Annotated in this window: 44 protein-coding genes and 1 tRNA gene (2 of these 45 cut by a window edge); 21 read left to right on the top strand and 24 right to left on the bottom strand. The window is 39.2% G+C overall.

The genetic code is table 11. The annotated features are described in order from the left end of the window. The 6 genes from AC1DDK_RS13220 to AC1DDK_RS13195 form a co-directional block, all read left to right on the top strand. Positions 1-1440: the 3' portion of an alpha-L-rhamnosidase gene (locus tag AC1DDK_RS13220; protein WP_337716408.1), read on the top strand. Its footprint begins 1227 nt before the window's first position; 1440 of the gene's 2667 nt are visible here — the last part of the coding sequence; the start codon falls outside the window, past its left edge; it ends in the stop codon at positions 1438-1440. A 53-nt stretch (positions 1441-1493) separates the two neighbouring features. Continuing rightward, positions 1494-2522, top strand: coding sequence for a GntR family transcriptional regulator (locus AC1DDK_RS13215; RefSeq protein ID WP_048907015.1), 1029 nt, complete (start codon positions 1494-1496; stop codon positions 2520-2522). Positions 2523-2640: 118 nt separating this feature from the next. Beyond that, on the top strand, positions 2641-3720 hold the full coding sequence (rhaT, locus tag AC1DDK_RS13210; protein ID WP_337716411.1) for an L-rhamnose/proton symporter RhaT: 1080 nt from the start codon (positions 2641-2643) through the stop codon (positions 3718-3720). 28 nt (positions 3721-3748) lie between these two features. Next, on the top strand, positions 3749-5869 hold the full coding sequence (locus AC1DDK_RS13205) for a bifunctional aldolase/short-chain dehydrogenase (RefSeq protein ID WP_337716413.1): 2121 nt from the start codon (positions 3749-3751) through the stop codon (positions 5867-5869). 18 nt (positions 5870-5887) lie between these two features. Continuing rightward, on the top strand, positions 5888-7162 hold the full coding sequence (locus tag AC1DDK_RS13200) for a sugar isomerase (RefSeq protein ID WP_337716415.1): 1275 nt from the start codon (positions 5888-5890) through the stop codon (positions 7160-7162). A gap of 15 nt (positions 7163-7177) precedes the next feature. Next, positions 7178-8536 carry an FGGY-family carbohydrate kinase gene (locus AC1DDK_RS13195; RefSeq protein WP_172659529.1) on the top strand — a complete coding sequence of 453 codons (1359 nt, stop codon included), beginning with the start codon at positions 7178-7180 and terminating at the stop codon, positions 8534-8536. Positions 8537-8590: 54 nt separating this feature from the next. Here AC1DDK_RS13195 and AC1DDK_RS13190 read toward each other — a convergent pair whose 3' ends face one another. Both AC1DDK_RS13190 and AC1DDK_RS13185 read right to left on the bottom strand, forming a co-directional pair. Beyond that, positions 8591-9538 (bottom strand): EamA family transporter, encoded by a 948-nt coding sequence (locus AC1DDK_RS13190; RefSeq protein WP_337716417.1) that lies wholly within the window; start codon positions 9536-9538, stop codon positions 8591-8593. 96 nt (positions 9539-9634) lie between these two features. Beyond that, positions 9635-10561: a hypothetical protein gene (locus AC1DDK_RS13185; protein ID WP_288881070.1), complete on the bottom strand. Its 927-nt coding sequence runs from the start codon at positions 10559-10561 to the stop codon at positions 9635-9637. Positions 10562-10773: 212 nt separating this feature from the next. On the opposite strand from AC1DDK_RS13185, the gene AC1DDK_RS13180 reads away from it, so the two are divergent. Both AC1DDK_RS13180 and AC1DDK_RS13175 read left to right on the top strand, forming a co-directional pair. Then, a tRNA-Arg gene (locus AC1DDK_RS13180) sits at positions 10774-10845 on the top strand. Positions 10846-11476: 631 nt separating this feature from the next. Continuing rightward, positions 11477-12883 (top strand): sialate O-acetylesterase, encoded by a 1407-nt coding sequence (locus tag AC1DDK_RS13175; RefSeq protein WP_337716419.1) that lies wholly within the window; start codon positions 11477-11479, stop codon positions 12881-12883. An 18-nt stretch (positions 12884-12901) separates the two neighbouring features. Here the strand turns inward: AC1DDK_RS13175 and AC1DDK_RS13170 are convergent, their stop codons facing one another. The 9 genes from AC1DDK_RS13170 to AC1DDK_RS13130 all read right to left on the bottom strand — a co-directional run bounded on the left by AC1DDK_RS13170 (position 12902) and on the right by AC1DDK_RS13130 (position 27438). Beyond that, positions 12902-13696 (bottom strand): SDR family NAD(P)-dependent oxidoreductase, encoded by a 795-nt coding sequence (locus tag AC1DDK_RS13170; RefSeq protein ID WP_172659533.1) that lies wholly within the window; start codon positions 13694-13696, stop codon positions 12902-12904. 101 nt (positions 13697-13797) lie between these two features. Further along, a complete protein-coding gene (locus AC1DDK_RS13165) occupies positions 13798-14592 on the bottom strand; it encodes an endonuclease/exonuclease/phosphatase family protein (RefSeq protein WP_337716421.1) in 795 nt (264 codons plus the stop codon). 17 nt (positions 14593-14609) lie between these two features. Continuing rightward, on the bottom strand, positions 14610-16358 hold the full coding sequence (locus AC1DDK_RS13160; protein ID WP_337716423.1) for a RagB/SusD family nutrient uptake outer membrane protein: 1749 nt from the start codon (positions 16356-16358) through the stop codon (positions 14610-14612). A gap of 17 nt (positions 16359-16375) precedes the next feature. Then, entirely contained in the window at positions 16376-19666 is a 3291-nt protein-coding gene (locus AC1DDK_RS13155; protein ID WP_337716425.1) for a SusC/RagA family TonB-linked outer membrane protein, read from the bottom strand. Between the two features lie 59 nt (positions 19667-19725). Further along, on the bottom strand, positions 19726-20718 hold the full coding sequence (locus AC1DDK_RS13150) for a FecR family protein (RefSeq protein WP_337716426.1): 993 nt from the start codon (positions 20716-20718) through the stop codon (positions 19726-19728). A gap of 105 nt (positions 20719-20823) precedes the next feature. Then, entirely contained in the window at positions 20824-21378 is a 555-nt protein-coding gene (locus AC1DDK_RS13145) for an RNA polymerase sigma factor (RefSeq protein ID WP_337716428.1), read from the bottom strand. A gap of 59 nt (positions 21379-21437) precedes the next feature. Further along, positions 21438-22700: a hypothetical protein gene (locus AC1DDK_RS13140; RefSeq protein WP_337716430.1), complete on the bottom strand. Its 1263-nt coding sequence runs from the start codon at positions 22698-22700 to the stop codon at positions 21438-21440. 149 nt (positions 22701-22849) lie between these two features. Further along, positions 22850-24358 (bottom strand): RagB/SusD family nutrient uptake outer membrane protein, encoded by a 1509-nt coding sequence (locus AC1DDK_RS13135; protein WP_337716432.1) that lies wholly within the window; start codon positions 24356-24358, stop codon positions 22850-22852. A 17-nt stretch (positions 24359-24375) separates the two neighbouring features. Next, a complete protein-coding gene (locus AC1DDK_RS13130) occupies positions 24376-27438 on the bottom strand; it encodes a SusC/RagA family TonB-linked outer membrane protein (RefSeq protein ID WP_337716434.1) in 3063 nt (1020 codons plus the stop codon). A 566-nt stretch (positions 27439-28004) separates the two neighbouring features. Between AC1DDK_RS13130 and mgtE the strand changes: the two genes are divergently transcribed. Further along, complete coding sequence (mgtE, locus tag AC1DDK_RS13125; RefSeq protein ID WP_172659536.1) at positions 28005-29378, top strand: magnesium transporter; 1374 nt, start codon at positions 28005-28007, stop codon at positions 29376-29378. A gap of 182 nt (positions 29379-29560) precedes the next feature. Here mgtE and ychF read toward each other — a convergent pair whose 3' ends face one another. Continuing rightward, positions 29561-30655 carry a redox-regulated ATPase YchF gene (ychF, locus tag AC1DDK_RS13120; protein WP_172659537.1) on the bottom strand — a complete coding sequence of 365 codons (1095 nt, stop codon included), beginning with the start codon at positions 30653-30655 and terminating at the stop codon, positions 29561-29563. A 101-nt stretch (positions 30656-30756) separates the two neighbouring features. On the opposite strand from ychF, the gene AC1DDK_RS13115 reads away from it, so the two are divergent. Then, positions 30757-31269 (top strand): DUF5362 family protein, encoded by a 513-nt coding sequence (locus tag AC1DDK_RS13115; protein WP_172659538.1) that lies wholly within the window; start codon positions 30757-30759, stop codon positions 31267-31269. A gap of 15 nt (positions 31270-31284) precedes the next feature. Here the strand turns inward: AC1DDK_RS13115 and AC1DDK_RS13110 are convergent, their stop codons facing one another. Continuing rightward, the gene (locus AC1DDK_RS13110) at positions 31285-31995 is read right to left on the bottom strand and encodes an SRPBCC family protein (protein ID WP_172659539.1); all 711 of its coding nucleotides are present in this window, start codon (positions 31993-31995) and stop codon (positions 31285-31287) included. A 157-nt stretch (positions 31996-32152) separates the two neighbouring features. Between AC1DDK_RS13110 and AC1DDK_RS13105 the strand changes: the two genes are divergently transcribed. After that, a complete protein-coding gene (locus tag AC1DDK_RS13105; RefSeq protein ID WP_337716436.1) occupies positions 32153-33592 on the top strand; it encodes an alpha-L-fucosidase in 1440 nt (479 codons plus the stop codon). Positions 33593-33595: 3 nt separating this feature from the next. On the opposite strand, the gene AC1DDK_RS13100 is transcribed toward AC1DDK_RS13105, so the two are convergent. The 5 genes from AC1DDK_RS13100 to AC1DDK_RS13080 all read right to left on the bottom strand — a co-directional run bounded on the left by AC1DDK_RS13100 (position 33596) and on the right by AC1DDK_RS13080 (position 41255). Next, positions 33596-36733, bottom strand: a complete 3138-nt coding sequence (locus AC1DDK_RS13100; RefSeq protein ID WP_172659541.1) for an efflux RND transporter permease subunit — start codon at positions 36731-36733, stop codon at positions 33596-33598. A gap of 17 nt (positions 36734-36750) precedes the next feature. Further along, a complete protein-coding gene (locus AC1DDK_RS13095; RefSeq protein ID WP_337716438.1) occupies positions 36751-37851 on the bottom strand; it encodes an efflux RND transporter periplasmic adaptor subunit in 1101 nt (366 codons plus the stop codon). 7 nt (positions 37852-37858) lie between these two features. Then, a complete protein-coding gene (locus tag AC1DDK_RS13090; protein ID WP_337716440.1) occupies positions 37859-39142 on the bottom strand; it encodes a TolC family protein in 1284 nt (427 codons plus the stop codon). A gap of 74 nt (positions 39143-39216) precedes the next feature. Then, positions 39217-40578, bottom strand: coding sequence for a sensor histidine kinase (locus AC1DDK_RS13085; protein ID WP_288881046.1), 1362 nt, complete (start codon positions 40576-40578; stop codon positions 39217-39219). Further along, positions 40575-41255, bottom strand: coding sequence for a response regulator transcription factor (locus AC1DDK_RS13080; protein WP_337716442.1), 681 nt, complete (start codon positions 41253-41255; stop codon positions 40575-40577). The genes AC1DDK_RS13085 and AC1DDK_RS13080 overlap by 4 nt, the downstream gene beginning before the upstream one ends. Before the next feature lie 370 nt (positions 41256-41625). Between AC1DDK_RS13080 and AC1DDK_RS13075 the strand changes: the two genes are divergently transcribed. From AC1DDK_RS13075 to AC1DDK_RS13060, 4 genes are all read left to right on the top strand, one after another. Continuing rightward, positions 41626-42072: a KTSC domain-containing protein gene (locus tag AC1DDK_RS13075; RefSeq protein ID WP_172659546.1), complete on the top strand. Its 447-nt coding sequence runs from the start codon at positions 41626-41628 to the stop codon at positions 42070-42072. A 113-nt stretch (positions 42073-42185) separates the two neighbouring features. Further along, positions 42186-42611, top strand: coding sequence for a hypothetical protein (locus AC1DDK_RS13070; protein WP_172659547.1), 426 nt, complete (start codon positions 42186-42188; stop codon positions 42609-42611). A 32-nt stretch (positions 42612-42643) separates the two neighbouring features. Then, the gene (locus AC1DDK_RS13065) at positions 42644-43231 is read left to right on the top strand and encodes a DUF3267 domain-containing protein (protein WP_172659548.1); all 588 of its coding nucleotides are present in this window, start codon (positions 42644-42646) and stop codon (positions 43229-43231) included. A 49-nt stretch (positions 43232-43280) separates the two neighbouring features. Next, positions 43281-43763 (top strand): hypothetical protein, encoded by a 483-nt coding sequence (locus AC1DDK_RS13060; RefSeq protein ID WP_337716443.1) that lies wholly within the window; start codon positions 43281-43283, stop codon positions 43761-43763. Positions 43764-43832: 69 nt separating this feature from the next. Here AC1DDK_RS13060 and AC1DDK_RS13055 read toward each other — a convergent pair whose 3' ends face one another. Continuing rightward, complete coding sequence (locus tag AC1DDK_RS13055; RefSeq protein WP_048906990.1) at positions 43833-44549, bottom strand: 3-keto-disaccharide hydrolase; 717 nt, start codon at positions 44547-44549, stop codon at positions 43833-43835. Positions 44550-44720: 171 nt separating this feature from the next. On the opposite strand from AC1DDK_RS13055, the gene AC1DDK_RS13050 reads away from it, so the two are divergent. Continuing rightward, the gene (locus AC1DDK_RS13050) at positions 44721-45632 is read left to right on the top strand and encodes a hypothetical protein (protein WP_337716445.1); all 912 of its coding nucleotides are present in this window, start codon (positions 44721-44723) and stop codon (positions 45630-45632) included. 17 nt (positions 45633-45649) lie between these two features. Here AC1DDK_RS13050 and AC1DDK_RS13045 read toward each other — a convergent pair whose 3' ends face one another. Then, positions 45650-46687, bottom strand: a complete 1038-nt coding sequence (locus tag AC1DDK_RS13045; RefSeq protein WP_337716446.1) for a serine hydrolase domain-containing protein — start codon at positions 46685-46687, stop codon at positions 45650-45652. Positions 46688-46862: 175 nt separating this feature from the next. On the opposite strand from AC1DDK_RS13045, the gene rpiA reads away from it, so the two are divergent. Continuing rightward, entirely contained in the window at positions 46863-47564 is a 702-nt protein-coding gene (gene rpiA, locus AC1DDK_RS13040) for a ribose 5-phosphate isomerase A (RefSeq protein ID WP_288881037.1), read from the top strand. Here the strand turns inward: rpiA and AC1DDK_RS13035 are convergent. The 3 genes from AC1DDK_RS13035 to AC1DDK_RS13025 form a co-directional block, all read right to left on the bottom strand. After that, complete coding sequence (locus AC1DDK_RS13035; protein ID WP_172659552.1) at positions 47536-48423, bottom strand: cation diffusion facilitator family transporter; 888 nt, start codon at positions 48421-48423, stop codon at positions 47536-47538. The two genes, rpiA and AC1DDK_RS13035, sit on opposite strands and share 29 nt — an antisense overlap. A 114-nt stretch (positions 48424-48537) precedes the next feature. Continuing rightward, positions 48538-51078 (bottom strand): ABC transporter permease, encoded by a 2541-nt coding sequence (locus AC1DDK_RS13030; RefSeq protein ID WP_216854311.1) that lies wholly within the window; start codon positions 51076-51078, stop codon positions 48538-48540. Continuing rightward, a complete protein-coding gene (locus AC1DDK_RS13025; RefSeq protein WP_172659553.1) occupies positions 51065-51760 on the bottom strand; it encodes an ABC transporter ATP-binding protein in 696 nt (231 codons plus the stop codon). Before AC1DDK_RS13025 ends, AC1DDK_RS13030 begins: the two co-directional genes overlap by 14 nt. An 83-nt stretch (positions 51761-51843) precedes the next feature. On the opposite strand from AC1DDK_RS13025, the gene AC1DDK_RS13020 reads away from it, so the two are divergent. The 4 genes from AC1DDK_RS13020 to dnaE all read left to right on the top strand — a co-directional run bounded on the left by AC1DDK_RS13020 (position 51844) and on the right by dnaE (position 57278). Next, entirely contained in the window at positions 51844-52530 is a 687-nt protein-coding gene (locus tag AC1DDK_RS13020; protein ID WP_172659554.1) for an arylesterase, read from the top strand. Positions 52531-52583: 53 nt separating this feature from the next. Beyond that, positions 52584-53066 carry a hypothetical protein gene (locus AC1DDK_RS13015; protein ID WP_337716448.1) on the top strand — a complete coding sequence of 161 codons (483 nt, stop codon included), beginning with the start codon at positions 52584-52586 and terminating at the stop codon, positions 53064-53066. 99 nt (positions 53067-53165) lie between these two features. Then, the gene (gene dinB / locus AC1DDK_RS13010) at positions 53166-54323 is read left to right on the top strand and encodes a DNA polymerase IV (RefSeq protein WP_172659556.1); all 1158 of its coding nucleotides are present in this window, start codon (positions 53166-53168) and stop codon (positions 54321-54323) included. A gap of 3 nt (positions 54324-54326) precedes the next feature. Further along, the gene (gene dnaE, locus AC1DDK_RS13005) at positions 54327-57278 is read left to right on the top strand and encodes a DNA polymerase III subunit alpha (RefSeq protein ID WP_337716450.1); all 2952 of its coding nucleotides are present in this window, start codon (positions 54327-54329) and stop codon (positions 57276-57278) included. 316 nt (positions 57279-57594) lie between these two features. Here dnaE and AC1DDK_RS13000 read toward each other — a convergent pair whose 3' ends face one another. Beyond that, positions 57595-57671, bottom strand: partial view of an MFS transporter gene (locus tag AC1DDK_RS13000; protein WP_288881022.1) — the 3' portion only. It continues 1222 nt past the right edge of the window; 77 of the gene's 1299 nt are visible here — the last part of the coding sequence; the start codon falls outside the window, past its right edge; the stop codon is at positions 57595-57597.

The raw sequence follows: 57671 nt of genomic DNA, 5'->3' as shown, positions 1-57671 counted from the left end.
TTTCAAACAGATATCGTTACCTTATCAGGTAAAGGAGAACTTGAGTTTATGCCTAAGTTCAATTACAAAGGATTCCAGTATGTTGAGGTGATCAGCAGTAAGCCGGTACAATTAACCAAAGAAAGCATCACCGGTTACTTTATGCACAGTGATGTTACCCCGACAGGTAAAATAAGCTCTTCAAATAAGCTAATTGATCGACTATGGTGGGCAACTAACAATTCTTACTTGTCTAATCTAATGGGATATCCTACCGATTGTCCGCAAAGAGAAAAGAATGGATGGACTGGCGATGGACACTTTGCTGTTGAAACAGGCCTGTTTAATTTTGACGGTATTACAGTTTATGAAAAATGGCTTGCCGACCACAGGGACGAACAACAACCAAATGGCGTACTTCCTGATATTATACCTACAGGTGGATGGGGTTATGGATCGGCAAATGGAACTGACTGGACAAGTACAATTGCTATAATTCCATGGAATATATACATGTTTTATGGCGATAGTAAGTTGCTTTCAGATTCTTACAACAGCATTAAACGGTATGTGAATTACATAGAGCAAATTAGTCCTGCAGGATTAACAACCTTTGGCAGAGGCGATTGGGTGCCTGTTAAATCACAATCGTCATTGGAATATACCTCTTCTACTTATTACTATGTAGATGCAGTTATCCTTGCAAAGGCTGCAAAAATGTTTGGTAAGCAGGCCGATTATAGCTATTACAGCAACCTTGCAGAGAAAATTAAAAAGGCAATAAACGATAAGTATTTAAACCGCACAACGGGCATTTATGCATCAGGTGTACAAACTGAATTAAGTGTTGCCCTGCAATGGGGATTGGTACCTGAAGAGCTTATTACAAAAGTTGCAGAGAACCTTGCTAAAAGAGTTGCTGCCGATGGAATGCACCTTGACGTGGGTGTTTTGGGTGCAAAAGCAATATTAAATGCATTGAGTGACAATGGTCAGGCCGAAACAGCATATAAACTTGCAGCTCAGGATACCTACCCTTCATGGGGATGGTGGATTGTGAATGGAGCAACTACCTTATACGAAAACTGGGATATAAAAGCCGAAAGAGACATTTCTTTAAACCATATGATGTTTGGCGAAATAGGTGGCTGGTTCTTTAAAGGTTTGGGTGGAATTCACCCTGATGAACAACAACCGGGATTTAAGAATATTCAGCTTCGTCCTAATTTCGTTTCAGGGTTAGAACATTTCGAGGCAGAGCACGACGGTCCTTATGGTAAGATCATATCTTCATGGAAAAGATCAGGAAATGCTGTAATCTATACCGTAACTATTCCGGCAAATTCAAGTGCTACAATTACTTTCCCATTAACAGAGGGGAAAAAGGCCTTTAAAGATGGAAAAGCTGTTGCTGCCAAAACAAACATTGGAGCAGGTAAATATCAGTTTGAAATCAAATAGCAGTTATTTGTCTGGTATGGACCAATTGCATTAAATTACTTACTTTTAGAAAGATGAAGACTAAGTTTTTTGATTTTATTCATATTGATGAGTATTCTGCAACGCCTAAATATCTGCAACTGTCCAGTGCAATTATAAAAGCCGTTGAGCTGGGTAAATTAAAGAAAGACAATTTATTGCCTTCTATTAATGAGTTGAGCTATAAGTTGGAGATCTCGCGTGACACCGCTGAAAAAGGATACAAGTACCTTAAAAACATAGGTGTAATTAATTCCGTTCCGGGTAAAGGCTATTATATTGCCAATATAGATTTTAAGCAGAAACTAAAGGTGTTTCTGCTTTTCAATAAACTTAGCGCACACAAAAAGATTGTTTACGATGCATTTATTGCTGCATTGGGTGAGGATGTATCTGTAGATTTTTATATCTATAACAATGATTTCAGGCTTTTTAAACGATTTCTGACCGATAAAAAAGAAGAATATTCTCACTATGTGATCATTCCTCATTTTATTGAAGGCGAGGAATATGCCAGAGATATCATCAATACCATTCCAAAAGAAAAACTGGTTTTACTGGATAAAAAAATAAAAGGGGTTGATGGCGACTATGCTGCGGCTTATGAGAATTTTGAAAAGAATATTTACGACGCTTTGGAACAGGCCCGTAATGAGCTCAGCAAATACCACACACTAAAAATCATTTTCCCTAAAAAAAGCTATTTCCCTAAAGAGATTTTAGATGGGTTCCATCGCTTTTGTCAGCAGTATGCCTTTTCTCATCATGTAGTAAGTGATATATCTATTGAGCCAATAAACGAAGGAGAAGCTTTTATTAATTTAATGGAAGCCGATCTGGTTATTTTATTAGAACGGCTTATTAGTATGAAATATAAAATAGGAAAGAATGTAGGCGTAATATCTTACAATGAGACCCCTTTAAAGAAAATATTATTAAACGGTATTACTACTATTTCAACTGACTTTAAATTTATGGGTACAGTGGCTGCAAATCTTATCCTGGATAACTCCAGGCGCCATATCGAAGTACCTTTTTACTATACCCGCAGAGCATCAATCTAATTTTTTTTAGACTGTAACGAATTTATTTGTACTTCTTCATGATAGTACATGACAGTTTTAAAAATCTACTTGTATAAATTAGGCTTATTATTTTAACCAAATATAAAGTTCAATAAGTATGCAAGTAATTTTCGGGGTCATTTTCCATTTTATAGGAGGCTTTGCCTCTGGTAGTTTTTATATTCCTTATAAGAAGGTTAAGGGATGGGCCTGGGAGAGTTACTGGATTGTAGGTGGTATCTTTTCATGGTTGCTTGTGCCGCCTTTTGCAGCATGGCTTACTATTCCCGGTTTTACAGATATCATTGCTGCAACAAACGGTAAAATCTTATTACTTACTTACTTTTTCGGCGCCTTATGGGGAATAGGTGGCTTAACTTATGGTTTGGGTGTAAGGTATCTTGGGGTATCATTAGGAAGCTCTATTATTCTTGGATTATGTTCTGTTTTCGGAGCAATAATCCCTTCTGTATATTATAATTTTAATCCAAAACCGGGCAAGGATAGTTTAACAGATATGTTGAACAGCCAATGGGGGCAAATGGTTTTACTGGGTTTAGCAATCTGTGTTATCGGAATTATAGTTTGTGGCAAGGCCGGTGGCATGAAAGAAAAAGACCTGGTAGCGGCAGGTAAAGCCGATCCATCTAATGACGAATACAAAATTGGTCTGGGCCTTACTGTATCTATCATTTCAGGTATCCTTAGTGCTTGTTTTGCCTTTGGTATTGATGCCGGAAAAGACATGGCCAATGCCGCAAATGATATTTGGAAAAGCACACATCCGGGGCAGGGCGAATTCCTTTTCCAGAACAATGTAACCTATATCCTCATATTATGGGGAGGGTTAACTACCAACCTGATCTGGTGTATGATCTTGAATTTCCGTAACAAGACTTTTGGTGATTATACCAACAAAGAGACACCTCTTTTAAAGAACTACATATTTTCTGCGCTGGCAGGTACCACTTGGTTTTTGCAATTCTTCTTTTATGGAATGGGCGAAAGTAAACTAGGTAACGGAGCCAGTTCATGGATACTGCACATGGCATTTATCATTCTGATTGCTAACGCCTGGGGTCTTGCATTAAAGGAATGGTCGGGAGTTAAGAAGAAAACTTTCGGGACCGTGATAGCAGGTATAGCTATTATTATTATTTCTGTGCTAATTGTTGGCTACGGAAACTCAATCAAGTAAATACAAATTTAATTAATGAAATATTTTTATGACTGTTAGAACAACTGATTTTAAACATGTAAGTTATTTGTGGGATGATGCAAAGGCTGCAGAACTGGCTGGTGATGAGGTTGCATTGTTAATCTACCGTTCAAATTTACTAGGTGCTGATCTAAGACTTACAAATTACGGAGGTGGCAATACCTCTTGTAAGGCAATTACAAAGCACCCTTTAACCGGGCAGGATACCGAGGTAATGTGGGTTAAAGGATCCGGAGGAGATCTAGGTACATTGAAACAAAGCGGTTTAGCTGCATTGTATGTGGATAGCTTGCGAAATCTTAAAAATATTTACAGAGGACTTGCACATGAAGATGAAATGGTTGAATTATTTAACCATTGCATATATGACCTGAAATCTAAAGCTCCATCTATTGACACGCCATTACATGGTTTTTTACCTTTTAAACACATAGATCACCTGCATCCCGATGCTGCCATTGCAATAGCGGCAGCTAAAGATGGTGAACGTATCACTAAAGAATTATTTAACGGAACAATTGGCTGGGTGCCATGGCAAAAACCAGGTTTTGAGCTTGGATTGCAATTGCGTAAATGTTTAGATGACAATCCAGGCATAAGAGGCATTATGTTAGGCTCGCATGGGCTGTTTACCTGGGGAGATACAGCCTTCGAAAGTTATATCAATACACTTGAAGTAATAGAAAAATGTGCCGAATATCTTGAAGCCAACTACGGTAAGAAAAAACCTGTATTTGGAGGTCAGAAAATTGAAAGCGCCGCACAAAATCTACGGCGTAAGCAAGCCGCTGCTATTGCTCCTGTCTTAAGAGGATTCTGCTCAAGTGAAAACCATATGGCTGGTCATTTTACTGATGATGCAAGAGTGCTGGAGTTTATTAACTCTAATGATTTAGATCGTTTAGCACCACTTGGAACAAGTTGTCCTGATCATTTTCTGCGCACTAAGATAAGTCCGCTTGTACTTAAACTTGCTCCTAATGAAGACATCAGTGATGTTAAAGCGCTGAAAGAAAGATTGGCCCCTGAATTTGAAGCATATCGTAAAATGTATGCCGAATATTATAATTCTTGTAAACATGATAACAGTCCGGCGATGCGTGATGCTAATCCGGTAATTATATTATATCCTGGAATAGGAATGTTTTCTTTCTCTAAGGATAAACAAACTGCCAGAGTTGCTGCCGAGTTTTATACTAATGCCATCAATGTAATGAAAGGCGCTGAAGCCATATCTGAATACACTTCTTTACCGAGACAGGAAGCATTCAATATTGAATACTGGCTTTTGGAAGAGGCAAAATTGCAAAGAATGCCTAAACCAAAACCACTTTCGGGTAAAGTAGCCCTCATTACTGGCAGCGCCGGCGGTATTGGTAAAGCCATTGCCCGCAAATTTATAGAAGAAGGTGCATGTGCTGTAATCAATGATAATGATGCAGGCAGGCTGCAAAAAGCGAACGACAGCTTTAACAATGAGTTCGGTAAGGATGCTTATACTGCAGTAATATTAGATGTGACTGATTCAGCAAGCATTAAAAATGCTTTTGAAGAAGCAAGTCTGGAATTTGGAGGGGTAGATATAGTGGTAAATTGTGCCGGTATCTCTATTTCAAAACCTATTGAAGAGCATACTGAAAAAGATTGGGACCTTTTATATGATATTCTGGTAAAGGGCCAATTTCTAGTTACTCAGGCTGGAGTAGAGGTAATGCGTAAACAGGCTATTGGTGGCGATGTATTGAATATAGTTAGCAAAAATGCGTTGGTTTCAGGACCAAACAACGCGGGCTATGGATCTGCAAAAGCTGCTCAGTTACACTTAAGCAGATTAAATGCAGCTGAACTTGGGACAGATCATATCCGCGTAAACACAGTTAACCCTGATGCTGTAATATCAGACAGTAAGATTTGGGAAGGCGAATGGGCTGCAGGCAGAGCTAAAGCATATGGAATTACGGTACAAGAGTTGCCAGCTTTCTATGCAAAGCGTACCTTGCTTAATGAAGTGATATTGCCTGAGGATATTTCTAATGCATGTTTTGCTTTTGTTGGCGGACTAATGAATAAATCAACAGGTAATGTATTGAATGTGGATGGGGGCGTTGCAAATGCCTTTGTTCGTTAAAACTTAAAACCTACACAGATGAAACTAGAAAATTATCAATTAGAATCACATAATAGCGACCTTTTGGCCAAACATGAGCGTCAGCTTGATTTCATTACATCAGAAATTTCTAATGCTCAAAGTATTATTCAGAAACTGGTAGATTTCCAGATTGCTATTCCAAGTTGGGCTTTAGGTACAGGTGGAACAAGATTTGGGCGTTTCTCTTCAGGGGGTGAGCCTAGAAATCTGGAAGAAAAAATTGAAGATATAGGTTTGCTTCACAAGCTTAATGGCTCAAGCGGTGCTATTTCTTTGCACATTCCATGGGATGTTGCTGATAATACCAATGCAATTAAAGCTTTAGCTGCACAACATGGTTTACGTTTTGATGCTATGAACTCAAATACGTTTCAGGATCAGCCAGATCAGGCACAAAGTTATAAATTCGGGTCGTTACAGCATGTAGATAAAGCAGTGAGGAAACATGCCATTGACCATAACATAGAAGTTATTCGTCAGGGTGTTGAATTGGGATCTAAAGCACTTACTGTGTGGCTGGCAGATGGATCTTGTTTCCCGGGGCAGCTTAATTTCAGAAAAGCCTTCCATAACACTTTAGAAAGTTTACGCGAAATTTATGCGGCTTTACCAAATGACTGGAAGATATTTGTAGAGTATAAAGCTTTTGAGCCTAATTTTTATTCAACTACTGTTGGAGACTGGGGACAATCTTTATTATTTGCCAATAAACTAGGGCCAAAAGCATATACTTTGGTAGATCTTGGTCACCACCTGCCAAATGCAAATATTGAGCAAATTGTTTCGCTTTTGCTGATGGAAGAAAAGCTAGGTGGTTTCCATTTTAACGATTCAAAATATGGCGATGATGATTTAACCGCCGGTAGCATTAAACCGTATCAACTGTTCCTTATATTTAATGAACTTGTTGAAGGCATGGATGCCCGTGGAATGGATCATAGAGAAGATCTGGGTTGGATGATTGATGCATCACATAATGTAAAAGATCCGCTCGAAGACCTTTTACAATCTGTTGAAGCTATAATGATTGCTTACGCTCAGGCGCTATCTGTTGATCGTGTTGCTTTACAGGAAGCACAAGCTATTAATGATGTAGCACGCAGTCAGGAGATCTTACAGCAGGCTTTCAGAACAGACGTACGTCCGTTGGTAGCAGAAGCACGCTTACGTTCAGGAGCAGCATTATCACCACTTCAGGCTTTCAGAAAATTCAATGTGCGACAAGAGTTAATTAAAAACCGTGGAGCAAAAACGGTAGCAACAGGGTTGTAATTGATGGGAGTTAAAATGAAGGCAATCCCTGTAATAGCGATTTTCGATGTTGGTAAGACCAATAAGAAGCTGTTTCTTTTTGATGAGAACTATAAAATAGTTTTTGAGAGATCGGCACGGTTTACTGAAACTGTAGATGAGGATGGGGACCCGTGTGAGAATTTGGAAAGCCTAAGGCTATCTGTTTTTGATTCCTTAAGGGAGGTTTTTAGAAATCCGGCTTTCGAAATAAAGTCTATTAATTTTGCAACTTACGGTGCCAGCTTTGTTTATATAGATGAGGCCGGGAATCCTTTGGCACCACTATATAATTATCTGAAAGCCTATCCAGAGGAACTTACAGAACAATTCTATAATGCCTACGGGGGAAAAGAAGCATTCTCTAATCTCACCGCATCTCCGGTATTGGGGAGCCTGAATTCGGGAATGCAGTTGTATCGGATTAAGTACGAGAACCCTGACCTGTTTAAAAGAATAAAGTATGCGCTTCATTTGCCGCAATACCTTAGTTATCTGATTTCGGGCGAAGCATATTCTGATCTTACGAGTATTGGCTGTCATACCAATTTATGGGATTTCACTAAAAGCACTTACCATGAATGGGTTAAAAAGGAAGGTATATTGGAAAAGCTTGCACCTATTGTTCCTTCAAACAGTGTAATGCCAGCTGCATTTCCTGGCAACAATTATGCTGTAGGGGCAGGGTTTCATGATAGCTCAGCAGCTTTGGTGCCTTATCTGGTAAATTTCCATGAGCCATTTATTTTATTATCTACCGGTACATGGTGCATTAGCCTTAACCCTTTTAACGCTAGTCCGCTTACTGCAGAAGAGTTAGAAAATGATTGCCTTTGTTATTTGCAATACGAGGGTAAGCCGGTTAAAGCATCACGTCTTTTTTCAGGATATGAGCATGAACAACAGGTGAAACGAATTGCAGCTCATTTCGGTACAGACATCATCACTTATCGCTCTGTTCCGTACGATCCAAAGATCATTGAAGAGCTGGAGCATAAGCCCCAATCGGATATTACTTCTTTTGCAGAGCGTAACCTGGCAGACTATTCATCAGATATTATAGCTTATCATCAACTCGTTTTAGATCTGGTAAATCTGCAATATATAGCTACAAACAGGGTGCTTAAAGGCACCAAGGTAAAACGAATATTTGTAGACGGAGGATTTAGTAAAAACGCCATATTTATGAATTTGCTAGCCATTGCATTTCCTGAGCTTGAAGTATTTGCAGCCTTTATGGCGCAGGCAACTGCAGTAGGAGCGGCTTTGGCCATTCACAAATCATGGAACACTAAACCCTTACCAAATGATATTATTGAACTAAAGTATTATTCTGTAGTTCAGCACCAGAATTAATTATCGTGAGGCAAATTTAGCGGTAATTAATATTGGTTAATTTTAGTTTATGAATTAAGTCGCCTTAACGGGCGACTTTTTATATTTAGACAAGTTGATGAGTAAAACACTGGCCAGAATAACAATTAAACCCGTTATCTGAATAATGCTTATGATCTCATTTGCAAAAAATACAGCAAGTAATACCGCAACCACAGGGTTTACATAAGCGTAAGTACTTACTTGTGTTGCAGGGCGAACCTGTAGTAGCCATACATAGGCGCTAAATGCCACTATTGATCCGAATATGATCAGATAGGCAATTGACCACCATGCTGATTCGGAAACATTTTGAAACTGAAAACCATTCATTTCTCCGGCAATCATACTTCCCGGTATAAATAAAACTCCTGCAATTAACATCTGCCATGCAGTAGAAACCGATGCAGGAGTATCAGGCGCAGGATGATATTTTGAATACAACGATCCACCAGCCCAGCCAATCGGACCAATAATCAACAGGATCATTCCCAGAACATTTCGAGAATCTTGCTGCACAGAAAAACTAGCAGTTAGCTGTTCCCAAAATAAAAGGATTACACCTAAAAAGCCGATGATTAAACCGGCAACAGTAAATTTGTTGCTAAAGTTTTCTTTCCACTTGCCCTTATCTAATATCACAAACCAGATTGCGGCTGACGAAACCATAATGGCAACCAGTCCACTTGGTAAAAATTGTTCTACCCAGATCACTATTCCATTACCCACGCCGAGCATCAGTATACCACTTATACCTGCATGAAATATATTCTTTTTATTAAATACCGGCAAACCATTTAAAATACACCAGCTAAGCAGGAGTGTGCCCGCAATGATAAATCTAAATGCACCTAAAAAGAATGGTGGAAAGCCGGCTACAGCTTTAGAAATGAAAAAATAGGTTGATCCCCATACCGCGTAAACGATAAGAAAGGCCAACAGAACAAGTAAAAGTGGGGCAGATTTTTTTTGAACGGAGGGCATAATTATTTTTTAACAAATAGAACATTTATCAAAGAGAAAACCATTCTTTAATAAATTATATAACAATTCTATTACCAAAGGTGCCTTGTATTGGCTTTACAGCTCTTCTCCGGTTGTTGACCTTATTTCGTTTCTTACATTAATGCTAACACCGTCTTTATTAACCACCGAATAATCGATTTCAATTGAACTGCTGTTAATCTTTATTTCATTAATAACACCGCTTCTAATTTCTCCGATTTTTTCAAGAAGATCTATGTCGTATTTTACTGAATTATCAGCCAGTCTTTTACAAACAAAATGAAAATCGCTGGTTACCAGAATATATTCTGAATCAGAAAGGGCCTTTTCAGCGTATTTAAGGTCTCTTGGAGAAGGAAAACTTCCTGCCAGGGTTCCTTGCTGATTGTATATGTAATTTACAGAGCTTACAATCTTACCAGCAACGTCTAATTTGCTTTTTGTGATCTCGGTAAGGCTGTTAGTCCATGGCAACATTTCAGAAGTGAAAGGCTCATCTTTGCCAGGTATTACGGAGGTGTAAGTATTCGTAATTGCACTGCTGTTGATGTCAATTTTAGTGAAGTCTTCAATAAACGGATCGGCCGCATTATTTATCTGGCTTTCTCTCATTTGCCGGGTGATATAAATAACTTTATTTACTTCCTTTATTCTGATATAAAAATTATAACCTACCTGAACTTTGGTTCCACTGGCTGTTGGAATTTCAGTAGGGTCTTCGGTGTAAGTTTTAACCTTTAATTGATTGCCAGACCCATCAAAATAGCCGATCCAGTATTTTTTGTCCTTAGCTCCGGCAATTACATAACTGCCTTTACTATCTTTAAAAACCAATACTTTAACGATCAGGTTTTGTTTATCCGAGATTTTTAGATTTAATCTTTTAACCAAAGAGTCATTGCCTAAACTAACATCATCGCCAGGTTGGTTTTCAGCAGGTTTCTTACTGCAACTTGCAATTGCAAGGCATATCATTACCAATAGAGTTAAATGTAGTTTCATTAGGTTAGTTTGGTTCTTTGTTGTTGTATTGATTTTTCTGATCCGTACAGAACTTGATAAGGTAAATATATTGTTTTGTATTAAATAGTTAAAGCCTAATTGTTATATTTTTCTGGTGATGATAGTTATTATTGCTTTTAGTGTTAGATAATGCGTTAATGTCTGAAACAAGCATTAATGTATTCAATCAATTTTATATATTTGCGGACTTTGTCTTCGTAGTTCAATGGATAGAATGTCAGATTCCGGTTCTGATGATGGGGGTTCGAATCCCTTCGAGGACACACAATTTAGAAAACCGTCTTTATTTAATCAAGACGGTTTTTTTATTAATATACTTACTCATTGCTTCTTGTATTAGAGTATATAAATGGTTCGGTCCAGGCTTAGTAATAACAGGTGTTTCACAGGTGTTATATAGGTGTATAAGCGCGTAAAGTATTGTTATGAGTACTTCCATATTTAATGATCATGGCTGATATTATATGGAATCTGATAGGAGGGATATAAACGCAGAAAGCGTGGAACCCCACTTACCGAGCCAGAGGTCCTAGGAGACCGCGCAACGAAAAGCAGAGCCCACGCTTATCGCGTGAGCACTCTTCACTTATCCTCTTGCTGCTATTTGAAATTTCCTAGGTTTCTGGCTCAAGATTCTTAAGTGCTAAATGCCTCAAATATTTTGAAGATTTCGCAAATTTATAATATTAGCTTGTTACATATCTTTTTAGTTTTATCAAATATACTAAAGCCCTATTTAAGAACAGTAATTTCTATATAGTTAATTTGTGCAAGAATAATTAAAAATTTGAAAGAAAAATCAATATTTTGTAGATATTCAAATTGAATTGAATGATACCGAGAGTTTACTTTATAAATAATTTTATATATTAAAGGCATTGTAAATATAACCAAATGAAAAAACCCTTACTATTCCTGATCCTTACTTTTTTGACCTTTTCCCTATATGCAAATATCCGTTTGCCAAATATATTAGGCAGCAATATGGTATTACAGCAGAAATCAACCACTAAGTTTTGGGGCTGGGGTTTGCCTGGTGAAAAGATAAAAATTACTACTTCATGGGATAATAAAACCATAGAAGCATTAACAGATGGAAATGCAAGCTGGCAAATTAGTATTCAAACACCACAAGCAGGTGGACCCTATACTGTTTTGCTTGAAGGTGAAAATAAAATTACACTCGAAAATATATTTATAGGAGAAGTATGGGTGTGCAGCGGACAATCTAACATGGAATGGAGTCATAATAATGGACTTACAAGCATTAAAAACGAATTTTCGCAACTTAGCAAACTAAATATCAAACTATTCAGAATACCTAAAACAACTTCAAAAACACCTCAGGATAATACCGAGGGTACCTGGGTGGCTTGCGATAGCAATACCTTAAAGGCATTTAGTGCTGTAGGCTATTATTTTGGGAAAGAGCTGAATAAGGATTTGAATGTACCGATAGGACTGATCAGCAGCAATTGGGGCGGTACACCGGCCGAAGTTTGGACCCCTGAAAATTTAGTAGAAGGTAACACGGTTTTAAAGGATGCAGCAGCAAAAAAAACGCCTGCTCCATGGTGGCCTACTGCCCCAGGTTATGCTTACAATGCAATGATTGCCCCGCTCGTTAATTATAACATAGCAGGTTCAATCTGGTACCAAGGCGAAAGTAACACCACAACTGCATCAAGTTATACTGAATTAATGAATACCATGATAAGTGCCTGGCGCAAGGCCTGGAATAACAATTTCCCATTTTATTATGTACAAATAGCTCCTTATAAGTATGATAGTTATAATATCGGTGCATTATTGAGGGAAGCACAGACAAAGAATCTGGCTACAGAAAAAACAGGAATGGTAGTAGTTTCAGATTTGGTTAGCGATACACTAAACATCCATCCGACCAATAAGAAGGATGTAGGTCTGCGGTTGGCCAATTTGGCTTTAGTCGAGACTTACGGTTTAAAAAAAAGCGCATATAAAAGCCCGATTTTTAACTCTTTAAATGTAAATGGAAGTAATGCAGAGATTGATTTAGATTACGCCGAAACAGGATTAATGCTGAAGGGCGACAAACCAAAGGAGATTTTTATAGCTGGCGCCGATAAGGTGTTTCACCCTGCAACGGTTAAAATAAAAGGAAATAAAATCATTGTTTCAAATAAGCTGGTAAAAGTACCGGTTGCTGTTCGCTACCAATTTAGCAATGCAGGCCTAGGTAACCTTTTTAGTAAAGCTGGCTTGCCCGTAGCACCTTTTAGAACAGACGATTGGGAACTTGATATCAGTAAGATAAAGTAATATTTGACAGCTTTTTCTTTATAAAATCGATCTTACCAATCCACCTTCAACCCGAATTGCAGCTCCATTTGTACCAGATGCTAATGGACTTGCATAGTAGGTAACGGTATTGGCAATTTCATCAACCGAAAGAAATCTCTGCAGCAAAGAGGTTGGACGCATGTTCTTAAAGAAATCGACTTCTACTTCGGCAACCGAAATGTTTCCTGCTTTTGCTAAATCTTCAATAAAAGTGCCTACACCCTGAGATTTAGTTGGGCCAGGAAGAATACTGTTTACTGTTACTCCAGTGTTCTTACTAAGCTCGGCCAGGCCTCTGCTAATGGCTAACTGTGCTGTTTTTGTCATCCCGTAGTGGATCATTTCATCCGGAATAAAAACTGCGGATTCGCTTGAAATAAATATGATCCGACCCCAGTTTTTCTTTAGCATTTTTGGAAATAGGTTACGGGATAGTCTGATGCCACTCATTACGTTTACTTCAAAAAACCTGAACCAATCCTCATCCGGTATTTCTTCAAAGGGTTTTGGTTCAAAAATACCTGCATTGTTAACGAGTATATCAATATCGGGAAGGCTTTTGATTAATGTATTCACTTCTTCAGTATTTCCGAAATCGGCAGCCAGGCCTGAAACATCTGCACCCTTTACAAGGCTTTTTAATTTTTCAACGGCATCGGCAACACCACGTTCGGCGCGACCGTTGATAATCACTTTTACGCCTTCTTTTAATAAGCTGTGTGCAATTGCAAATCCTATTCCTGCTGTAGAACCACTAATAAAAGCGACTTTACCCTGAAGTTTTAAATCCATAATCTAAATTTAAGTTAAAACAAATATACATTATGAAGATCGGAAGTAGGAGATAATTAAGCGCGTATCTGCGCATGCAGTTACGCGCTTAATTAAAGTTCTTATTTGGAGTAAGTAACTACCAAAGGAAGGTGATCTGAGGCATGAATATCATTTATAACCTGATGAGAGGCAACCTTAAGTTTACTTCCTTTTTTTAAGAGAATAAAATCAATCTCTTTATCAGGATTTACATCTGGGATAGTAGGTGCACAGTTCTGATCGCAGCTGCGGGTAAAATGTTTCTCCAATATAGCCATAGCAGGGGTAGTAGCGGTAAGGTTAAGGTCACCGGCTAAAATAACCTCTGTTTTCCTATTTCCCAATATCTTGTTGATCTCGGCAACTTGTAATAAACGGTGCTCATTATTCAGGTCAAGATGGGTACAGGCAAAGTCCAATTTGCTGCCATTTGGCAGTGTAACATTTACTATTGCCAATGAGCGTTGCTCTGCTTTTAGTCCTTCTTTAAACGGAAGGGGGAAACGCTCAGATTTGTTGATTTTAAATTTAGAGAGTATAGCTACACCATATTCTCCTCCGTCGTAATCTATTCCTTTTGAAAAGAAACTATACATGCCTGTTAATTCTGCCAGCTTTTTTACCTGATCAACATTACCGCTTCGCGGAGTTAATACATCCAGTTCCTGCAAAGCTACAAGATCTGGCGACTGACTTTTAATGACATCAGCTATTGCCTGAAGATCAATTACGCCTTCCTGAGCAGGTGGATTTGCGTGATGAATGTTATAGGTCATTACTTTTAAAGAGTCTGTATTTGTGCTATTTGCCATAGCAAGCATACTACAGTTACTTAGGGCCAAAATTACCACCAGATGTTTAAGATATGTTTTCATATATGTGTTATTATAAATTAATTTTTGCCTTCCCAATTAGGATTTTGTACCAGGTTCCCATTCAACTGAAGCTCTTGTATTGGAATTGGAAATAGATAGTCTCTGTCTTCACGGAACGTTTTTGGTGTGCCCGGATTAACCAATACGTTGCCACCGCTAGTGTTGTTCTCAAGGATGATCTCACTTCCTAGTTTCAAAAACTGTACTCCTGGTCCTGTGGGTTTGTTGCCAGTATAAATTTCCACATCAGTTGTCCCGTTTTTATCCAGATCATATTTACCAAGCCCCGGGAAATACATGCCTTTATACGGTTCTGCATTCAGGTGTCCTTCTTTCCATCTCATCAGATCATTCCAACGCAGGCTTTCCATTACCAGTTCAATTCTGCGCTCACGTCTAACTTCTAAAATCAAACCTTTGTTTCCTCCATTTACATTTCGATACTGTGCAGCAAGATAAGCATCGGGGTTAGCATTTGCAGCAACAATATTTAAATTGGGCATTGCAACTCTATCGCGTAATAGTTTAACTGATTTGTCAATATCTGGTTGTGTTGCTTCTCCCAGTTCAGCTTTTGCTTCAGCGAAATTTAGCAATACCTCTGCCATTCTAAAAATAGGCATATCGTTATCAGATTTATTGAATGAGTCATTTGCTTCGCTTGTTACGTATTTTATAACCTGGTAACCAGTAGTTGAGGCATTAAACTCGGGTACTAAAATTTTGGTATTTCCTATACGCGTGTAGCCAGGCGTACGGATGGTTTGTGCTAAGCGTGGATCACGGTTTTGTACTTCTTCGTAAAATTGGATCTTATTAAATTCCGGTTTGTCGGTAAACCTGCTGCCGTCTTTCATGAGGTAGGTGTTTACCAGACTTTTGTTTAAACCCGGCCTGCCATACGATGCCGTAATGGTATAATAATTTAAGTTATGCCAAACTTGCAATCCGTTACTAAAACGTCTGGTTAAAATAACTTCCTGATCTATTGCAGCTTTCGAGGCAAAGAGATCGAAGTAAGACTTTTCTGGGGTTGATTTATATATGCTATACGGACCTGTGGTCATTAATTGATCTGAAGCTGAAACGGCTTCGCGCAGGAAACGATCGGCATCTGGTAGCGAAAATTCAGAATGATATTTTCTGAATGTACCTTCAAAAAGACATATTCTGGATTTTAGTGCCAGCGCAGTCCATTTAGTTACCCGTTCTACATTCTTGCCCTCATCAGCATTAGCAATGGCAAAATCAAGATCCGCAAGTACAGAATCCATTACCTGAGCCCTTGGTGTGCGTGCTTTTGATAAGGCCTCTTCGTCCTCAAACGCAATGGTTTTTGAGTACCATGGTACATCACCAAATCTGGAAACTTTGTCGAAGTAAAAGTATGCCCTGAAAAACCTTGCTACTGCTGCATACTTTTTACCGGCTTCTGCAGGCATAATGTTGTCGTAATTTTCCAGAAAGTAATTGATCTTTCTCAGTTCAGTCCATGTCCAGCCACCTCCGGAAATAGGTACTGTACGGTTTCCTGTAATCAGCTCTCCAAGATCGGACTTTACCACGTTATCTACAGCCTCGTTATAGATGCCTTCGGCAGAGGGAATAACAGTATAGAAGGAATTGGTATAAAGTTTTAGATCGCTTTCTGTTCTGAAAAAAGCATCAGGTGAAATTTGAGCCAAAGGTTGCCTGTCAAGGAAGTCCTTTTTACATGCCGTAAAAAGGATGCAAAGGGCAATTATTGATATTTTTATATTTTTCATCTTAGTATAGTTAATAGTTAAAAGGATACATCTAAACCGAAAGAGTAAAGTTTACTGAAAGGATATACCCTTGCGTTTGGATCTGCAGTAGAATTGTTATAATCGCCGGCTGCTTGCTCTGGGTCGATATAGTTCGAGCGCAGTTTGGTGAAAGTAAACAGGTTCTCTCCACTTAAATACACCCTTACTTTTGACAACTTTATCTTTTTCAATAGGGTTTCGGGCATGCTAAATCCTATAGTTAGATTTTTTAATCTGATGTATGCCAGATCCTGTAAATACTTATCGTTTTTAACATTTAACTCTCCTCTGTCATTTAATGCCTCGTAACCCCGCAGTTTTGGGAAATAAGCATTTGGGTTTTGGGGAGTCCATACGTCACTTAGGAAGTCTTTATCTACGAAAGAGTAATATGGACGAGAGAAGGGACCCCAGAATTTATCGGCATTGTTTCCAGGATACCACTGTTGTTTTCCTATTCCCTGGAACATCACCGAAAGGTCAAAGTTACCCCAGTTGAATCCTGCGTTGATACCATAAGAATAACGAGGCAGAGAGTTCCCTATCACCTCCATATCTCCATGATCTGTTAGTGTGTTTTTTCCATTATTTACCACTCCATCGCCGTTGATGTCGAGAAATTTTATATCACCGGCAGATAGTTTAGCCCAGTTTCCAGGTGCTTTTAAGCGTTGTTGATTAACATAGTCCTGATTTACTTTATAAGCCTGGGCTTCTGCATCTGTTTGGAAGAAACCGCCTACACGATAACCCCAAATCTCGCCTATTTGTTGCCCCACATAGTAGTTGCTCAGCAGGTTGTTTGGATTATCAAATCGGGTGATCTCGGCAGTGTAATCTGATATGCCAAAGCCAACATTCCAGTTAAATGGTTTTCCGGCCAATGAGCCGTTCTGTGTCCAGTTTAGGGCAAGTTCCCAGCCCTTGCTTTGCAAATCTGCTGCATTTTGTTTTGGTGAAGCAGCACCGAAAACCGAGGATACAGTTTTTCCGGCTGTTAACATGTCGAAAGTATTTCGAACATAGTAATCAAATGTAGCAGTTAAACGATTATCCAGAAATCCTGCATCTACTCCAAAGTTTGCAGAAGTTGCTCTTTCCCATGTTAGGTTAGGAGAAATAGGAGTTGGAGAGGATAAATATTCAGTCTTTTTTCCATCAGTTATATAGTCTATAGTTCCACGGGATAGTAGTGGGATATAGCCATATTCTGCTGCTTCTTGCTGATTGCCGAGCGAACCATAGGATCCTCTGAATTTAAGCTCGTCAACAATTCCTTTTAAGGGAAAGAATTTCTCCTGACTGATACGCCATCCTGCTGAAATGGAAGGGAAAAATCCAAAGCGACTTCCCGGAGGAAATTTAGAGGTGCCATCATAACGTCCATTTATTTCTAAAAGATATCGGCCTTCGTAATCATAATTTACCCTAAAGAATCCTCCTAGCAATGCATATTCATTGGCATTTCCATTAGCAAGAACATCACCTGATCCAAGATCGAGATCATTTAGGTCTTGTGATATTAGGTCGTTTCTTTGTGCAAACACTCTTTTGTAAGTATTTAATTCCTGATTATAACCTAGTAATGCTTTGAAGGTGTGTTTGCCTAATGTTTTGGTATAATCTCCGAATATATTTACGACATGTGATTGCCTTGTGTAATTGGTTTCATAATACTGATCAAACCCAAACTGACTGATCACTCCGGGATATATTGACCATGGTGCCTGTGCTCTGCGTGCCCAGTTGCTCGATGGCTTAAAGGTATAGGTGTAGTTACCTTTTAGTTCCAGTCCTTCGGCTAAATGAGCATTTACGTTAAATAGGTTGATGAACTCATATTCTTTTTCGTTCCCTTTAGATTTGCCATGCAGCAAATCTGCAAAAAGACCATCGCCAATAGTGTAGTTGTTCAGTTCTGTACGATAGGTTGCTGTGCCGTCTGGATTCATTGGCAAATAGGATGGTAATGCGTGTACGGATACTGAAACAAAATTGGCATTTACACCCCATCCTGGATAATCGTAGTTAGAAGCGTTGAACTGTAAGTTATTACCAACGGTTAACCATTTGTTTACTTTGGTATTTACTTTAGCACGTAGGTTATAGGATTTGTACTTGTCCTGATTTATTTGCATCATTCCGTTTTTCTGATACATACGTCCGGAAAACAGAAAATCAGTATTTTCACTTCCGCCAGACACAGATAGGGTATGATCCATACTAGTCTGCCTATCACGGAATATGGTATGCCACCAATCAGTATCGCCATAATAAACATACTGGTCTTTACCTTTTCTGTTGTCAATAATGTAATCAGGAAGGCTTTTGTCGGTTCTGCGTCTTAACAGGTATGCGTAATCCTCGTCCGTATAACCTGTATATGAATTTCCTACTGCACGGATAAAGGCCTCATCGTTCATTTTTGCAGCATCATAAGCATCGGTCATAAAATCGGTACTTGTTGTTGGGGCTGTAAAACCAAAATTATTGCTGTAACTGATTGTAGTTCTGCCTTTCTTCCCGTTTTTAGTGGTTACCAGAACTACACCGAAAGCGGCACGGGCACCATATATAGCGGCTGACGAGGCATCTTTTAGTACGGAGATGCTCGCTACGTCTTTAGGGTTCAGGTTGTTTATTGAACCGGGAACACCATCAACCAATACGAGTGGACTACCGCCGCTACCACCACTGTTAATAGAGGTAAAACCACGTACATTAATCTTTCCATCTGATCCTGGTCTGCCGTCTCCAAAGGAGATATTTAAATTGGGAACGGCTCCTTGTAAGCCCTGGGTTATGTTGGCTATCGGACGATCTTCAAGCGTTTTGGTGTTTACAGTGGCTACGGCACCTGTCAGGTTCACTTTTTTCTGCGTGCCATAACCAACTACTACAACCTCATTCAGGTCGCTCTGATCTTCCAGCATTCTCACAATTAATGAAATTTGCTCGCCGGCTTTAATTTCATAATTCTTTAAGTTTTGCGTGCGAAAGCCAACGTAACTGATTATAAATGAATATCCTTTACCAGCAGGCAGATCGGTAAAGGTGAATAAACCTTTACTATCGCTGGATGTGGTTTTTTTTAGCTGAGTAGACTCGTTAACAGCCATAACAGAAACACCAACAAGTGGGAGGCCCTTTTCGTCGTTAATTGAACCGGTTACCTTGCCCCCCGTATTTACCTGGGCAAGACCCAGAGAGGTGATGCTGAGCCCTAGCAGAAGTAATAGGAGCCTTCTGCTAAAGCGTTTTAAAAAAAGAGTAATTTTTAACTGCATGATTTTGGTTGTTTAAAGTAGATTGTGATTTATTATGGTTTTTATTAAATGATGATTTCTTATTTTTCTTCTGTAATTTGATAAGAGCTATCAGGAAGCTCAGTTATAGTCAGGTTGTTTAGCAATGCGATTTTATTCAGTATTTCTTTCAGCTTGTCTGTTCCATTGAATTGCCCGGTTAAAAGGATTGGCTTTTGAACTTTATTGCAATTTATTGGTCGGTTATAGCGCTCTGAAAGTTCTGAGCAAACTTGCGCTAATGGTGTTTTATCAAATTCGAGTACCCCACCAACCATAGGAGCTGTGTTTTCAATTGCAGATGGTTTTGGTTTTTTTATTTGCATTTGTTGTCTTAAGCCTTGCTCAAACTGAGTAATTTTTACTTTTCCGGCAGCGTAGCGAAACTGCTGGCCAGGATAAAGTATAACCTGGTTGAATGGTTCTTTTGATGCCCCGGTTGCTCTTTCTATCATTATTTTTCCTTTAAAGAGTCGCACCTCTACGTTAGTTCCTTTAAAGGCTCTTACACGGAAGGAGGTTCCTAGGGCTGTGGTATTGATGCCTTCTCCTGTAACTGTAAATGGACGGGTGCTATCATGGGCTACATCAAACGTGGCCTCGCCTTGCAGCATTAGATTTCGTTGGCTTGGGGGGAATGGTTGTTGGTATTGAAGGGTGCTGTTCGGACTCAATTTAACAACGGAGCCATCTTTTAAATTGATTACCTGTGCCGTTGAATCGGAATTGTGTATTGTAATCTGCTTATTTTGAGACGCGGGTTGTTGATAAGATAGTTGTTGTTTATTTCCTTCTGGAACAAGGTATTTCACTGTAAGTATTGTTAGAACAGCGTAAGCCAGTACGGCAGCAACGGCTGTCCAATTGAATTGCTGCCACCATAGTATTTTAACACGCCCGGCTTCTATCCATTCTTCTTCCGGCAGCAAACGTTCTAATAAGCCCGGATCATTCTTAAGACAATTGTGTACATATTCTGCCTCAGAGGGGCTGCATTGTTGATTGAGGAATTTTTGAAGCAGTTGCTTGTCCATTTTGATCGCATTTATAATACTAATACGCAGCCAAAATGCTTTGCCTCTGCTCTTTACATAAATTTAATGTTATTAATATTTTGGTAACATGAGGGTCGAAGCGTGTTACAGGAAAAAAAAGAAAACATTGTCTCTTAATTTTCTCCTAAGGAGCTTTAGGGCTTTTCCGATATGGTCTTCTACGGTGCTGGTAGAGATAGACATCATTTGTGCAATTTCTTTATGGGAATACCCTTCGATCCGGCTTAGCTGGAAGACCTTTTTCCTTGCCGGAGGTAATGCCGAAATTGCAGAATGGATGTCGTCATTAAGCTGTTTTACCAGGGCATCATTGATTGCAGAAGGTTCTCCAACAACATCAAGGTAACCCATTTCTGTGCTTTTGCGTACGGCTAACCGTCTTATTTCATCAATCATTACTGTTCTGCAAATTCTGAATAGCTGTACATTTAGGGCTATATTTGGGTTTAATGCAGATGCATTTTTCCAAAGTTTAATAAAGCTCAACTGAGCCAGCTCTTCAGCGAATGTTACAGATCCGGTACGCTTGAATAAATAAGTATAAGCTTGACGATGGTAAGTGGAATAAACGTTCGAAAAAGCTTTATCACTACCGGCTATTAGATCAATAAGGAGAGCATGATCATCTTTCGGGTACATCTACATCATTTTGATCTGCAAAAAGAAACAAATAGTGTTGCAGAAAATATATAAACAGATTAATTTTTTGTTAAGTCTGCGCTGGTTCTGCCTTTGGCCCAAATATCTCTGATTGTATCTTCATCGCCATGTCCATTAGGCACGGCGGCACTGCGGTTATTGGCATCATACCATTTCTTATTGGTAAGTTTTGTAGTTTGTCTGCTCCCTGGCATTTCAAGAAATCCATTAGGATCAGCCTTTGCAAGCCAATTATAGGCATGGTGTAGCCAATCTCGACGGTATTGATCACTTTGCTTTGCAAACCAGCTGATCTCATCGTACCCCCAAACGTAAATATCTCCAACAGGTTTGCCCGGCGACTTACTTGCACCAAAGTTATCCAGCTCTGCCAAGTAGGGTAGGTGTTCGCATGTCCAGCCACTTGGAGTTATTCCGCCTTTGCTGCGGTTAAAAAGAGCGTCAGAATGCCCAACTTTAAGAATTGCTTCTTCCGGTTTTTCAGGTGTTTCCAGAATCCTTAAAGGGAAAGAATGAAAGTCCATAAGCAATTTGCCTTCGCGTACAAAGCCACCACTTGGAACATGTGAGTCGCATATCAGCATCTTTCTTCTGGCATGCTTAGCTGCATAACCTCTGATAAGATCTAATACCTGCGCATAATGATCAAGGTTCTTATCATTTTTATTCATTAACTCAACCTGGCCAAAGTGTATACCTTCTATGCCTGCATCAATATATGAAGCGGCAAGAAAATAGAAGAGTAGTTTTGTTTCAGATCTGCTGATGTCGGGCACGCCCGAATTTCCCCAATGTTTATTCATTCTTCCGTCCGCATAAAGTATATCTGAATAGCGGAAGTTTCGTTTTTCAACCGGAAGGCTGAGTGCTTTAAATGCCCATTCCGGTACAGGAACTTTTTCAATTTCAGGGGTAACGATTTCAAAGATACAAGCTTGTAAAATGATATCCGGATCTACCTGATGTACTCTAGCTGCCAGCTGTTTTTCCTGCTCAAAGTTCTTTAAAAGATCAGCTTCGCCTCCCCACTGGCAAACTGCGCGACCGATGAACTTAGCACCTATGTTTTTAATCATCCTTAAGTTATCGTCAAAATTGCCTTCTCCGGTAAGCATCCTTTGCATAGTTATTGAACGATCTAAATAATTTTCCAATACTTTTCTTGAGATCTTGCCTTTAAACTTATAGTCAGTTTTTTGAGGAGAAGTAGTTGCTGCTGTATGTATGCCTGCTATGGCAGAATTAATGAGGCAAATAAAAGTCAGCATTAATAAAGTTGACTTTAAAAACTTAGGGTTCATATAATCAATATTAGGGTGGTAGTGGTTGTTTATCAAACTTAACCAGTATGCGTATCAAATACTTATTATTGAATGTAAAGTAATTGATACGCAGTCGGTTTTGAAAAATTAGCCCTGACTTTTAACACCAGGACTAATTTTAACAAGGCTTAGTATCCGGGATTCTGTGTGTAATTTGGATTTGCCAATTGATTTGATGGTATTGGGAAAACCAGATACTTAGGATCGTCAGTTGGTTTTTCCTGCCATGGGGTAAGGTATTTTCCAAAACGGATAAGGTCTTGTCTTCTTACCCCTTCCCAGAAAAACTCGCGCCCTCTTTCATCTAACAACTGGTCAAGTGTTACGGCAGTCCATACGGTTGCCTTCCTCACTAATCTTACCTGATTAACTAATGCTAAAGCAAGCGCAGGCTGTTGAGTTCTTAATAACGCTTCGGCCTTCATCAGTAAAACATCTGAATAGCGATAATACACCCAATCATTTTCAGGTATTCCTGTAGCTGAATTGGTATAGTCGATAGGATACTTGATTACGCGTATGCCCGCAACTTCTAATCTGTCTTTATCCCTTTCAATGATATTAACCTCAGGTGTGAATATCAAATTATTGCCTCTTCTATCCTTTATGGCAACTCCGTTCTGGTTAACTTGCTGCCCAACAAGGAAGCCAACTCTTACTCCGGATACGTTTGTAACACCCGGGTAGGCTGCACCTCTTCTGGAATCTACACTTTCAAACTTGTTGTAGAAGTCGGATAAGGTACAAAAGCCATTATTACCACTTGGATTTTGGTTGTAGTGTAAAGGAGCAACCCACATTGCATTCAGTCCGCCAGCATCTGATCCACCAACATTGCGTCCGGCAAAAACATTCTCCTTTGAGGCATCATTTGAAGGTGCAAAATTGTCGAAGTAATTTGCAGCCAATACATATTTGTTGGTGCCAATAATTTCATCAGCAAGACTGATAACTTTGGTCATATCTGCTGCATCAAAGGTTGGCGCTGCACGGTTTAAGAATGCTCCTTTGTTCAAATAACATTTCATGAGCAGCATACGAGCGGCATTTTTGTTGGCACTTGTTGTAGGACCATCTGGTAAATTAGGAATAATTGCCGTAATCTCCGTAATCAGGTAATTGATCTCATCGGCAGCATTTCTTACTCTCGAAGGTTGTGTAACATCCTCGCCCGGTTCTCTATAAGGTACCTGACCCCAGCCATCCAGAACAGCAAATTCTGAAAATGCACGAATGAATCTGGCTTCTGCGGCCTGTTGTGGACTAGGATTGAATTGAAGTACGCTGGTGGCAACATAACTTGCACTACCCAGGTCCCTGAATACACTATGAATACGGGTATGATCTGGTGCCCATTTGTGCAGATGGAGCGCTCTCCATGCACCATTGTCGTCCCAGTCTCCACCGCGGGTTGGAACAATGGCCTCATCAGTAGGGAATTCCTGCAATGCCCACCATCCATAAGGTCCCTGGAAAGGAGCCCTCATTGCATTATAGCTTGCATTTAGTACAGCTGCAACATTGCCGGAGCTTACACCACTGTCATTGATCTCGCCATTAAGTGTTTCATCAAGTTTTGTACAGCCCGCAATTGATAAAGCAGTAATTATTAAGGCTGTTATATATCTATTTTTCATGTCTGAGAATATTTAAATTAAAGAGAAAAATTAACCCCGAAATTGAACGTTCTTGCGGATGGGTAAGGCACATATTCTATACCTGCCGATGGAACGCCATTGATGCTCTTGTCAACATTTACCTCCGGATCAAAGCCTGAATAATTTGTAAGCACAAATAAATTTTGTCCGTTAACGTATATGTTTAATCCTTTAATTGCTTTTCCTATATTTCCAATGTTATAGCTTATTGTGGCATTCGCCAGTTTTAGGTAATCGCCTTTTTCTATATAGCGTGAAGAAGCAGAAATTGGATTAGCCAGTGATTCCTGTATGCCGGAATTTAACAGTGCCGATGCAACATTTCGGGTGCCTAAATTGGTAATTGGCAATACAGAGTTGGCGGTGTTGTTATACACATCTTGCCCTAAAGAACCATTAAAGTTAAGACCTAATGATAATTTTTTATACCTGAAATCTGTACTGATACCCAGGATTACACTTGGATTTGGGTTACCAACGTAATAATATGTAAAACCATCATCGGTGTATTTCGAAAATCCATTCTCATCAAGGCCCTCATAGCGGCGGGTAACCATAGCAAAAAGCGGCACGCCATTCTGGATCACTTCTAATGTTACATCGCTTAATCCCTGTCCGTTTAAAGAACCGGTATTAATAATTCCTGTAACATCCTGTACTTTGTTTTTTATAAACGTAGCATTACCACCTAACGACCAGCTGATGTTTTCTTTATCAATGATACTTCCATTTAATGTTAACTCAATACCATTGTTTTTGATTTTACCGGGAAGATTTACCCAGGTAACTGATGCTCCTGCAGCAGAAGGATAGAATGGTATTTGTGGAAACAACAGATCAGTAGTGGTTTTTCTAAAATAATCTACCGACCCTGTTAATCTGCTTTTAAAAAGACCAAAGTCTATTCCAATATTGGTCTGCTCATCTGCCTGCCATTTTAATTTATCATTTTTATTGTTTATCCCCGTTAAAGTTTGGCCTCCCTGGTCGTAACCAAAAGCATAACGCTGTTGTGCCGATCCGGATGGGAATTCCTGATTCCCTGTTTTGCCATAGCCAGCCCTGATTTTAAGCTGATCCAGCCATTCTGTTTCTGAAAGGAATGCTTCGTTTTTAATATTCCATGCAGCAGAGAAAGATGGGAAATAACCATACTTATTATCGGCACCGAACTTGGTAGAACCATCTGCTCTGAAAGTTGCCGTTAACAGATATTTATCTGCATAGTTAAAGATGGCTCTTGCAAAGTAAGACTGAAGTTGTGTTTTAGGGTCGTAGTATGAGCTCATCTTACGATTGGCCGGTGCAGTTGCCTGTAGTGCATCTGTATAATCCACAGGAATGTTTCCAAAACCTGTTGCATTCATGTTTGAACCCTTATTGATGTAGTTGGTATATTCATAACCAACAAGGGCATTCAGGTTTAAACGCGAGGCAATCTCTTTATTAAAAGTTAAGGTATTGGTAAATTGCTGTGTTATTAATTCAGTGCTCGAATAACTTGCGTAACCTCCCAAAAAGTTCTGATCTGGTTTTTCCTGTACGCCCTCCAGGTTAATAAAGCTACGGGTAGATGATCTTCTTACCCCCGTGCTATAGTTTATGCTGGCCAACATTCGGAATTCAAGCCATGGAGCAATTTTGTAATATGGTGAAATACTACCCAGGATGGTTGATACTTTTGATTTATCGTTATACGCTTCAGACATGGCTAAAGGGTTAACAATTCTACCATTCTCAATAAACAATGATCCGTCGGCATTTCTTAATGGTTGCGTTGGATTCCATGAAAGGGCCTGACTGATCAAACTACCTGTAAAACCTGCGTCTGTTGTGATAGGCGCAATGGTTTCATTGAACTGGCTACTCAAGAGGTTTACATCAAGCCCAAGGTTTTTGCTTTCCAGAAACTTGAAGTTTCCATTAAATGACCCGGTGTATTTTTTTAAACCTGTTTTTCTGATAATACCCTGCTGATCCTGATAGCCTAGTGATGCCCGATAGGTGTTCCCATCGCCGCCTCCACTAAAACCAATAGAATAGTTTTGGTTGTATGCAGTGCGCGTAATGGCGTCCATAGCATCTACATTGCTTCCAAAATCACCACTTGTAAGTCCATATTTATTCAATGCCGAACGATAGCCATCGCCGTCTAATACATCAATCTGGCGCATGATATTGGAAACACCAGTGGAAGCATTAACATCTAACTTTACACCACCGCTGGCGCCTCGCTTTGTTGTAATTAAAACTACACCATAGGCAGCCCTTGATCCGTAAATGGCTGTTGCGGATGCATCTTTAAGAATTTCCATAGAGGCGATGTCATTCGGGTTAATAAAGTTTAAAGGGTTTCCACCTGGTGCAGCACCAATACCTCCTCCCGGAGAGCTTTTAACCCCTCCAACGGTGCTTGGACTGGCCGATGGTCTGGCTGAACGACCATCAAGAGCAATTCCATCAACTACATATAAGGGTTGTCCGGAACCAGTCATGGCTGTGTTACCTCTTATCCTTACTGTTGTAGAACCTCCGGGTTGGCCACTGTTATTGATCATTTGTACCCCGGCAACCTTACCCTGAATGAGTTGGTCAGGTGCAATGAGCGGGCCTTTATTGAAATCTTTTTCGGCTAAAGTGGCTACTGCTCCGGTAAGGTCTTTCTTTTTCACCGATCCGTAGCCTATTACCTGAACCTCACTTAAATTATTTGCAGATTGTAATACAGGGTTTATTACATTTTTACCTGCAATTTCGACAGTTAAACTTTCCATGCCGACATAACTGAAGATCAACCGTTTTGCAGTCTGCGGGACTTGGATGGAGTATTTTCCATTGCCATCAGTAAGTGCTTTAACGTTTGTGCCTTCAACACTGACTGTAACACCAATTAAGGTGTTGTTGTCTTTATCTGATACTGTACCTGTAACTACTGACTGAGCTAAAGCTGCTGAACTGATCACTAATAGCACAAGTAGAACTACTGCTTTTTGCAGCATACGTACTCCGGGCCTGTTTTTTAAAACAATGCCGGTACTTTTTAATAAATAGTAATTCATCGTAAATTTTAGTTAGATTATTAGAATAAGAGTTGATTACAGTGATGATCAAAGTCTGCCCGACAAAAGCAAAGCGCATATAAATTCCCCGACGCGAATACGCCAAGAAAACAAGGGCCTGATTTTGCAGGATATACTACCTTAAGGTAATATCAATACAGAACTTAAGATTAGCCGGCTATTCTTTATTGGGCTTGTAAAGATGAATTAGCTGGACGTAAGAAGTAAGCTTAAATAAGCTTAGGTGGATAAAACGTAGGTTCATAAAGGTTAGGATTAGGATGATTAAATAGGGTTAGGGGGTGTTGGGGTTAACTATAGACGCTTTTTAGTCATATCTGTTCGTTAGTGTTAGGAATTGAGACAATATTTGGTGTATTAAATTTAGAAAAATTTTTGGGAACTCTGCTAACTAATAAACTGCAGGTTTATTAACGAAAAGGATAAGCTTTGGTAGTCCTCATTTTTATTCTAATAATTTTCTGATTATAAGTGCCTTTTTTAAAAATAAAAAGGCATTTTTGCACCCGTAAAATAGTGAAAATCATGTAAAGAATTTAGTGCATATGGAAGAGGTAGTTGTTGAAGAAATCGTAAAGCTTTTAGAGCTTCAAGACGATGCGCAATTAAAGGCTTATTTAGATGATCTGAATATTTCAGATGTAGAACATCTGATAGACGAACTCCCCCAGCATGCAGTAAAATTTATTGAAACTTTATCTGTTAAAAGGGCCGTAAATGTATTCCGTATTCTTGATTTTCCTACTCAGGAAAAGATCATTAAAAAGCTTCCAGGCAATAAGTTAGCTGAGTTAATCAATTTACTTCCACCCGATGACCGTACTTCACTTTTTAGTGAACTGAAAGGTGATGCTGTTAAAAAGTTGATTATTCTTTTACCTGCCAAAGATAGAGTAGAAGCACTTTCGCTGCTAGGCTACGAAGAGGATAGTGTGGGTAGGTTGATGACGCCAGACTATGTTGCAGTTAAAAAGGATTGGACGGTAACACGAGTGCTTTCGCACATCAGGCGTTATGGCAAAAACTCTGAGACCATTGATGTGATCTATGTGATCGATAAAGACGGTGTACTGTTAGACGACATTAGAATAAGGGAGATTTTACTTGCTGATCCGGAAGCCAAAATCGGTGATCTTACAGATCAGCGCTTAATTGCTTTAAAAGCAAGCGACCATCAGGAAGAAGCCATTAATATATTTAGAATGAACAACAGGGTAGCATTACCGGTTGTGGATGAGAATAATGTATTGCTGGGGATAGTTACCGTAGATGATATTCTATGGATTGCAAACGAAGAATATACCGAAGATATACATAAAATTGGGGGTACCCAGGCTTTAGATGAACCTTATTTGGATATGCCCATACTTGGTTTGTTTAAAAGAAGAATAGGCTGGCTTGTTGTACTTTTTCTTGGAGAAATGCTTACTGCAACTGCGATGGCACATTTTGAAGCTGATATTGCCAAGGCGGTTATATTGGCCATGTTTGTTCCGCTAATTATTTCAAGTGGAGGAAACAGTGGCTCGCAGGCATCTACTTTGATTATTCAGGCCATGGCACTTGGCGAGATTACTATTGGTGATTGGTGGAGGGTAATGCGCCGGGAGATTATCTCTGGTTTGATGCTGGGGATTGTATTGGGTACAATAGGGTTCTTAAGAATCTTTGCCTGGACTTTCTTTACCGATATGTATGGCCCACATTGGATGCTTATAGGTTTAACAGTTGGAGTAGCCTTGGTAGGGGTAGTATTATGGGGCTCGCTTTCAGGATCAATGCTTCCTTTGTTACTTAAGAAACTTGGGGCTGACCCTGCTACGTCATCTGCTCCGTTTGTAGCCACCCTGGTGGATGTAACGGGCCTGATCATCTATTTCTCTGTAGCAGTGTTGTTTCTTACGGGAGTGCTGTTATAAAGGACAAAATAGGCCGTTCTATTCAAAGACGGGCATCTGTTGCCCGCTGCGCTGAATGGTCAACAGCGCCTAGGTCTTTTCTTAGAAGACCGATTTTTTGGAGGCATAATGCATAATTTAGAAATAAAAAAAGAGGATGATCATTTGTGATCATCCTCTTTTGATTTTTAAAAGTCAAAAATCTAAACGTTAAAACGGAAGTGCATAATATCTCCGTCTTCAACAACATAGGTTTTTCCTTCAACACCTAGTTTTCCGGCATCTTTACATGCATTCTCAGAACCCAGTGTTACGAAGTCGTTATATTTAATTACCTCAGCACGGATAAATCCTTTTTCAAAATCTGTATGAATTACACCGGCAGCCTGAGGCGCGGTGAAACCTTTTGTGATTGTCCAGGCTCTTACTTCCTGTACACCTGCCGTAAAGTAAGTATATAGGTCTAGTAACCTGTAGGCAGCGCGGATCAGTTTATTTACACCCGATTCAGTTAAGCCAAGATCGGCCAGGAATTCCTGGCGTTCTTCGTAACTTTCAAGCTCAGCAATTTCAGATTCAATTTTAGCAGAAATCACCAGAACCTCAGCATTTTCATCTTTTACTGCTTCTTTAACGCGCTCAACATAAGCATTGCCGGTTATAACGGAATTCTCATCAACATTACAAACGTACATTACCGGCTTTTGAGTAAGTAAGCCTAGATCCTGAATAAATTCAAAATCTTCAGCAGAAACTGCAGCAGAACGAACTGATTTTCCGCTCTCGATATGAGACTTTATTATGCTTAGGATATCGAAGGTTCTTTTTGCATCTTTATCGGTTTTAGCCATTTTTTCGACCTTCTGGATACGTTTGTCAACAGTATCCAAATCCTTAAGCTGTAATTCAGTATCAATAATTTCTTTATCGCGAATTGGGTCTACCGATCCGTCAACGTGAATCACATTTCCGTCGTCAAAGCAACGTAAAACGTGGATAATAGCGTTTGTTGCTCTAATATTACCCAGGAATTGGTTACCAAGACCTTCACCTTTTGAAGCCCCCTTTACCAAACCAGCGATATCTACAATCTCAATTGTATTTGGTACAATCCGGTTGGGATTTACGAGTTCTGCAAGCTTAGTTAACCTATCATCAGGAACTGTAATAACACCAATATTTGGTTCTATAGTACAGAAAGGAAAGTTAGCGGCTTGAGCTTTTGCGTTAGATAAACAGTTAAATAAAGTGGATTTTCCAACATTTGGTAAACCAACTATACCACATTGTAATGCCATGTATGTTTTTTTCTTGATTTGGCGCAAAGGTATCAATTTTTTAAAAATATTCTTTATGTTTAGGCAAGCTAAAAGCCTTATAAAAAAACAATACGATCAACATGGAACATTTTGAAGAAGAAAATCCTGAGGAAACAACACACAATGACCCTCAAGAGGGAGAGGAAGTCTTGTTAACCGTTACAGAAGACATACGTAGTTACATATATGAAACCGCCAGGTGGACCAAATTCTTGTCAATAATAGGATTTGTAGTAACGGGATTCATGGTCTTGTTTTCATTTAGTGCTGAAGCATTGATAAGCGCAATGAATGGTAAGGTGGGTGCAGCAAACAATCCCTGGGCGGCACTTGGAGGAGGTTTCCTTACAGTAGTATTCCTATTGTCGGCTTTACTTTATTTTTACCCAAGCTTATTAATGTTTAAATATGCCAATTCGGCAAAACAGGCTGTATTATATGGCGATCAGCCCGCGCTAAGCGAGGCAATGAGTAAAATGAAATCGTTCTTTAAATTTTGGGGTATCATTACCATCACCATATTGGGCCTTTACATTATCTCTTTTCTTCTTGGAATTGTTGCTTACCTTGGTGCTGGTAGTGTTGCTCCTTAATAACTAAAGATACTTTTACAAGGTTCCGTTAGCATATATCGGAATCTTGTTTTCAATGGTATGTTTAAAGCTTCTGATCTCTTTTTTTAAAAGACTTTCAAAATACGGGTTTAACAGCCTGGCTAAACCAATGCCAACGCCTCCAATTGGAGGATGATAGGATAGAACCACTTTCAATATCGTTCCGGTTTTATCAGCTGTTTCGGTAAACTTAACCCGCCCTACATGACTTATTAAAGAACTTGGAGAAGATCTCCATCCAATTAAATGATTTGGTTCATCCTTTATAATTTCTGCATCCCAGTCTATCGAAAATAAATTTCCCATTACATTGCTTTTCCAATGAGAAAGGTTTTCATCAATTACCTCTACGTTTAGTAAATGTTTAATGCTACCCGGAAGGTTATTTAAATCGCGCCAGTAGGCATATACCTCGCTGGCAGGTCTGTCAATTTCAAATTCACCCCTAATATTTATCGCTCTCGGTTTATTGCCATCTATTCCAAGTTTCTCATATACAAAACATTTGCCGGTAAAGCCCCTGTATGCCAGGTAAGCACCATATAAAAATTGCGCTTTAAGCGGTCTCCTAATCCCTCTGGTCATTAAAATACCACTTAGCAATACAGAAACCATACGTTCTGTAAGACCTATGTTCTCATAATGATGCTTCTCGATAGAGAATTTTCCCGACCGGAGCTTTAAATTACTTTCATGTGTTTTCATTTGATGGCTTATTTTTATTGGCAACGATAAACCAATAACACTTTGGTTAATAGATAAGTTTTAAGATTTGCCAAAATCATTTATTTTAATGACAATAGCGTAGAATTTTTAGCAATGCATAAATTGCAATTTTAAAGTTCGTAACTAACCATACACAATGAAACTAATAAAGACCTATTCAGCAGCAGCATTGTGCTCATTATTGTTTACTGCAAACAGTTATGCGCAATCATCTGTAGCAGCACCTAAACCTTATGGTGCCGTTCCAAACAAAAATCAATATGCCTGGCAACAAATGGAGTATTATATGTTTATCCATTTTGGACCAAACACATTTACAGACAAAGAGTGGGGGCATGGCGACGAAGATCCAAAGTTGTTTAATCCTAAGAAACTTGATGCCCGACAATGGGCTCGCACTGCAAAAAATGCTGGTATGAAGGCAATTATTATTACTGCCAAACACCATGATGGTTTTTGCCTGTGGCCAAGTAAATTCAGTACACACACTGTTAGAGAAAGCGCCTGGAAAGACGGTAAAGGAGATGTGCTAAAGGAATTATCTGCAGCTTGTAAGGAATATGGCTTAAAATTCGGAGTTTATTTGTCCCCTTGGGATCGTAATCATCCTGAATATGGCACCCCTAAGTATAATGACGTATTTGCCAACACCCTTAATGAGGTATTAAGCAATTACGGAAGTGTTTTTGAACAATGGTTTGACGGTGCAAATGGCGGTGATAAAAAGCAGGCATACGACTGGCCTAAGTTTTATAATGTAGTTCGCAAAAACCAACCTCAGGCAGTAATATTTAGTGATATCGGTCCTGATATTCGTTGGATGGGAAATGAAAGAGGTGTTGCGGGCGAAACCAACTGGTCGACCTTAAATACCGATGGATTTGGAGTAGGAGCAGAGGCTCCTGAAAGTAAAGTACTTAGCACAGGTGATGAGAATGGTAAATACTGGATTCCTGCAGAGGTTGATGTTTCTATCAGACCAGGATGGTTTTATAGCGCCAATACCGATAATCAGGTTAAAACACTTGATCAGCTGGAATCTATCTACAATACTTCCGTCGGCCGCAATAGTAACCTGTTGTTAAATGTTCCGGTAAATCGTGATGGTTTAATTCATCCAACAGATTCTACCAGATTAATGGAATTCAAAAAATACCTGGATGCTGCTTATAAAACTGATCTGGCAAAAGGCAGAAAAGTAACAGTAAGCAACATCAGAGGAAAGGATAAGAAATTCAATGGACAAAATTTAACCGACGGAAACAACGAGACTTACTGGACAACAGATGATCAGGTAAAAAGCGCAGTGATTACCATAGATCTGGGTAAAGAAACCGAGCTTAACCGTATTGTACTTCAGGAATTTATTAAACTAGGACAAAGAGTGAAATCGTTCTCGGTAGAATATCTGGAAGGATCTGAATTTAAGACTTTAGATACACAGACTACCATAGGTCGCAAAAGAATCCTGGTGTTCCCCACTGTAAAAACGAGTAAGATTAGGGTAAATATTCTGGATGCAAATGCCTGCCCGATACTTTCAAGCGTACAACTTTACAAAGCACCGGACTTATAGGCATTAGTTCTGCGGAACAGATGATATATGTAAATGTTTAACCTTTTTCTGGTATGCCCAGTAGACAACTATTGGGTATACAAAAAGGTTAAATAATGTATTGGTTATCAATCCACCTATAACTACAATAGCTAAAGGTTTTGATGCTTCTGAACCTATTCCGGTTGATAGTGCAGCCGGCATCAAACCAATTGCAGCCATCAACGCAGTCATAATTACCGGACGCATTCTGGTGGCAACGCCATTTTTCAGTGCGTCAGCAAAAGTCCATTCCGGACGATGTTTTAATTCTACCATATTGCTTTTAAATCGTGTAATCAGAATTACCCCATTTTGCACGCATATACCAAACAGTGCAATAAACCCAATGCCGGCCGAAATATTGAAGTTAACTCCCGTTGCGAGCAACGCAAGTATGCCCCCAATCATTGCAAATGGTACATTGTTTAACACCAGTAATGAATCTTTAATGTTTCCGAACAATACAAACAGGATAAAAAATATGAGCAATAAGCTGATCGGCACAGCTTCAGATAAACGACTGGTTGCCCTTTGTTGGTTCTCAAAATCACCTGCCCATTCCAGTTTGTATTCTTTAGGAAGTTTAATTTGAGCTTTTACTTTAGCCTGTGCTTCGGCAATTACACTTCCCATATCACGCCCTCTTATTGAGAATTTAATGGCCCCATAGCGTTCATGCTTATCGCGGTAAATAATGCTTGGGCCGGTAATTTTACGAATAGTAGAAATTTCACTTAATGGAACTTTGGCACCAGAAATAGTAGGGATACGTAGCGCACCAATTGAAGCTTCATCTTTTCTAAAGTCTTCAGGATATCTGATTCGGAGATCAAATTTACGCTCTCCTTCATAAATCTGTGTAGCGGCTTTACCACCAATAGCCATCTCTATTATGGAGTTTGCATCCTCTGTTCTCACTCCGTATAGCGCCATTTTACTTTGATCGAGGTTGATCTGCAATTCAGGCTGTCCAAGATTTCTAAGAATCCCTAAATCCTCAATCCCATTAACTGTTTTTAGAATGTTATATATGTCTTGCTCATGCTTTTCGATAAAGGAATAATCGTTGCCAAACATTTTAACCACAATAGATCCTTTTACACCTGATACCGCTTCCTCCACGTTATCCGAAATTGGCTGAGAGAAGTTTAAACTAATACCGGGATAACCTTTAAGCTTTTCCTGCATACGCTCTACCAGTTCCTCTTTGGTTTGCTTACGTTTCCATTCTGCTTTGGGATAAATATCAACCAGGAATTCCATATTGTAAAATCCTGTTGCATCTGTGCCGTCGTTTGGTCGGCCGGTTTGCGATATTACCTGTTTCACCTCCTCAAAGCTTAAAAAGATCTTACGCATCTCGTTCGAAAGCTTTTTAGTTTCATTGAGTGAAACACTTAGCGGAGCACTGGCCCTTACATATATGGATCCTTCATCCAGTGTAGGTAAAAACTCTGTTCCCAGAAATTTAAAGCTAAATAAGCCAACAACCAGTATAACCATGGCTGTACCGAAGACGAGTTTTCTAGCTTTAAAGCATGCCGTGTAAACCCGCATCACAACTTTTGTAAGGAACTCTAAAAAGATGTTGTGCTTTTCTTTAACATTCTTTCTAAGCAATACACTTGCCATTGCTGGTACCAATGTAAAGGTTAGCAACAGGGCACCTAACAATGCAAAACTTAGGGTCCATGCCAATGGCGAGAACATTTTACCTTCTACTTTTTCAAAAGTAAAGATTGGCATTAAGCCGGTAATGATAATCAGTTTGGCAAAGAAAATGCCCTTGCCATTTTCCAGACAGGCCCTTTTAATGATGCCTAGTTTACTCATCCGGTTAAATTTCTCGGCGCCGTTTTTATGAGAGTTGTAATCGAGGGCGACAAAAATTCCCTCTACCATTACTACTGCACCGTCTATAATGATCCCGAAATCTATGGCGCCCATAGAGAGCAGGTTGGCCGACATACCCTTTAGTTTTAAACAAATAAAAGCAAAAAGGAGTGCCAGGGGTATAATAAGAGAAACGATCAGTGTGGTTCTCCAATCAGCCATAAACAGGAACACAATCAGGGTAACAAAAATGATCCCTTCCAGCATGTTGTGCATTACTGTATGCGTGGCAAAATTTACCAGATTCTCACGGTCATAGAAAGGACTGATCTTTACGTCGCCCGGCAAAATGTTTTCATTTACATCCTTAATCTTTTCTTTAAGGTTGTGGATCACTTCGCTTGGGTTTTCGCCCTTACGCATCACTACAATACCTTCAACTACATCAGGGTCATGGTCTCTGCCAACCTGCCCTAAGCGTGGCAGAGCAGATTCCGTTACCTCGGCTATGGTTTTAACATACACCGGTGTGCCGTTAAAGTTGTCAATAATGATGTTCTTGATCTCATCAATATTATTTAGCACACCAATTCCGCGTACCACATAAGCTTGTCCACTTTGCTCAATCACATCGCCACCCACATTAATGTTGCTTTTAGAAACAGCTTCAAAAAGTTCTGTAGCAGTTACTCCGTATTGTAATGATTTTTGAGGATCAACTGTGATTTGGTATGTTTTAACTTCTCCGCCAAAGCTTACCACATCGGCGATGCCTGGTACTGATAGCAGCTCCCGTTCAACCACCCAATCCTGCAAAGTTTTTAGCTCTCTGACGGATTTCTTATCGCTTTTAAGCGTATACCGGAAAATCTCGCCGGTAGGGCCATATGGTGGTTGGACTTCCGGCTTTGCACCCGAAGGCAGGTCGGCCTCATCAAGGTGGTTGTTTACCTGAACCCTTGCAAATTGATAATCTACATCGTCCTCAAATGTGATTTTAACTACCGATAGCCCAAATAAAGACGAAGAACGGATACTTGTTCTTTTCTCGGTTGGGTTCATGGCAATTTCTAGTGGCCGGGTAACAAACTTTTCAACCTCTTCGGCACTGCGGCCAGGCCACTGTGTAATGATGGTTATATTAGTATTGGTTACATCCGGAAAAGCTTCAATAGTGGTATGCTTGAAACTAAGATACCCTGCCAGCACTAAAATAAAGGTGGCAAAAAATACAAAGTATTTATTTTTAAGGGAAAAATTTATGATCGACTTAATGAATTGATTCATTACTATAAGTTAAGTGGTTATTGAGGTCTCAAACTGTCGTACAGGAAAAGTTGTTTAGAAGCAACAACTCTATCGCCTGCATTAAGACCCTTGTTGATATAGGCCTTGTTTTCGAATTTTCTGCCTATTTCTACTTCCTGTATACGTACTTTTTTTACCGGATCAAGCACCAGCACGTAATATTTATTATTGTCAAAAATGAGGCAATCTGTACTTACCACTGGCAAGGTTGCACCATTCCGGGTGGCAATTTGTACAGTTGCCATCATTCCCGGCTTTAATAAATAACCCGGATTATCTATCACCACCCTGGCATTCATTACTTTACTGTCATTGTCGAGCATGTTGTAGATTTTACTGATTTTGCCTTTAAATGGTTTATCTGGATAGGATAGAATTGAAAGATTAACCTCGTCGCCCTCTTTAATTTTGGAAATGTCTGATTCGTAAATATTGATCAATGCCCATACATTAGAAAGATCAGCTATTGTAAATAAGTTCTCATTGTTATCTGGTCTTACCTGCATATTGCTGGTTATATTTTTATCGATTATGAAACCAGATATTGGTGCTTTTATAACATAGGTACCATTCTTATTACCCCCATTTAAAGACAGAATAGACCTGCTTCTTTTATCTTCTGCTTCCTTAACCATAAGGTCGTTTTTTGCCTGTTCAAGATCTCGTTCAGAAGCTAATCCGCTTTTAAACATATCCTCTGTAAGTTTTACACTGCGTTGCGCATTTCTTAATTCTGCAGAAGAGCTGATGGCTTCTTTATCAAAACCAGCCATTTCTGCACTGGTCATAGTGGCCAGTAGCTGGCCTTTGGTTACCCGGTCTCCTCGTTTTGCCGGTACGTTTTTAACAAGCCCGCTTACCATTGGGTAAACCTTTGACATGTTCTCCTCGTTGGCCGTGATCTTTGCTGAAAAATTAAGGTCTGTCTGATTATTTGCGCCCTGTACGGTGTCTATTTCCAGCCTTTTCAGCAAAGAGTCTGTAATTACAAATTTTTCCTCCTTTGGAGCTTCTTTGGGCTGTTCTGAACAGCCTTGTAGAAATATTACAGCAGAGAGGGCAGTAAGTGTGCTGATGGTTTTAATGATTTTTTGCATGTGTGCGTTATTTAAAAATAGTTGAGCCGGTAACGAAATTGATTTCTTCCTTAGCGTTCATGCGCTCGTATTTTAATGTGTTCATTTGTAATGTGCTGGCTTTGTAGGAGTCGTAGAAATCCAAAAATTCAATCAGACTGATGTTCCTGTTTTTGAAATTTTTTATCACTTCAACAATCAGTTTGTCAAAATCAGCATTGAAATTACTGTCGAGCCCACGATACAGTTTTTCGGTTCTTAAAGCAGATGTATAACTATTGTATACCTCATTTTCGAGAATTGCTTCCTGCTGACTGAGCTTCGAGTTGCCTGCATCAATTGCAATTTTGGCCTTTTTTATTTCGCCCTGATTCCTGTAAAACAATGGTATTGGAAGTTTTATCCCTAGTCCGGTATAATTATCAGGATAAGAGCCCTTGAGGTCGTAAATAAGTGAGAGTTCAACATCAGGAACGGCATTGGCTTTTTGTAACCTCAGGTTGTTTTCGGCATAGGTGATTTCAGTTTTTGCCAGCTGAAGATCAGCGCGATTGCTCCTTGCGGTATCCAGTAAATTAGTATAGGTCTTTTTATCAGGTTGGTAGTTCTGTTCTTCCTCTGAAGGAACCACAAGAACAAGATTTGCATCAGGCCTGATGTTTGTCATCAGTTTAAGCTGAGTTTGCAAATCCTCAATATCATTAAGTAAACTGCTATATTCTCCTTGCAGACTGTATAACAATGATTTGATCCTGATGATATCCTTCATGGCCACATTTCCCATCTTTAACTGTTGCTCATTGGCATTCAATAAAAGTTCAAGGGAATTGATCTGCTCCTGGTAGACTTTGGCAGATTGCTGATCGTAATACATCTTATAAAAAGTGGAGCTGAGTGTATATCGCAAAGTGCGCATCAGATCAAAATATTCGTACTCGGCCAGTTTAACCCTGGTAGTAGCCAGTTTAATATTCTTGTTGCGTTTACCGGCAAGCTTAATCATTTGTGATAAAGAGCCCTGATATTGTCCGGTAGCTTTGCTGGTTTCAAGAAATCTCTTTGTTTCTTTATTGTACAAAAGATTTTCGTAGCTGATTTCAGGATTGTCAAATAAGCGGGCGGTTATCACATCGGCCTTTGCCTGATCTGTTTGGTATTGCTGAGCGATTAGCTGGTAGTTGTTCTTTACAAAAAGACTTTCGGCATCCCGTAGGCTTAGCTTAATCGAATCTGTTACCTGTGCTGAAGCTGTTGTTGCAAAGAAAACGAGCAGTATGCAGCCAAAAAAGGTATGGAATCTTAAAGGTATCATAACCATTTGTGTAATGTTTGGTCAAACCTACCCTGAGAGAATTAAAGCGAAATTAAAGCGAAATTAAAATGAGATTAAAATAGCGGGAAGTGCACATGGAAGGTGGTGCCCTGGTGCTTTTGTGACTTTACACTGATGTTCCCCTGATAGAGCATAATGATTTTATGTGCCATATATAGGCCCATACCACTTCCTGAATGTTCAGCTTTAGATGATGAGCTGTAAAAAGGTTTGAAGATGTTATCCAGATCAGCAGGCGCTATTCCAACACCAGTATCGATAATGAAAATATGGATACCATCGTCTTTAACATCAAGCACGCATTTAACAGGTTGATGGTCTGAAAATTTAAATGCATTAGAAATGAGGTTGTCAATTGCAATTTGCAATAGGGTGGGGTTGCAGGTAATGCTTAGCTGATCTTCGTCCATAGGGAGATCTTTTACCTCAACCAAAAGGCTATTCATACCTGTTTTTTGATTCCATTCCTGTTGCAAACTCCATATCATTTCATCGATACGTACTTTTTCGAGATTGGTTGAGCCATATTCCAGATCGGCCTGGGCAAGCTTAAGTAAACTGCTGATGATGTTTTCCAGTTTTTCTGAATCCTCCAGTACTGATGCTAAGGCTTTTTGGTATTCTTCTTTACTCCGATCCTGGGAAAGAGCAATTTCAGTACCTATGATCATTCTTGTTATTGGAGTCCTGAGCTCGTGCGAAGCATTGGCTACAAATGTTTTTTGCAAAATGAAGGATTGCTCCAGATGCTCCATCAGGTTGTTGAAATTTTGAGCAAGTAGATGAATCTCGTCTTTATTGGGTCCTTCTTTTACCCTGAAATGAAGGTTGTTTGACTTAATCAGTTTAACCTGATCTATAAAAAGATCCAGAGGCAGGAGTATTTTTTTTGCAATCCATCGGGCAGAAAGCAGTAGCCCTACAAAGATAACAAGGAAAATAGCTGCCATTATTTTCAACAGTTTTTCTGCTCTGACAATGGTGCTTTGGTCGATGGCAGAGGCCAGGATTACAAAATCACCCTGATTGTCTTTGTAATAAATGCCTACTACTTGTCTATTGCCATCCTTAAACCGGGCTTTTTTATATCGCCTTACCCTTTCGATGGTTTGAATGTTCCAGTATTGCTGATCATCACCAATAAAAGTTGCGTCGTTTTTGCTGTTATAAATACGGATCACCTCTCCATTTAGCTTTTCGAGGTATTGTTCCCGTACGCGGGTTAGTGAATCGCTTGATATTTCATCGGCTTCCAGGTAAAGCTTGGCTGTAACCATGGTGCGGTCTGTAAGTCGGTCAAAAAAATCACTCTGCATAAACTTTATGAAGGTAAAGTATATGGTAAAGAGCACGCAAAGCAATACTAATGTACTGATCAGTGTAAAGTATAATGCGAGCCGATCTTTTATTTTCATGCCTCTTTGAGGATATAGCCCATCCCAATTTTTGTATGTATCAACCGTTTATCAAAGCCCTTTTCAATTTTTTTTCTGAGGAAATTGATGTAAACATCAATTACGTTGGTGCCGGTATCAAAACTAATATCCCAGGCATTTTCTGCAATGTATTGTCTGGATAGTAATCTGTTCGGGTTTTTTAAAAACAGCTCGAGCAGTATGTATTCTTTGGCAGTAAGTTCAATTGCTATGCCGGCTCTTTCAACAGACTTACTATAGGTATCCATAGTGATGTCTGCAAAATTAAGAATGTTATGTGGGGCAAAATTTTTGTTGTTTCTTCTTAAAAGTGCTTCCAGGCGAGCAAGTAATTCTCTGAAATGAAATGGTTTAAGTAAGTAGTCGTCGGCACCGGAACTTAGGCCGGTTACTTTATCTTCAATAGAGCCAAGTGCGGTTAGCATAAGGATAGGAAGATCTTTGTTTTTTGCTCTCAATTGTCGGCATACCTCAATGCCGTTTAAGCCGGGCATCATGATGTCGAGTATTACGAGATCATACTCATGATCTTTAAATTCTGCCAAGGCCAAACTGCCGTCATGTATGGGGGTAACATGATATTGATGTTCCTCTAGCCCGCTTTTTATCAAGGCAGCTATTTTTTCATCATCTTCTGCTAATCCAATTTTGAACATATCGCAAATATATAGTATCTGTGGGAAAAGTTTTATAGGGGGGCAGCGTCTAATTGGTAAGCAATAGGGTAAGTGTTGACAATAGTTTTTTAGGAGGTGACGACTGGTTTACTATCAACCCTCAAAATATTGAAATTACCTTTAATGTTTTACTTTTGATATTTTTTATTAATTAATTAGATATTTTTGTTATTTTAAGTTTCCTTGTTGTGTTTGATAGTAACAATATCAAATAATGAATTACGACGGATAAACTTGTGGGAATTCCCGATGAGATGGTATCACATTTTGTGATACCATCGAAAAAGAACTAATTAATTGAATCATAATATGATTACCCGAAAAATCTGCGTACCTTCGCGCAAATTTTATGAAGAAGATCGTTGATTACAGGAAGTTATTGGGTGTACAGAAGGATGCCGAATTAAAAGAATTAAAAACCATTTATAGGGGTTTAATGAAAGATTGGCACCCTGACAAGTTTCAGGATAGCGAAGAAGCTAAAATAGAAGCAGAAACCAAAAGCAAAGAAATTATTGAAGCTTATCATTTTCTGGTTAGTATTGCTCCGGAAACATTGGCCCTTTCATTGGATGAGTATACTCAGACTACTGCTACTTGTGGTATTGCTGATTATAGCTGGGCAGGTTTAATACTAACTGTTCATTTCCTTGATGGTAGTGCTTATGAATATTTTGGCGTACCTAAAGCCGTTTATGTAAAATTAGTGAACGCTGATTCTCCAGGTAGATTTGCCCGCAGACATATCTTTGGATCTTTCCCTTACAGAAACATCGTGAAACTGGAAACAGCTTAGGCTAAAACTTATATCGAATTTAAAGAGAGATCGCTAACCTGAGCATATAAGTGCTAATGGTGTAGCGATTTTTGCTTTTTAAACGTTTTATATATAAAACTTAAAGCATGGATATGAAAGTGCATTTTCTGGCTATAATTACTTTTATTACGGTAGGCTTTTATGCCTGCGAAAAGCAAAAGTCTGATCCAAATATTGAGCAAAAGCTAATTGGGAAATGGAATCTTAAACTTTCAAGTGGCGGTTTTGCCGGTCAAACTAAACCCGTTGAAGACGGTAAAAGCTCAGTTTTAGTATTTAAATCTAAAGATACTTATCAGCGGATTGACAATGGAAAGCTGGTTAAAGAAGGAAAATACATGCTTTCAAAAGCAAAAAGCATTTATTCCGGACAACTTGAAACAGCAATATCATTTAACGAAGTTGACACCATTTCTAAAGAGCAAAGGAAATATATATTGGGCTTAAGAAATGATTCTTTACTGATCAGCGATAATTATTATGATGGTTATAGTATGCTTTATCTAAGGGTAAAATAATTCAATTTACTTTTATATCTTAGTTCCATACTATGGAACAATTCAATATACCCGGCTATAAAATGGAAGAAATGACTATTGATGCCGCAAAAGCGCAGATTACTTCAATTGTCTATTTTATCCCTTTTGTTATTTTATTTTGCCCACTTTACTATTTTTTGTGGGGTGACGGAACACTTGACCTATTCAAAAATTTATTTCCAAAGGAGATGAATGGTTTGCTGACAAGCGCAATCATGATTTTGGTAATACTTATAGGAATTGTGCTCCATGAATTAATTCATGGAATAACATGGTGCCTGTTTGCAAAGGAAAGATTTAAGTCGATTAAGTTCGGTGTAATCTGGAAAGCGGTTACGCCATATTGCCACTGTAAAGAGCCTTTAAAAATAAAACACTATATATTGGGTGCTATTATGCCTGCTATACTGTTAGGAATACTCCCTGTAATTTTAGCTTTAATTACCGGAAATATTCAGCTTTTTGCATTTGGTATGTTCTTTACCATGGCTGCCGGAGGCGATTTTATGATGATAAATATGATTAGAAAGTTGGATATGGAAACATTAGTACAAGATCATCCTTCTAAAATCGGATGTATTGTTTATAAAACCATATAGCATCAAATTTTGTATAGTATTTAGTAAACCCTCAATTTAAATTATGGTCATGAAAAAATCAGCACTTTATTTAGCACTTATAGCTTTGCCTTTGGCATTTAGCTGCAATCAGGGAGGAGATAAAAGCTCGGAACTGAAAGATAGTACAATGATTGATACCGCAGATGCTCCAGTCAGTAATGAGTGTTTTATTGCTGTTGATGGTGTAGATACTGCACATTTAAATGTAATAACTTCTAAGTTGGGAAAAGTTACCGGTGGTTTGATTATAAAATATCATGAAAAAGCAACTAATGACGGTTTAATTGACGGAAAGTTTAGAGGGGATACCTTATTTGTTGATTATACCTTTAAAATAGGCGAAAATAAAACCATTTATAAAAACCCACTTGCACTTTTGAAAAAAGATGGCAAGCTGGTGCTGGGTGTTGGTCAGATTGAAACATCTTTAGGAAGATCATATTTTGTAAAAGGGAAACCGATTAACTTTGAAAGAGGCAGGTTTACTTTTGCGCCTACAGAATGTAAGTAGGATATAAATGAAAGCGCCCGAATCATGATCATGATTCGGGCGCTTTCGTTAAATTGCTCTTATATTGAATTATAAAGTACGGATTTTGATGTTTCTCCACTGGCTAGAGCCTGGGTGTTCTTGTAAAGCGATTTTACCTTTTGCAACTTTAGCAAAGTCTGCGAAGTCTTTGTTCTTAAACTTGCTGTTAGCAATCATAGCTTTCCACTCTTCGCTTCCTATCTGACCTTCAAATGTTTTAATACCATTTAACCAGAAAGTAAGGTGTCCTTTGTCCTGAATCAGTCTAACTTTATTCCATTCGCCAACTGGTACTGGTTTAGAAACAGTTGAATCGCCAGACATGTCATACAGACAACCTGCAAGGTGATTTTGTTTTTTGTTATCGCTTGCATCGATGTTATCTAATACCTGCATTTCAGGGCCGGTAAGATAAGTAGCTCCGTATTTAGGGTCCTCCTGGATATCAAATATAATTCCGCTGTTTCCGCCTTTAGAGATTTTCCATTCAAGGTTCAACTCATAGTTTTCGTATATCCCATCAGTAACAAGATCGCCTCCACCGGTAGGTTGGGTAGGATCAAAAACGATTGCCCCATCTTTTACCTGCCATTTTGCGCCCACTTCTTTTTTAAGATAAGTATGCCAGCCTTTTGTAGTTGTACCGTCAAATAATAATTTCCAGCCTGCTTTTTTTTCTTCTTTTGAGAGCGTATTAGGTGTTTGAGCCATTGCACTGGTAAAGAAGAGTGCAGAGGCTGCTAAAACGATTAATTTTCTTTTCATGAGTTTTTCTTTTGAGTACGCTAATATAAGAATTAGCTTAAATAATCGAGTCTGTACTTTAAATTTATCAAAGTCTTTACATTTTGTGATGAATGCCGTTGCATAATTAAAAACACTGGACGAGCTAATCTGTTATAGTTGTTGTAACGTATATGTTTCAATAATTACCCCATGAAACTAGTCTGTCTGATCGTAGTTTTTTATTTAACAGGTATTGAAACTGTAACTCCGCAAACCATAAATTCAGCGACAAGGGATTCGTTGATTACACGCAGATATTTGCGTAATAGGGAATATAGCGATATTTATAAGGAAAATGGTGATTTGTCATACATCTCGCCAAGAGGCGAACTTGCCGGACCGGTAAAGTATATTATTAATGGCAGGGTTACCAAAACGTATATGATACTTGCAATACCTGAATCGCCTGTGGCTTTTGCTATGGTGCCCGATTTTACGGTTAAGGTAATTGACGAAAAATCTTCGGGTGTAAGAACTCCGAGTTTAAAACTGGGAGGAACTTTATATTTCAGGCTTAGTAAATCTATCAGCAATTATAAATATGCAACGTTAAAATTCACTCATCATTCAAATGGACAAGATGGAGAGGCTTTAAATAGCAACGGTACAATAAATACCCATGATGGTAATTTTAGTACCAATTATCTTACTGTTGGATATAATTCAGGAAGAAAAACCAGCGCGTTTAATGCTGTTTCCTATTCATTAAATCATTATGGCGGTTTTGAGTGGCATAAATGGTTTCATTATGAAAAGGCCCTTAAAAATGATTATGGTTTTACCAGAGTTATCTATGATTTTTCGCTTCGCAGATATGTTAGACAGAAAGAGAACTGGCGTGCTGACGTTGGATTGAATTATGCGGTAAATGCAATGCAGAATTATAATGCTTTTTCAATAAAGAAACGGCTTAACGTTGAAACTTCATTTAATTACAGCTTTCCTTTTATGAATAATGTGTTTTTAATGGCTGCTATGGGGTATTATGGTGAGGATCCGTATAACATCTATTACCGAAATAAGTATAGTTATTTCCGTTTAGGCGTATCTTCTGGGTTGTAAGTGCCGCGCTGTTTGTCTTATTTTATGAAGTTATTGTAAAGGCAATTGATGCTTTCTATTAATATGCTATTGAAACCATTGGTATAAGAAGTATTGGAGCCATTTGTGATGACCACGATCCCAAATTTTTCTTTTGGTTGGAAAAACATTGCGCTATAAAGGCCATAAGCAGAACCGGTATGTCCGGTCATGTGTTTTCCGGAAATCAGGTTGTCTACATTAGTCATTGCCAGCCCATAGCCTTCTTCCTCAGAAATTTTTGTTTGCATTACTTTAGCGCTCTTTTTAGAAATGATTTTTACGCCCTTGTAATTGCCCTGATTCATGTGCATGGTCATGTATTTTGCAAGGTCTGTGGCCGATATTTTCATTCCTCCGGTAGGAGAGAATGCGGGAGTGCTGTATCCCATAACATAGTTTTTTATCTCCTCTCTGCGCGGGGCATAAGCCGAAGAGTCTGAGGCAAAAGTTTTTGAAATGGAATCATATTCATATAGGGTTGTAAACAAACTGTTGTCTAGTGAGTCTACACAATAGCCCCCATAAAGTTTTAAAGGATCTAGTATATGATGTTTTACATATTGGTCAAATCGTTCTCCAGAAAGCTTTTCTATTACCGCACCTACCATATTGAAATTTAGGTTGCAGTATTTATATCCTTTTCCGGGTTCGTAATCATTGTAGCATTTTGCCCAGTTAGAACCTTTTTCTGGGTTAATAACATCAAGATTAAAATAGCCCTGGCTATCGTTTATACTAGAGGTATGGGAGAGCACCATTTTTAGGGTAATAACGGTTTCAGGATATTTCGGGTTCCTTACCTTAAAACCCACCAGTTTGCTGAAATCATCATTTAAAGATAGCTTTCCGGCTTCTGCAAGCTGCATAATAGAGGTGGCCGAGAAGGATTTTGAAATTGATGCTATTCTGAAGATATCTTTATCGGTAAGTGGTGTGCTGGTTTCAGTGTTTTTAAGGCCAAATGAGTGGGTATAAATGATATCGCCGTTTTTTACCACAGCAACAGAGAGCCCTATGGCTTCTTGTTTTTTCATGATGTCTTTTAGTTCAGCCTCTGCTTTGGCAGCTTGGCCAAAGCTGTGGAGACACGCACAAATGATTAAAATTGCTGTAAGAAAATGTTTTAGATAGGTTGGTTTTCTCATAGTCTGGGAGTCAATTTTTGAAAACAAGGTAAAGATAATTCTGATTAATTTCTAAATTGCCGGCATGATCGATTATAAGATAGAAGCAGCAAAGGCGGCCCTGCCTTTTATTAAAATAGGCCAGATTGTAGGTTTGGGTGCAGGAACAACGGTATCTCACCTGGTGGATATGGTGAAACAGGATGAGGATTTGGTTGCGGGTGTTACTTTTACTTCGTCGTCTTTTAAAACCACTGCTTATTTGCAGCAATGCGGATTAAAGGTGCAATCACCGGCGTTACTTAAAAAAATAGATGTTTATTTTGATAGCTGTGATCAGTTTGATGAAGGATTGAATGCTTTAAAAAGTGGAGGTGGTATCCATACTACTGAAAAAATATTGGCATCTATGGCTGTGGATTTCATATTGATAGGAGATGAGGGGAAATTTGTAGCGAAGCTGGATGCTACTTATCCTTTGGTGCTGGAGATATTACCTCAGGCTTTGCAAATGGTACTGGGAAGATTGTCGTTTGAGTTTCCAGGAGCAGCCATAAAGCTACGTATGAGTACTCAAAAGGACGGCGCTGTTATTTCAGATAATGGAAATTTGCTGGCTGATGTTCACTTTGCAGAATTGCCGGAATTAGAAAAACTTAACGTTCAGATTAAAATGATTCCTGGTGTTGTGGAGCATTCTTTGTTTTACGGAATAGCTACAAAAGCAATAATAGCAGGGAAAAATGGGATTAAGGTAATTACGCCGAGTGTGGCTCAACGTGTATAATTACATCTTTAATACTTAAATCTGAGGCCAGAAGCTCATCTTTAACCTGATGGGCTACCTGGTGGGCAGTAAATACATCAATGGTTCCATCTACTTCTATGTGCATATCTACATAGTACTGTAGGCCCATTTTTCTTACATAGCATTTCTCTACTTCTTTTACTTCGATGTGCTGAGCAGCTATCTCGGTAATTTCTGCTATAAATTCTGGTGATGGGGCGGCATCCATAATTTCTGAAAATGCCGGACGGATAATCTTTATTGCATTATAAATGATGAATACGCAAGCCATTAATGCTGCCCAGTCGTCTGCCCCTTCATACCCTTTACCTAATACAAGAGCAATTACAATTCCGATAAATGCTGCAATAGAGGTGATTGCATCACTCCGGTGATGATAAGCATCTGCTTTTACGGCCTGACTGTTCAATCGTTTTCCGATTTTAAGTACATAGCGGAATAAAAGTTCTTTAGAGAGGATTACTACCAGCAATACAATTAAGGTATAGCTTTTAGGTAATCCGTGAGGTGTTCTGATATAATATATAGAATGATATCCAATCCAACCTGCGGCTGCAATCAAAAAAAGGCCTATTAATAAGGCAGCGATGGGTTCGGCTTTACCATGTCCGTATGGGTGTCCCTGATCGGCAGGGCGCTGAGCATATATAAGTGCCAGCCATAATAACCCTGAACTAACCACATCGGCACCAGATTCGGTAGCGTCTGCAATAAGTGCATAGGAATGGCCAAGATATCCTGAAAGACCCTTTATAAATATTAAAGCGATACTGATAATAATACCTAACTGAGTAGTTCGTATGGCTTCTTTAGATGAGTTTTTTGATGATAATTCCATTGCAATAATAATGTAACGCTAAAACTAATGCTGATGTTTTAACAGGGGCGCAAAAATAGCTTTTTGAATGGATGTGCGTTGCATATTTTTGAATAAACTATCATCAATTTTAGTTTAAGCGTTTAATACAGCTAAAGGCGGAGTATTTAATACTTTTCTGCTACTTAAAACACCCGTGAGTACAACCAAAAAGCAGATTAGGATAAACAACAATAGTATCGGTAATAGAGAAGGAGTAAAGCTGGTGTCGAAGCTAAATACAGCTAGGAGCCAACTGCCTCCAAGAGCAAGAATTATTCCTGCACCGGCAGAAAATGCGCCCAGAAATAAGTACTCTATGGCTGTAATTACAAGGATCTGTTTTCGACTGGCTCCCAAGGTTCTGAGCAGTACGCTTTCTCTTAATCGCTGGCCCCTGCTTGTTAGCACTGCAGAAATGAGTACTATCCAGCCGGTTGCCATGCTAAAAGCAGCCATAAACTGTATTACAAAACTTATTTTTGATAACAACTCATCTAAAGTTTTTAATATAAGACCCAGATCTATCACAGATACATTAGGGAATTTTCGTACCACAGCGCTTTGGAAGTTAGCCGAAACGTCATTTGAAGTAATTCGTGTCATCAGTACATGAAACTGGGGGGCATCCTCTAATACACCTGTAGGGAAAACAACCCTGAAGTTAGTTTGCATTCTTGCCCAGTTCACTTCTCTTAAACTTCCAACAACGGTAGGTATCAGTAATCCCTGAACGTTAAAAACGATACTATCGCCAACTCCTACATGGATGTTCCTGGCATAACCTTCTTCTAACGAAACATAGACCTTTTCTTCCGGTTTTGCTTTGCCTTGCCATATACCTTCGGTTACTTTTTCTGCCGAGGTGAGGGTGTCCTGGAAAGTTACCCTAAGCTCTCCTTGAAAAGCACGTTTGGAATCACCTGCAGTATCCTGAAGTGCCGTTTTTCCATTGATTTTCTCAATTCTAACGGTTACAACCGGTACCTGGTTCATTACCGGTAATTTATAATCTCTGGTTAATGTGGCAATTGCTTCCTTTTGTTCATTTTGAATGTCGAACAGTATCATATTTGCCTGATTGGCGGCAGAGGATATGGTTACCCTTTTTATTAAAATGCCCTGTACAAAAAACAGTGTACAGATGAATGCTGCCGATAAACCTATGGATACGGTAAGCATAAGGGTTTGGTTATTTGGCCGGTAGAGATTCGCAAACCCCTGTCTCCATAAATAACTTGAAGAAGCTGGTATGAGCCTTTTTACTGCCCACATTAAGAGTCTGGATAAAGCAAAAAGTAATAGGAACGAGATTAAGATACTTCCGGTAAACACAACTGCCTGCATCCAACTGCTCATTTGAAATCTGGTAAATGCCAGTACAAAAAGCAGGATGAGTAGATACACAATCCATTTTAACGGGTCTCTGGGGTCGTTTGATTTCTCAAACGAATGCCTGATGGCATTTAATGGAGAGATAATGCGTACTGAAAGGAGCGACGGCAGAGTAAATAAAACTGAAATGACCAAGCCCAGCAGTACTCCTTGTAAGATGGCAAGCCATGAAATTTGTAGGGTAAGTTCTACCGGGATGAAATCTTTTAATACTATCGGTAATGCGAACTGTATAATTGTGCCCAATGCAGCACCTAAAACAGCACCAATAAATCCTATAAAAACAATTTGGATGAGGTAAATTAAAAATGCCTCCCAGGCTTTTAAACCAAGACAGCGGAGGGTAGCTATAGAGTTTAGTTTTTCGCCAATATATACATGAATAGCGCTTCCAACACCTATACATCCCAATAAGAGGGCAATAAATCCTGAAAGCTCAAGAAATCTGCTCACGTCTCTGAATGATTTTCCGGTGCTTTCCTTTTTAGATTCTACAGTTTCTGTGTCGAGATTTTCTTTATCAAGCAAGCGCTGGATTTTTTTAACCTGACCAGCTACGGCAGATGGTTTATTGTACCGGTAGTAATACTTGTATTGGATTCTGCTGCCTATTTTGGTTAATCCGGTTTGTTCAAGATACTTTAGCGGGATATAAACAACAGGCGCTACGGTAGCAGATATTCCGGTTTGCCCGGGTGCTTTATCCAATATTCCAGCTATTAAGAAGTTAAGTGAACCAATTTTAATGGAATCGCCTGGTTTGGCATTGAACTGCAGCATCACTGTTTTATCAACCAATGCCCTGCGCTCTTGCTGAAAGGTTCTTGCTGCATTTACAGGGGTAGTTTCGATGGTTCCATAAAATGGGTAATTGCCTTCAAGCGCGCGTACCTGTACCAATCTGCTGCCTTCATTTTTAAGGAAATAGATCATTGAAGCGAAGCTTCTTTCCGAAGCCTTTTCATTTCCCAGCGTATCTAGTGCTGCTTGTGCTTTTGCGCTTACGGGTTTGCGTGCCTGTATCACCAGGTCTGCTCCGGTAAGCATTTTGGCTTGATTGTCAATATCACGTTGCATATTATCCCTGAATGAATACACGGCTACTAAAGCCGCAATTCCCAGGATAATTGACGATACGAAAAGAAACAGTCGGGATTTATTGCGACGGGCATCACGCCAGGCCATTTTAAAAAGCCAGCCGATGTTTACAGATCTTTTAAGTGCGGAATTATCTTGTTGCATTTGGATCGTCTGAAATGATTACGCCACCTTTTATTTTTATTATCCTGTTTGTACGCATAGCCAGTTCCAGGTCGTGTGTAACTATGATTAGCGTAGTTCCGGCATCCCTGTTCAGTTCAAACATTAGCTTTTCTATTTTTTCGCTGGTTTCGGCATCCAGATTACCTGTAGGTTCATCGGCAAAGAGTATAGCAGGTTTGTTGGAAAATGCCCTTGCCAGCGAAACACGTTGCTGCTCGCCACCAGAAAGTTGTACCGGATAATGATGTGAGCGCTCTGCAAGGCCTACTTTATCTAACAGATCCATGGCATGTGCACGAATGTCTTTCTCTCCGCGCAATTCCATTGGTACCATTACGTTTTCAAGCGCGGTAAGGGTTGGCATTAGCTGAAAGTTTTGGAATATAAAGCCTATGTAGCGATTGCGTACCGCTGCCCGCTGATCTTCTGTGAGCTCATCTAGTTTTATGCCATTTAGCTTAACGGAGCCGGTAGTAGATCTGTCGAGCCCCGCACAAAGTCCCAGAAGTGTAGTTTTACCACTGCCGGATGGACCTGTAATTGCAAGTGTAGAACCTCCTTCTACAGAGAAATTGACGTTGTTAAGGACAGTAAGTTCTTTTCCGGCACTTTTATATATTTTACTTACATTTTCAATGTGGAGTATGTTTTCTGATGGCATATTATTAATAAATAGGTATTTTTATAGTTAAATATACGAGGCCTGAGAAGTAATGGCTAATTTTAGATTTATATTACATAGATATGTTACGTTTTAAAGCTTCAGCCCTGATCATACTATTGTCAATTGTATTGGCATCATGTGGAAATAACCAAAATAAAGAACCATTACAGGCGAAACCTGCAGAGGCGGCACCTGTTGCTACCGAAGTTCCAGTTAAACAAAAAAATATTCTATTCTTCGGTACAAGTTTAACAGCCGGATACGGATTGGAACAAGGAGAGGCTTATCCGGAACTTTTACAGAAAAAACTGGATTCACTTAAGCTTCCTTATAAAGCAATAAACGGTGGACTAAGTGGAGAAACGTCTGCCGCCGGGAAAAACCGGATAGATTGGTTACTAAAACAACCAATAGCCGTTTTTGTGCTTGAACTGGGCGCTAATGATGGCTTGCGCGGAATAGCGGTTAATGAAACTACGGCCAATTTGCAGACTATAATAGATAAGGTTAAAAAGAAATATCCTCAGGCTAAAATGATTTTAACCGGAATGGAAGTGCCGCCTAACATGGGGGCTAAGTATGCTTCTGATTTCAGGAATATGTTTAAAACACTTGCAGCTAAAAATGAAATGGTTTTTCTGCCGTTTTTGCTAGAGGGAGTAGCGGGTATTCCTAAGTTAAATCAGAATGATGGTATTCATCCTACCGCCGAGGGACAGAAGATACTGGCTGAAAACGTTTGGACGAAATTGAAAGGTGTGCTGTAATTAGTAAAGATTTTTTTTACTATCTTCATTATCTAATCAAATAGCAATAGTGTATGAACATAGTCGTTAAAATTTGGGTACGCAACCCTGAATGGTACTGTGATGAGCATAAAAATCTGGATGACCGAAAGGAATGGGAACAATTGAATGCTGCTAAAATTCCAAAACACTCTCATTGCGCAGCCTTTAAATTCTCTGAAGAAGTGACTGGTTATTCTAAAAAAGATACCAATACTTATGAGCTGACCATCTCTGCCGAAGGTGAGGGCCATGAGAATTCGGCTGTTTTGGGTACGGTTTTATTAGAAGATGTTCACGTAACTGAATTTAATCATGGAGAAGATAGTACCCCTGTTGTTATATCAAATGATATTATTCATGATATCGTTACTACGCAGAAAGAAAATGGGAAATTATGCTGGAACTACTTTCTTAAAGAAAATATAGATATTTTAAATTTAGAGTCCAATATCTGGCTATCTGCCGCTCACAAGGATCAAATTCTAAAGGAAGTCCCGGGCCTTATGCTTGCTTAAACGAATAGTATAATCTGTATTTGCGCTAATATATTTAGTTTTATAATTGTTTTACTAATTTTATTAGCTTAGTTTTGTCGTGACCTAAATTTATTTGTCATGAGGGAAGGGAAGCAAATAATTCATATGGATCAGGACGCATTTTTTGTGTCTGTAGAGTTAAAAAAGGATAGTAGTCTTATTGGAAAACCCGTAATTATTGGCGGCATGTCGGATCGTGGAGTAGTAACTTCATGTAGCTATGAGGCCCGAAAATTTGGGGTACATGCGGCGATGCCAGCCAGAATGGCAAAGATGCTGTGTCCGCATGGGGTTTTTATTAAAGGCAGCATGGATGCTTATTCTAAAGCATCTCATGAAATTACTGATATTATAAGGGAAAGGGCGCCGCTGTTTGAAAAAGCCAGTATTGATGAACATTATATAGATATGACGGGCATGGATAGGTTCCATGGTTGTATGACTTATGCCCATGAACTTCGACAAGTTATTATGAAAGAATCGGGCTTACCAATTTCTTTTGGGTTGTCGGTAAATAAAACGGTTTCCAAAATGGCAACTAACGAATGTAAGCCAAGCGGGGAGAAGAATGTTGAAGCATCGGGTGTACAACCTTTTTTAAATCCTCTTTCAATCAGGAAAATTCCGGGACTGGGAGAAAAGACCTTTGTAAAACTCAGTGATATGGGCATCAAGAAGATTCATACACTGGCCCAGATCCATCCGGATCAGATGAATATGCTGATGGGGAAAAATGGGTTATCGCTGCTTCAAAGAGCCAAAGGGATAGACAATAGTCCGGTAGTTCCATATGCCGAGCAGAAGAGCATTGGCACACAGTGCACATTTAAAGCAGATACTATAGATATAAATATGATCAATAACCTGCTTACTTCGATGGTAATGGATATTGCATTTCAGCTGAGAGAAAAAAAGAAACTTGCGGCCTGCATTACTGTAACGATCAGGTATTCTAATTTCGAAGATGTTACCAGGCAGGCATCTATCCCTTACACTGCACTGGATAATACACTTATTCAAAAAGCAAAGGAACTTTTTAAACAGGTATATACCAAGAGGATGTTATTACGACTTGTTGGTGTGCGTTTGTCTAGTCTGGTAAACGGATTTGAACAAATTGATATGTATAGTGAATCGCAGGAACAATATAGCCTGGTGCAGGCAATGGACAGGATTCGCAAGCGATTTGGAGAAAAGGCAGTAACAAGGGCATCTGTGTTGAATATTGAATTATAAGCCATGTACCTGAACGTTCATTCTCAATATAGCTTGCGTTATGGCACTATGTCTATCGAAAAGCTCATAAAGGAAGCCACTTCTCGAGGGGTTACGCAGATGGTGCTTACAGATATCAATAACTCAACGGGGATCATGGAGTTTATGAGAGCATGTAATAAGAGCGGTATTAAGCCCATTGGAGGTGTTGAATTTAGACGAAATAAGCAATTACTTTATATTGGGGTTGCCAAGGATAAGGAAGGGATGAAGGAGTTAAATGATTTCCTGACTGAGCATAATCTGGAACAGAAAGAGCTGCCCGATAAGGTAAAACCCTTTAAAAATGCAGTTGTAATTTACCCCTATGCAGGTGATAATGTAACGGAACCATTAGGCGAAAATGAATATCTGGGGATTCGCTATGATGAGCTGCATAGCTTGCACGGCAAGGAGATCAATCATATAAAAGATAAATTACTTGCATTACAACCTGTTTTTGTGGCCGACAGGCTCGAATACCGCTTACATGAGTACTTGAGAGGGGTAGATTTGAATACGCTGCTTACGATGATTGGGCCTGAAGATAAATGCAGTAGTACCGATATATTTCTGCCCGCAGGGGAGCTGGAAGCTAGATTTAGTAAATATACTTTCATTCTAGACAATACACGGAAACTGATGGATAGCTGCAGGATGAATTATGCGGAGGGGAAAGTGCACCTGAACCGTAAAACCTTTACGGGGAGTAAGAATGATGATAAAGCACTGCTTGAAAAGCTGGCAATGGGAGGTCTGATTTATCGTTATGGAAAGAACAATAAGGAGGCACTGAAAAAAGTAGAGAACGAACTGAAGGTAATTAATGACCTGGGGTATTGTGCCTATTTCTTAATCACCTGGGATATTATTCGTTATTCCATGTCTAAGGGTTATTATCATGTAGGCAGGGGCTCAGGAGCTAATAGTGCCGTGGCTTTTTGTTTGCGTATCACTGACGTAGATCCGCTGGAACTCGATTTGTATTTTGAGCGGTTTCTGAATGCACAACGTACCTCGCCTCCGGATTTTGACATTGATTATTCCTGGGATGAGCGTGAAGATGTGCAGGATTATATTTTTAAGCGTTACGGAAAAGACCATACTGCGCTGCTAGGCACGATGAGTACCTTTAAAGACCGCTCCATTATTCGTGAGATTGGTAAAGTAATGGGCCTGCCAAAAGCTGAGATTGAGGGCTTTACAGATCCGGCTAAAGCAACGGAAAACAGAAACAATCCTACTTTTGAAAAGATTAACGCCATATACGAAATGATGAAGGAGATGCCCAATCAAAGAAGTATTCATGCTGGTGGCGTACTGATTTCGGAAGAACCGATTACTTATTACACTGCATTGGATTTACCACCCAAAGGAATGCCCACTGTACAATGGGATATGTACGAGGCGGAGGTGATTGGTTACGATAAATACGATATACTAAGCCAAAGAGGGATAGGGCATATCAAAGAAGCAGTGAGGCTGGTGGAGGAAAATCAGCAATATAAAATAGATATCCATCAGGTAAAGACGTTTATGAACGATGCTAACCTGAATAACAAGTTAAAATCTGGCAATAGCATTGGTTGTTTTTACATCGAATCGCCGGCAATGCGGCAATTGCTTACCAAGCTGGGCTGCGAGAATTACCTGACATTGGTTGCGGCCAGCAGTATTATTAGACCTGGGGTTGCACAATCAGGTATGATGAAGGCTTACATTCAGAATTTTCATAAACCAGATGCTGTAGAATACCTGCATCCGGTAATGAAGGAACAACTGGAAGATACTTTTGGGGTAATGGTTTATCAGGAAGATGTGATTAAGATCTGTATTCATTATGCGGGGATGGATGGTACGGATGCAGACATTTTGAGACGGGGGATGAGTGGGAAATATCGCTCGAAAATAGAATTCAATAAGCTGGTAGAAAAGTTTCATGAAGGAGCAAAGGCATTGGGCAGGCCACAGGCCATTACGGCCGAGGTATGGAGACAGGTATTCTCTTTTGCGGGTTATAGTTTCTCTAAAGCACATTCAGCGAGTTTTGCAGTAGAAAGTTATCAGAGTTTACATTTAAAAACCTACTATCCCCGGGAGTTTATGGTTGCGGTGCTGAATAATTACGGCGGGTTTTATACGCGTTGGTTGTATGTTCATGAATTGCAAAAAGCGGGTGCAAAGGTGCATTTGCCATGTGTAAATGTAAGTACTTCTGGAGTGTCCATTAAAGGGAATGATGCCTACCTGGGGCTTATTGGTGTACAGGGACTTGAGAATAGATTTATAGAATTAATTCCCGATGAGGTTAAGCGAAATGGTGCATTTATTGATCTGGAGGATTTTGTAAAACGTACTGGGATGGGACTGGAACAGGTAATCATTTTAATTAGGGTGGGAGCTTTAAGGTTTACAGGTAAGAGTAAGAAAACTTTGTTGTGGGAGGTGCATATGATGTTGGGTGGTAAAGTTAAGCCTGTTAATCATGCAGAACTTTTTCATTTGGAAAGTAAACATTATATGCTGCCAGAGCTGATTAATACCAAGCTTGAAGATGCCTATCATGAGCTGGAACTGCTTGGGTTTCCTTTGTCGCTTTCTATGTTTGATCTATTGAAAACCCCATACAGAGGAGATGTGTGCACAGACAACCTGATTCAATATGTTGGACAAACGGTAAAAATGGTGGGATTGTATGTTTGTGAAAAGACTGTGCATACGAAAAACAACAAGAAAATGTGGTTTGGTACTTTTCTGGACGCAGATGGAAATTTCTTTGATACTACACATTTTCCCAACAGCACGCCTACTTATCCTTTTAGAGGAAAAGGTTGCTACCTGATATTGGGTAAAGTAGTGGAGGATTTCGGTTTTCCAAGTGTTGAGGTAATCAGGTTTGCAAAGCTACCTATTGTTCATAATCCTGTGATGGATTGAGCTTGATTAAATACAAAATTTGGAATTTTATTTTTTATGAGTCAAAATGCCAAACAAAAAATTGTCGAAAACTTAATAGCCGGAAAAAGTGCGGAATGTATAGTATTCTTTGTTTTTGAATCAAGAGAATAGGACTTTTGTTAATAGAATTGTGTGCCTAAATTGTAGTCTCATAAATAAATTTTTGTTTCGCACTTTTCGTTTTAATTATGTCTATTAAGATTTGTAGACATGCTTATATTTGGTTTTTAGGCATTGTTGTTCCTGCATCGAACAGCAATGCCTTCCTTAAAACAGTAACCCGAAAATTTATTTATCAACTGTCCTGATTTAGTTTCGAAGTCTTCTTTGTATCCTTCATAAAAATATACACCATCAGGGATATGAAAATAC

It is taken from the genome of Pedobacter sp. 05T44 (genome assembly GCF_056395985.1).
Note: the sequence above shows the minus strand (reverse complement) of the source record. Positions and strands in the feature narration are given on the sequence as shown.

Bases quoted from the DNA above. Each gene is read 5' to 3' on its own strand.
- AC1DDK_RS13215 (WP_048907015.1), top strand. From the start codon at position 1,494: ATGAAGACTAAGTTTTTTGATTTTATTCATATTGATGAGTATTCTGCA.
- rhaT (WP_337716411.1), top strand. From the start codon at position 2,641: ATGCAAGTAATTTTCGGGGTCATTTTCCATTTTATAGGAGGCTTTGCC.
- AC1DDK_RS13205 (WP_337716413.1), top strand. From the start codon at position 3,749: ATGACTGTTAGAACAACTGATTTTAAACATGTAAGTTATTTGTGGGAT.
- AC1DDK_RS13200 (WP_337716415.1), top strand. From the start codon at position 5,888: ATGAAACTAGAAAATTATCAATTAGAATCACATAATAGCGACCTTTTG.
- AC1DDK_RS13195 (WP_172659529.1), top strand. From the start codon at position 7,178: ATGAAGGCAATCCCTGTAATAGCGATTTTCGATGTTGGTAAGACCAAT.
- AC1DDK_RS13190 (WP_337716417.1), bottom strand. From the start codon at position 9,538: ATGCCCTCCGTTCAAAAAAAATCTGCCCCACTTTTACTTGTTCTGTTG.
- AC1DDK_RS13185 (WP_288881070.1), bottom strand. From the start codon at position 10,561: ATGAAACTACATTTAACTCTATTGGTAATGATATGCCTTGCAATTGCA.
- AC1DDK_RS13175 (WP_337716419.1), top strand. From the start codon at position 11,477: ATGAAAAAACCCTTACTATTCCTGATCCTTACTTTTTTGACCTTTTCC.
- AC1DDK_RS13170 (WP_172659533.1), bottom strand. From the start codon at position 13,696: ATGGATTTAAAACTTCAGGGTAAAGTCGCTTTTATTAGTGGTTCTACA.
- AC1DDK_RS13165 (WP_337716421.1), bottom strand. From the start codon at position 14,592: ATGAAAACATATCTTAAACATCTGGTGGTAATTTTGGCCCTAAGTAAC.
- AC1DDK_RS13160 (WP_337716423.1), bottom strand. From the start codon at position 16,358: ATGAAAAATATAAAAATATCAATAATTGCCCTTTGCATCCTTTTTACG.
- AC1DDK_RS13155 (WP_337716425.1), bottom strand. From the start codon at position 19,666: ATGCAGTTAAAAATTACTCTTTTTTTAAAACGCTTTAGCAGAAGGCTC.
- AC1DDK_RS13150 (WP_337716426.1), bottom strand. From the start codon at position 20,718: ATGGACAAGCAACTGCTTCAAAAATTCCTCAATCAACAATGCAGCCCC.
- AC1DDK_RS13145 (WP_337716428.1), bottom strand. From the start codon at position 21,378: ATGTACCCGAAAGATGATCATGCTCTCCTTATTGATCTAATAGCCGGT.
- AC1DDK_RS13140 (WP_337716430.1), bottom strand. From the start codon at position 22,700: ATGAACCCTAAGTTTTTAAAGTCAACTTTATTAATGCTGACTTTTATT.
- AC1DDK_RS13135 (WP_337716432.1), bottom strand. From the start codon at position 24,358: ATGAAAAATAGATATATAACAGCCTTAATAATTACTGCTTTATCAATT.
- AC1DDK_RS13130 (WP_337716434.1), bottom strand. From the start codon at position 27,438: ATGAATTACTATTTATTAAAAAGTACCGGCATTGTTTTAAAAAACAGG.
- mgtE (WP_172659536.1), top strand. From the start codon at position 28,005: ATGGAAGAGGTAGTTGTTGAAGAAATCGTAAAGCTTTTAGAGCTTCAA.
- ychF (WP_172659537.1), bottom strand. From the start codon at position 30,655: ATGGCATTACAATGTGGTATAGTTGGTTTACCAAATGTTGGAAAATCC.
- AC1DDK_RS13115 (WP_172659538.1), top strand. From the start codon at position 30,757: ATGGAACATTTTGAAGAAGAAAATCCTGAGGAAACAACACACAATGAC.
- AC1DDK_RS13110 (WP_172659539.1), bottom strand. From the start codon at position 31,995: ATGAAAACACATGAAAGTAATTTAAAGCTCCGGTCGGGAAAATTCTCT.
- AC1DDK_RS13105 (WP_337716436.1), top strand. From the start codon at position 32,153: ATGAAACTAATAAAGACCTATTCAGCAGCAGCATTGTGCTCATTATTG.
- AC1DDK_RS13100 (WP_172659541.1), bottom strand. From the start codon at position 36,733: ATGAATCAATTCATTAAGTCGATCATAAATTTTTCCCTTAAAAATAAA.
- AC1DDK_RS13095 (WP_337716438.1), bottom strand. From the start codon at position 37,851: ATGCAAAAAATCATTAAAACCATCAGCACACTTACTGCCCTCTCTGCT.
- AC1DDK_RS13090 (WP_337716440.1), bottom strand. From the start codon at position 39,142: ATGATACCTTTAAGATTCCATACCTTTTTTGGCTGCATACTGCTCGTT.
- AC1DDK_RS13085 (WP_288881046.1), bottom strand. From the start codon at position 40,578: ATGAAAATAAAAGATCGGCTCGCATTATACTTTACACTGATCAGTACA.
- AC1DDK_RS13080 (WP_337716442.1), bottom strand. From the start codon at position 41,255: ATGTTCAAAATTGGATTAGCAGAAGATGATGAAAAAATAGCTGCCTTG.
- AC1DDK_RS13075 (WP_172659546.1), top strand. From the start codon at position 41,626: ATGAAGAAGATCGTTGATTACAGGAAGTTATTGGGTGTACAGAAGGAT.
- AC1DDK_RS13070 (WP_172659547.1), top strand. From the start codon at position 42,186: ATGAAAGTGCATTTTCTGGCTATAATTACTTTTATTACGGTAGGCTTT.
- AC1DDK_RS13065 (WP_172659548.1), top strand. From the start codon at position 42,644: ATGGAACAATTCAATATACCCGGCTATAAAATGGAAGAAATGACTATT.
- AC1DDK_RS13060 (WP_337716443.1), top strand. From the start codon at position 43,281: ATGAAAAAATCAGCACTTTATTTAGCACTTATAGCTTTGCCTTTGGCA.
- AC1DDK_RS13055 (WP_048906990.1), bottom strand. From the start codon at position 44,549: ATGAAAAGAAAATTAATCGTTTTAGCAGCCTCTGCACTCTTCTTTACC.
- AC1DDK_RS13050 (WP_337716445.1), top strand. From the start codon at position 44,721: ATGAAACTAGTCTGTCTGATCGTAGTTTTTTATTTAACAGGTATTGAA.
- AC1DDK_RS13045 (WP_337716446.1), bottom strand. From the start codon at position 46,687: ATGAAAAAACAAGAAGCCATAGGGCTCTCTGTTGCTGTGGTAAAAAAC.
- rpiA (WP_288881037.1), top strand. From the start codon at position 46,863: ATGATCGATTATAAGATAGAAGCAGCAAAGGCGGCCCTGCCTTTTATT.
- AC1DDK_RS13035 (WP_172659552.1), bottom strand. From the start codon at position 48,423: ATGGAATTATCATCAAAAAACTCATCTAAAGAAGCCATACGAACTACT.
- AC1DDK_RS13030 (WP_216854311.1), bottom strand. From the start codon at position 51,078: ATGCAACAAGATAATTCCGCACTTAAAAGATCTGTAAACATCGGCTGG.
- AC1DDK_RS13025 (WP_172659553.1), bottom strand. From the start codon at position 51,760: ATGCCATCAGAAAACATACTCCACATTGAAAATGTAAGTAAAATATAT.
- AC1DDK_RS13020 (WP_172659554.1), top strand. From the start codon at position 51,844: ATGTTACGTTTTAAAGCTTCAGCCCTGATCATACTATTGTCAATTGTA.
- AC1DDK_RS13015 (WP_337716448.1), top strand. From the start codon at position 52,584: ATGAACATAGTCGTTAAAATTTGGGTACGCAACCCTGAATGGTACTGT.
- dinB (WP_172659556.1), top strand. From the start codon at position 53,166: ATGAGGGAAGGGAAGCAAATAATTCATATGGATCAGGACGCATTTTTT.
- dnaE (WP_337716450.1), top strand. From the start codon at position 54,327: ATGTACCTGAACGTTCATTCTCAATATAGCTTGCGTTATGGCACTATG.